General features: G+C 56.1%; 21 protein-coding genes. 3 read left to right on the forward strand and 18 right to left on the reverse strand.

Translation table 11 applies throughout. The features are described from left to right. The 14 genes from WCS52_17135 to WCS52_17200 form a co-directional block, all read right to left on the reverse strand. Positions 1-924, reverse strand: a 924-nt coding sequence (locus WCS52_17135) for a hypothetical protein (GenBank protein MEI6168908.1), incomplete at its 3' end; no start/stop codon positions are given. Positions 925-1,001: 77 nt separating this feature from the next. After that, a complete protein-coding gene (locus WCS52_17140; protein MEI6168909.1) occupies positions 1,002-2,480 on the reverse strand; it encodes an MFS transporter in 1,479 nt (492 codons plus the stop codon). 51 nt (positions 2,481-2,531) lie between these two features. Next, positions 2,532-4,940 carry a family 78 glycoside hydrolase catalytic domain gene (locus WCS52_17145; protein MEI6168910.1) on the reverse strand — a complete coding sequence of 803 codons (2,409 nt, stop codon included), beginning with the start codon at positions 4,938-4,940 and terminating at the stop codon, positions 2,532-2,534. A 22-nt stretch (positions 4,941-4,962) separates the two neighbouring features. Beyond that, a complete protein-coding gene (locus WCS52_17150) occupies positions 4,963-7,362 on the reverse strand; it encodes a hypothetical protein (GenBank protein MEI6168911.1) in 2,400 nt (799 codons plus the stop codon). A gap of 7 nt (positions 7,363-7,369) precedes the next feature. Then, positions 7,370-9,802 (reverse strand): alpha-L-rhamnosidase C-terminal domain-containing protein, encoded by a 2,433-nt coding sequence (locus tag WCS52_17155; protein MEI6168912.1) that lies wholly within the window; start codon positions 9,800-9,802, stop codon positions 7,370-7,372. Between the two features lie 97 nt (positions 9,803-9,899). After that, the gene (locus tag WCS52_17160; protein ID MEI6168913.1) at positions 9,900-12,491 is read right to left on the reverse strand and encodes a DUF4838 domain-containing protein; all 2,592 of its coding nucleotides are present in this window, start codon (positions 12,489-12,491) and stop codon (positions 9,900-9,902) included. Further along, positions 12,491-14,731, reverse strand: coding sequence for a DUF4838 domain-containing protein (locus WCS52_17165; protein ID MEI6168914.1), 2,241 nt, complete (start codon positions 14,729-14,731; stop codon positions 12,491-12,493). Before WCS52_17165 ends, WCS52_17160 begins: the two co-directional genes overlap by 1 nt. Positions 14,732-14,885: 154 nt before the next feature. Further along, positions 14,886-16,172, reverse strand: a complete 1,287-nt coding sequence (locus WCS52_17170; GenBank protein ID MEI6168915.1) for an L-rhamnose isomerase — start codon at positions 16,170-16,172, stop codon at positions 14,886-14,888. Beyond that, positions 16,145-17,767: a glycosyl hydrolase gene (locus WCS52_17175; protein ID MEI6168916.1), complete on the reverse strand. Its 1,623-nt coding sequence runs from the start codon at positions 17,765-17,767 to the stop codon at positions 16,145-16,147. Before WCS52_17175 ends, WCS52_17170 begins: the two co-directional genes overlap by 28 nt. 464 nt (positions 17,768-18,231) lie before the next feature. Continuing rightward, entirely contained in the window at positions 18,232-21,396 is a 3,165-nt protein-coding gene (locus WCS52_17180; GenBank protein ID MEI6168917.1) for a family 78 glycoside hydrolase catalytic domain, read from the reverse strand. A 14-nt stretch (positions 21,397-21,410) separates the two neighbouring features. Then, entirely contained in the window at positions 21,411-22,667 is a 1,257-nt protein-coding gene (locus WCS52_17185; protein MEI6168918.1) for a Gfo/Idh/MocA family oxidoreductase, read from the reverse strand. Positions 22,668-22,710: 43 nt separating this feature from the next. Further along, positions 22,711-24,987, reverse strand: coding sequence for a hypothetical protein (locus WCS52_17190; GenBank protein ID MEI6168919.1), 2,277 nt, complete (start codon positions 24,985-24,987; stop codon positions 22,711-22,713). Between the two features lie 58 nt (positions 24,988-25,045). Then, the gene (locus WCS52_17195; GenBank protein MEI6168920.1) at positions 25,046-28,660 is read right to left on the reverse strand and encodes a hypothetical protein; all 3,615 of its coding nucleotides are present in this window, start codon (positions 28,658-28,660) and stop codon (positions 25,046-25,048) included. Then, positions 28,657-29,733, reverse strand: coding sequence for a hypothetical protein (locus tag WCS52_17200; GenBank protein ID MEI6168921.1), 1,077 nt, complete (start codon positions 29,731-29,733; stop codon positions 28,657-28,659). The genes WCS52_17195 and WCS52_17200 overlap by 4 nt, the downstream gene beginning before the upstream one ends. A 287-nt stretch (positions 29,734-30,020) precedes the next feature. Here WCS52_17200 and WCS52_17205 point away from each other — a divergent pair, with 287 nt between their 5' ends. Then, positions 30,021-31,580, forward strand: coding sequence for an AAA family ATPase (locus tag WCS52_17205; GenBank protein MEI6168922.1), 1,560 nt, complete (start codon positions 30,021-30,023; stop codon positions 31,578-31,580). Between the two features lie 15 nt (positions 31,581-31,595). Here WCS52_17205 and WCS52_17210 read toward each other — a convergent pair whose 3' ends face one another. Together WCS52_17210 and WCS52_17215 are read right to left on the reverse strand one after the other, a co-directional pair. Then, positions 31,596-33,503: a hypothetical protein gene (locus WCS52_17210; protein ID MEI6168923.1), complete on the reverse strand. Its 1,908-nt coding sequence runs from the start codon at positions 33,501-33,503 to the stop codon at positions 31,596-31,598. A 22-nt stretch (positions 33,504-33,525) separates the two neighbouring features. Next, the gene (locus WCS52_17215; GenBank protein MEI6168924.1) at positions 33,526-36,693 is read right to left on the reverse strand and encodes a hypothetical protein; all 3,168 of its coding nucleotides are present in this window, start codon (positions 36,691-36,693) and stop codon (positions 33,526-33,528) included. A 289-nt stretch (positions 36,694-36,982) separates the two neighbouring features. On the opposite strand from WCS52_17215, the gene WCS52_17220 reads away from it, so the two are divergent. Together WCS52_17220 and WCS52_17225 are read left to right on the forward strand one after the other, a co-directional pair. After that, a complete protein-coding gene (locus WCS52_17220; GenBank protein MEI6168925.1) occupies positions 36,983-38,542 on the forward strand; it encodes an AAA family ATPase in 1,560 nt (519 codons plus the stop codon). Positions 38,543-38,544: 2 nt separating this feature from the next. Further along, complete coding sequence (locus tag WCS52_17225) at positions 38,545-39,627, forward strand: LacI family DNA-binding transcriptional regulator (GenBank protein MEI6168926.1); 1,083 nt, start codon at positions 38,545-38,547, stop codon at positions 39,625-39,627. 475 nt (positions 39,628-40,102) lie between these two features. Here the strand turns inward: WCS52_17225 and WCS52_17230 are convergent, their stop codons facing one another. Further along, positions 40,103-42,253: an alpha-L-rhamnosidase C-terminal domain-containing protein gene (locus WCS52_17230; protein MEI6168927.1), complete on the reverse strand. Its 2,151-nt coding sequence runs from the start codon at positions 42,251-42,253 to the stop codon at positions 40,103-40,105. 26 nt (positions 42,254-42,279) lie between these two features. After that, positions 42,280-45,402 carry a LamG-like jellyroll fold domain-containing protein gene (locus WCS52_17235; GenBank protein MEI6168928.1) on the reverse strand — a complete coding sequence of 1,041 codons (3,123 nt, stop codon included), beginning with the start codon at positions 45,400-45,402 and terminating at the stop codon, positions 42,280-42,282. Positions 45,403-46,973 lie beyond the last annotated feature (1,571 nt).

Genomic DNA, 46,973 nt, shown 5'->3' on the forward strand with positions numbered 1-46,973 from the left:
ATGGCAGCCTTCCAGGATTGAGCCCACATAGTGCGAATGCATCAAGTTTGCACCGGCGCTGTAACGGTTCTGGGGACAGGTATCGGTCTCCGCAAGAATGGTGACGTCCGAATCCAGGCCGGCAATCTGCGCCGCGCCGTCGTACATACGGTTGGCGAAGGTGCGCATTTCAGAACTCAGATAGCGGGCATTATTGATGCGGACAACGAGGGGATTCCCTTTTCCGGCAAGGCGCCGCGAAATGGGGCCGGCATGACGGATGTCGCGCTGACAGGCGCAGAAACTCCCGGGGATGGCGGGATCGGTTCCATCGATCGCCTCACGCATGATCCCGGCAACGCGCATCAGGGAATCAAGCAGGAGTTTGTCATATTCTTGCGCAGCTGCGGTATCAATGCGGAGCGTGTTCAGCAGCGTTTCGCGGGTGAAGGTCCGCCCCAACCGACGGCCGATTTCTGCCAGATGGAGCGGACAGTAGCAGCCGTCCCGTCCGTGCAGAAGCCGGAAGTCATCGTCGATCATGAAAAAGGCCGGCTTCAGCGCGGCGAGGTGCCGGAACGCGTCACGGATATAGTTCTGAAACAAGGGATCCAACGGGCACATCTGGTAGGCGAGGCTGCCGTCGGGTCGGATGATTTTCTCATAGGACGCGGGTTCGTCAGGAATCCAGCCGTGTCCGATGGTGGCCTGCGCCAGGATGCCGACCCGGGATTTGTCACCCTTGAAACCGTCGCGAAAGACTGTGAAACGATCGCCGAGAATCTTCGCCTTGTCCACGGGAGGATCGCCCTCGGGGACTAGGGTGAGCATGCAGGCAATATCAGTGCAGACACCAGTATTGAGAAGGATCTCCGCATCAGCGGCGAGTTCGACCTCGCGACCGGGAATAAGCGGCATCACATGGAAGGTTTTGAGTTTACGCATATTGGTCTTAAGCAAATCCTTACTGGGTTCAACATCTCATCTCCTGTGAATTTCACATTACCCTTCTCAGGTAATATTTATTTTTCCTGCTTTGCTCCAACGCACCCTACATCATGCTCAACATGCGGCGCTTTGTAATCATTAATCCCACCATGGTCCTTCCATCCCCGGTATACCCTCCACAAAAAGAAGTAACTGATTGATGCAAAGGTGGCGGACCAGATGTACATCCAACGATAGTATTCCTCGTCCCCGTGATAAAGCCGCTTCATGAGGTCAAGGGAGAGTCCCGCCACCACACTGCCGACAATTGTGACGATGGAACGTGCCATCGCATCCGCCGAGCCAAACTGGCCAAACTTATCCTTGGGGAACAGCAACCAATTCAAAGGCATGGCGGCCGCCCCTTGTAACTGGGCGATGGGAAATGCAATCAGCGTCAGAATGATGACACTCCTGAAATCATGAACAAAGAAAAAGGAAGCGATCGCCATGATAGGTCCAAAGAACCCGAGCCCGACCAACACCCGCACCGGATGAATCCGATCGCTCAACATCCCCATCGGCACCATGAGCAGTAAACCCGGAATCGCCATCCAGGTATTGAACTTACCCAACTGTTCCAATGAGATTCCCAAATGGAGATAGAACAATGTAGCCACGAAACCACAGGCGCCAGCCACCTGCGCCGCTGCCGACATGGCAAACATATTCAAATAGTAGGGATGGGTGAAACATTCCCGGAAATAGGTCTCAAAACTGGCCAGCAGCCCCGTCTTGTTCCCCACCAGGGGCGTAGGCGGGGGATATTTGCCTTCCTTCAAGCCGAAACACATCGACATGAACCCGACGAAATAGAGTACCGCCGCACCCAGGAAAATAACCCGCATGTGCGTCTGGGCATGGGGAAACACGAAATAATTGAAGGTCATTCCCGCCAACGTCCCCACCACCCGGAAGGCCGCCATGAATCGCGCCAGATAGGCCGCTGGCACCAAATCATTGAAGAGGTAGTAATAGACCGACGAGATGAACATGTTGAAAAACTGGAAAATGACGAGTAACAGCCCGATCACGCCGATGATGATGGTGTTCTTCCCAAAGCCCCCGTGTCCCGCCATCAGCCCATGCACCCAGGCGCCAATTTCAGGTGCAAAGGCAATGGCCACCAGCACGACGGTAATAAACGGCGTGGGCGCCAGCAGGAAAGGAATCCGCCGCCCCCAGGGCCCCCGGTGCCGGTCGCTCCGGAAACTGATGACCGGATTGACAAAGAAGTTCATGGTACTGGGTACCGTCACCAGGAAAATACCCATGACCATGTTGGGCGCGCCAAGGGCCTTGAGTTGCAGGGGGAGGATCGACGGCAGCACCGTTTCCATCAGGCACATGGTGAAATCGCCCCACAGGAGCCAGAAGAACACCACAAACAGCCCGAAGGTCGTGTAGCGCAGCGTGCCGCAGGTATAGACGCGCGACCCGGCGGGGGGGCAGCCCCGCCGGGTCACACGGTCTAAAATCCGGCTCATCATTACAGAGATTTTGAGCATAGCCATAATTTTAAAATACTTTCGCCAGCGCCAATGTTCTTATATCCCTACGGCATTTCACGTTACACTTCTCGCATTGCAACTAACCCTGATGGATTGATATTCAGGATAGGGAGAGACCTTTGGTTTGCACTCCACAGGGTGGTTTACCGACATCTCAATTCCTGTTCCCGTCCTGCACCATTCAGCAGAGATTTTACCATAGGGGGTCATCACTTCGCCTTTCGCCTGGAAAAACCGGTCGCAATAAGGCGTGATGGAAAAGGTTTTGAAACCAGGAGAAAGAGGGCGGATTCCCAGGATATACGCATGGTAGTAATAAACCGGCAATGCGCTCCAGCCGTGACACAAACTTCCGGCGCCGCCAAATGCAGCTTCGCCATCAATTGTTTCCCAGCAGGTAGATGCCCCGGCCAAGACCATCTTCCCCCAATGGTCATGAATGATCAACGCCACGCATTTCCTGGAGCCTTCATCTTGGTCCATCAAAGCCCTGACGAGGTAGAGCATTGAACTTAAGGTCATTTCCGGAAAGTCGGAGCTGGATATTTTTCGCAGCAGGACCTTCTCCCGCTCACCATCCAGGATATGCTCATTGAGCGTCAACGCCTGGATTAACTGGTGGAAACCGGCATGCTTGCCGTCGAAAATGTAAGTGGACAGGCAATGCTCTTGCTCATCCCAGAAAACTTGAGTTATGGCATGGCCCAGTTCAGCCCTCTTGCCCTCTATCTCTTCCGCCTCGGCAACATTTCCGGACAGCCTCAACATTTGGGCATAGGCTCCCAGCGCTTCGTGCAGAAACAAGTTCCAAGGCGCATCCAATCGCTCACCGGGATCACGATCATTATCAAGTCCCGGCGCCCATTCATAAAAATGCCACAGATCCGGTGATACAGGAGTCCTATACAACCCGGACCCTCCATCTTTTCTGGCCAAAACGACCTCCAGCATGAGCTTGATCTGTCCTGAGAATTTCTCAAAAAGCACGGGCGAGCCTGCATGCATCCAGTGCTCCGCCAAGGCAGATATCCACACAAGGCTGAACATCGGAATGGTGCAGGGGATTTTAGCCGGGGCACACAATTCCAACAATCCGTCAGCGCGGATTCCTCGCCCCAAAAGATCAAACGACGTCGCGGCAAAATCGTAATTGCCAAAACAATAATAGCCGTACAACGCCTGGTTTCGGCCATCGAAGGCGTAAAGGGACTGCTCTCGCCAAGGTGTGTCCTCATAGTGTTCGTGCATGCAACACTTCAACGTTCTCACGCTGATTTCATATATCTTTTCAGCCAGAGTGTCCGATGTCCGGAATTCGCAGGTGGAGATTTCCGGAAGGGCTAAGGGGATAAGCCCAAAATAACGAATTTTCAAGGGGGCATGAAAGTTTGAGACATGAACTTGGAGATAACGTCCGCCCAAACGTCTGAAAGGTAATGTATAGAGATTAATCCCCTCCCGACAAATGTAACGGTCGGCAAAATTGCGCGACCCCATACGAATTCTTATCCGGCCATCCACGACATGCTCGCCATGGCCTATATCAATGACCGTCCCTGCAGGCGCATCCAAGTCAAAATGAATTAGGCCCGTTTCTTCCCGGCCAAAGTCTAATATGAAATAGGCTCCTTCAAACCCATTGTCCGGGATGTTCACGAGTAGGCTGGAACTAGCGCCTCCATCACGATGGAATCCGAAGTTTGCCCACCAGGCATATCCCTTGGCGGCCATTTCCTTCGTAAACACCACATTTCCCCACATGGATACCAGGGCGTCATTTGCCATGGTCTCGGCAAAACTTTCGAATTCTCTTTTTCTTGTAAAATTTCCCTGGGAAAGAACTTTTGCATCAAGCGCCTTTCCCTGCGTCAGTACGGGAACCGGCCGGGGCAGGATTTCCCGCCAGTAGCCGGAAAGCGCTTCGCCCTGTACCGCCGCATCTGGCCAATCCGCATCGTTAAAATCCATGTCCGTCCAGGAACAATCCTTACGCGCATCAAAACAGGTGGTGAACCCCTGTTGCCCCGTGACCTTGGGCATATCCCCGGAAACAAAGGCCGGATGCTGGCGGCATTTCCAGGTCGCATCCGAAAGAATTCCCTTATCTCCGGCATTCAGCGCGACAATCAGCCCCGGCTGTCCGGCACGGTGCTCGGAAAAGTTTTCACCGCGGTGATACGCCAGGATGGCCATGCAGTTACGGCCCTCCTGTAGCTTTCCGCCTACCTCAAACCGGGTATATGTTTTTTCCTGCGGATAGTCGCTGAACTGGCCGCGTCCGATTTCCCGCCCGTTGACAAAAAGAACGAAATCGGAATCGACAGAGATCTCTAAAACCTGATTTTCATGCAGGTGGCGAAGATTGAACGTCTTCCGAAAAACAACATACTGGTGTTTGTTGCTCCCGGATTGCCCGGCCAGCCATATCCATGACGCGTTTAAGATTATAGATTCCGACTTCATCTTTGCCCTTTTCCTTTAAAGTTTATTTAGACGCTTTTTCCGAGGTAAAATCATTATCGCGGAGCAGAAACTTGACTTCACGGCATCCTGACTCAGTTCTAAACCGCTGAACACCCGGGTCACGACAGGCGCCTGCTGCGTCGATGACCTCGAAGTGTTCCGGAATTCGGACGCACGTCGGAAGTGCCCCGTCATCCTCTGCGCGAAACCACAGGCGGCAGTGGTCGCCCTCCATGTTGGCCTCAATGGAGAGCTGTCCCTTCGATGTATGCAGCTGCGTCAAGGCGGTCCGGCCATTCATTTGGAGCCACAGGAAGGGGATACCGGCAAGCAGGGTGACATCATCATCGGCATTTTCAAAGTAAAACGAGGAGAGCATCATCTCCAACACACGACCATTTCCGCTGCCATTGGGCTGAAACGGGGTAAAGGCGGGGTTGCTGATGGAAAATCGTTCCTGAACCTGAAACGTGTCCTGCGTCATACCATATTTCAAGTTCACCCGAGCTGCCAGAAACGCCTTTTTCCAGGCTCCACGCTTGAGGTAGATCTGTTGCCAGACCAAATCCAGGCAACCCATGTAGTAAATCTCGTGATTCATCTTCCCTGTAAAAGGCCCATCCATCAACTGCGCTTCAGCATAGGCGACATAACGGTCAAAAAGACTATTATGCAAATCAATCCCGCCCGTGAAGGCTAAATGGGCGATAGAACACACGACCTCAAAGACCTTGGCATACTTCTCTTCCGGATCGCCCGTCACGATCTTGCGATCGATAAACCCATCCGCCCGGGCCAAACTCTCCGCACAAGTCGTTATGTCCGCGCGATAGTGATCACGTTCCCGCTCGAATTCAAGATGCCGCGGGTGACCCAGGATTTTCAATAGCCGAACGGTCTTGTCCAATCCCCAGAAAGTGTAGGCGTCAGTGTAGGCGATGACATGCCCAACATCGCCATCGGTAGCGCGACCACATGGCATCAGCCCGTACATGGGCGACCGACTACCATCAGGTTTCACCTGGCGCGTGGCCCTCAGTTCTCCCACAATCCAGTCGGCGGCGCGCAGAATACGGGGCAAATAATCCCGAAGAAACGCTTCATCTTTGGACAAACTATAATAGTCGGCGGCCAGGGCCAATGCCGAGCCCGTGCTGTTGATCCAGCGCGGACCGGTCGTCCCCACGGCTCCTTCCAACGTGGTGAACCGGCCCTCTGGTGGAAACCCGCCATCCTGCATTGAGAAAATGAAATCCAGGCCGGCCCTGACCTCCTTGAAGCGTCCCAGCTTGAGCAGGGGCAACAGCATTAAGACCGCCTCTTGCACCCAGATGAGATGGCGCTCATGGCCTGCCCCGCCCTGAGTCGGTGCCAAGCCGGGAAAGTCGGGGAAAGGGACCATCAATTGTAGTGAGGAAATCTGCAATTCCTCAAAGATCCGATCCCAACAACCTGCAGGACAGATCATGCGGGTGGCGCTGACCGGAAACAGGGACTTGAAATGGGCGAGACTCCGGCTGCGATCTGTTTGTGAATCGGCTGATGCCAACATCTGAAGGTCACCCTCGTCAGACTGTTCGTAATTCGTCAGAAGCACGAATGAAAATGCGGCTTCCTCGCCGGAGGCCAAGTCCCGGTGAAAGCGCAGGCATTCCGTCAATTCCGTGAACCGATGCGCGGGCTCAACAAAATAGTCCATATTGAGCACGGCATAATCTTCGGCTGTGAAAGCAGCCTTTTGCTCCCAGTTGCAGGTGAAACTCCCGGGCAATACGCGCCCTACGGTTTTCCCATTACGCAGAATCCGCTCGTCGTTCAGTCCGCACTGTGTCGGGTGCCGGTATTTGGTGTTATCCCAAAAGAAGGGAATATAGTGATGCTCAAAAAGATCCTTTTCGGGCGCGAAACCAATTCGTGCTCGCACCGTTGCAGACCTCGGCCGGCTGCTCGTGTTGGTTACGCGGCAAGTGACCCACAGGCAATCGCGGTCTGGCCGGTCACCCGGAACGCAAAAGTATTCGAACCGGTAAAGCAAATCTGCAAAATACTCCACCGTAGCCACCGGATATTTCCCCTCCGCAAGAGACATACGACTCGAGCGGCCTTGCGGCACAAAGGGAGGATCAGCGGGGAGCATTTCAACAAGCATGACCTCCAATTGTCCGGCTTTGTCCTGGTGCCCGGTATCACTTACCGACAAACCCGGGATAATCCGGCGGCGGCAAACATTCAACGAACAGTCCACGTGAATGAAATCGGGCGAATGCACGGCCTGGATCGGCAGATGCACGGTCTGTGGCGGAGTCCATTTACAGATATCCTCAGACAAAATTTGCGCCCACGTTCTATGGTCAATCATATGATAGGTTAGATTATCTTGTTTCATCCATGATGAGTTTGAAATTTCTGTGTTCTGTTTCATTTGCCACTCACTCCGTCACCGCTGGGTTAAATTTCAGGGCATTTTTTCCGGGCGATAACTTCCGTTCCTCGCCCTTCCAGGCAAAAACTCCGTCCATTCCGGCTGGCAGGCATACTATGGCCTCCAGCGAATCGCCGCTCCCTCTTTCGAGCCTTACTTCGATTTCGCCTTGGGGATGAGGGAGCGTGCCGGCAACCCTTTGCAGGGGCCCGGGCATGGGCGCAATGCGGACGCGGCTGAAGCCCGGCGCATCGGGCCGGATTCCAAGGATAGTCGCATAGCAATGAAACAAGGGATGAGCGCCCCAGGCATGGCAGTCCGAGCGTGACGGTTCCGGCTCTTCAAAGGTTGTCTTGAAACCCTGTTCCGGCAATTGGTGCCAGAGCTTCAAACGCTCAAAGAATAATTTATCCTTGCCTAGCAAGCGGTAGGTCTCGAACAGATAATGCGTGAAGTATATGGTCGCTTTTGAAAGACCGCCTGACGAACAGAGCGAGATTCCTATCCTGCGTTGTTTGCTTTCATCGAGAAGCCCACCCAAAAGGGCCAGACACTGCGCATGTTCGCTGAAGAACTCGTGTTGGGCATCATCCGCGATCAGGCCTCGCGCTTCGTTCCAGAAGACCCGCATTACGGCATCGGTCACCCTCATCGCCGTGGCGCGGTCACGGTCGGCAAGTTGGTGCTCGCCAAAACTCGACTCCATTTCCGCTTTCCGGAGAAGCACGAGGGCGAAATGCAGATTCAATACGGAACTCGGAGCGAAATCGGCTTGGGGAGGAATGCCCGCCGGCCAAGCCAAGGGTTCCTTGACCCAGTCGGTGAAGTTCCAGCCGTTCGGTGCCGCCATGAGGCCGTCCGGTTGAAGCAGAGATCGGAACGCCTCGGTCACGGCCCGCACGCCCGGCATTCGCTCTTTGACAAACGCCTGATCGTCGCGCCACATCCAGTAGTCGTGAACCATGCATACCCACCAGAGGGAAAAAGGAGGGATGACCTGACAGACCCGCGATGGATAGCGGGACTGTGTAAAACCGGAGTTCCTGCGGGACCAGTCGAACAGCAGCAGGGCCTTGCGGGGTAGGCGCGCGTCGGGCGTCATGGCATAGGTTGTCAGAACTTCAAGCCGCGTGTCTCCAATGTACATGAGCTGCTCATAGTAAGGGCAATCCATGTAGGTTTCGTGGGAACACATCTGTATGGCGCGCTCGGCAATGGGCAGAAAACGTGAGAACTGCACGTCGGAGGCGTCGAAATGCCCCTCCATTTTCAGAGGGTATCCTGTGCAGCGGAGGCTTAATCGTTCCAGGGTGACCGGAAAATCACCCGTCGTAACCGTCAGCTCGAGATAGCGTCCCGCTTGCCACCAGAGCGTCGTGAACAGGCGTTGTTCTCCGCCATCGGGCAGAAATTCATCGCCGACTCCGCCCCGGAAGAACTTGCCTTCGATTTCATCGCGCTGCCCCTTACCTCCGCCATCGGCTTTTCGAAAGAGCCCCTCTGCCCACTGAAGGCGGATCTGAGTTCCTTTTCCGCCGGATACCAGCAATTCGGGATAGGCGCAATAATAGTTCTCGAGATCAATCAGCGCGGTCCTGCTGGTTTTGGCAGGGATGTGCACCGGGGCAAGCCCCGAGAGCCATTCGCTCCATCCCCGGGCCTCAGCCGCGAGATGCCGGTTCGCCGCGACGGGATAGGGGGCGATGCCTTCCGCAAGATGCCGCAAGACACCGGCCTTGGCAGGCTCATCCAGCATGGGCGGGAGTGCCGCAGGCATCAGCATCCAGTAAGGCGGGGTCTCATTTTTCCATGCGGCAGAAACCGCCATGGCGATTTTTTGCGCCTCCCTCCACTCGAATTCGCCACCGCCGCTTTCCCATTCCCATGGATAGGACGCGCCGTCGACCCGCACGTTCCAGCCGGTTCCCCACGTATCGCCGGGTGCTATAAATTCAAGGCCCGGCATCAAGGCCGCCTCCCATTTCGCATGCCCGGTCGACAACGGTTCGAGCCATACGCCCTCGGCGGCCAGCATGAAGCCGGGCCGCACGCTCATCTGAGCATAGGGTGCCTTCTCACCAAGCCACCACGTCTGAACCGCCAGCAGATGTTCGCCGGCAGGAACCTTTCCTTCATAGGTCTCGAAAAACCAATGTTGGATGTCACCCCGCTCAGGGCCCCTCCCAAAGTCTCGCCCGTCAAGGAAGATCCGATAGCGGTGGTCGGCACTCACATGAAGCCGCAGGGTGGCGGCCTCCTCCAGGTTAAATTTCAGGCGGAATACCGCCACAGAGGGCTCCGATAACGAACGCTCAGGATGATCCACCCACCAGGCCGGCCAGTTCCCCCATCTCGACCAGGCCCAACCCGGCTCAAATTTCGACCTCTCTATAAAAGGCTCGGCATTGATCATTGTCCTGCGCATAAGATGGTTCTTCATTTTAATCTTTCGTCTTTATTATCTTCGCCTCGAACTCAATCCGCTACATTTCCGTTCTCTGAACTTAACAGAACTTCGGATTGTCCTCCAAAGATTATCACTTCCGCCCTGCCTCCACCACTTCACGCGGCAGCAGCAGGTCGCGGGGGGACGGCGCGAAGTAAGGCGGCACGGTGAGAAGCAGGAAATGACCGCCCCTCAGGTCTTTCACTTTCCACAGGTGACCGTCCATTCCCTGAGGCACATCGATTTTCACGTAGCCGGCATTATCAAAGTTTTTCACAGCCTTCCCTTCAGGATTAAACAGCACCCCGCGTCCGGTGAAATGCGCACCAATGATGGATGTTCCCTTGGGTACATAAAAATACAGCGTGCTGGTCTCAGCTGCGCCCTGAGATTGACAAGGGATATCAGAGGATGAGGTGACGGTCCAAGATTTGCCTGGGTCAAGTTCGAGCTTTTGCCAACGCGCACCGCTTAGAACGATCCAATGAAGCCCCGCATGGGGTGACTTCACCACAAGATCACCCGTCTTCCCGAACTCGACATCCACTTCGGCGACAGACACCGGCACGTCCTCCGCCTCTTTTGCGGACCATAGTTCGACTTTAGGCCGGATCTTGCCCAGGGGTCTCCCTTTCGAATCCGTGCCGCAGGTCACCTTAACATGCCATTCGGAACCGGCCTTCTCCGCCCAGGTGTAGTAGAGGATGTTATGCACCGCCTGCCCACCAAGCCATCCCGGCGCGATCGTTTTTTCTCCTGTAAGGATGGGGGCGGCTGGCACGAGATCCTGACTGAAGCTTACGGGCTTGAAGTCCAGTTTTGGATTGTTTTTTACTCCATCGGCCTCGATCGCCAGAATTTCTTTCTTTTCGTAGGGGGCTCGTGGTTCCCATAAGGATAGTTCGGGACTGATGCGTTCTTCCGGCGGAGCCTGTATTTCCCAGAGCGGGACGCCGCGCCCGAAAGATTTCCTCTCCTCCTGGGTCCAGCCCAGGGAGCGATCCCTCCCGGATAGATCACGAATGATGCCATAGGCGTGGTTCGTCGAATGAAACCGGGCCCGATAGAGATGGGAGAACATTTCCTGCGCCGCCTGCTGCCTTGCTGGACCGGATGCATCGGCGTACTTTTTGTAAAGTTCCAGATAACGCACATAAAGGGTGAGATCATCAAGCCGGGCATCAATGGCCGCTCCGGGGGTTTTAAGGCGGGCGGCCTGGATCGATTCGTAAAGCCGACGGAAAAAGGCGGGCGCGAGAACAGGACTGTTCCCAGAAGACAGCGCCTCGTAATAGGGTCGGATCTCGTCTGCCACCGGCCCGAAGCAGTTTATGAGAAATTCCTCTTTAAGCCCGTCAACAAAACGGGTGTCATTGACGTTCCAAAGCATGCGTGCCACCGAGTAATACATAAACCCGTTGATGCCCCAGTTGTCCCCTGACTCCGCGCTGTAGAGACGCGCGCCCCAGTCATGGTAATCCTTAAAGCGTCCGACAGATTTATGGGACGGGAATCCACCGGCGCAACGGGCGGGAATATCGTAGTTGGCCGCCGGGTAAGAGAGATAATCCCGTATACCCAAGGTGGCACCCTGCTTTTTCCAGCCGTCCATCTGTTCTTTCAGGCTCAGGGAAGTCCCGCGGAATGAAGTGGCGACCAGAATGAAAACATTCTTATGTACTTTGATCGTGGGCGGCTCGGCATGCTGGTTGTAGGCATAAAGGCCGACGGCACGACCCGGGAAATCTTTCTCCATCACCGACGCTACGTCATTGGCCAGAGTGATCGCCTGGTCGGAAGGTGAACCGATGCTCTTCGCCTCCGCGCTCTCATCCCACCCGCCGCCGTCGCTGGGATCCATGGAAACGCTCATCTGCTCGGGGTGATTACGTAATTCCGCTAACTTGTAATCAACAACAAGCTGCCGCAGACCGGGATTGGCGACGTTAAACTTGGCTCCCTTGCGCTCGCCTCCCACCATGGCCAGATACTCGGGATGTTTGAGGAAGACGTCCTTGTTCTTCGCAATGATTCCGTCGTAGGTATGTCCGGCGTTGATGGTGAACCCGCTTTCCATCCTGTTTTTTTGACACCAGTCCTTATACAAGAGTCCGCGCTCAGGATAGGTCCCAAAGGTGAACCAGACTGATCGCATAATATAGCTCGGTTTCTGAACTTCGTCATATCTGGCGGTGAGCCGGGGAACCGAGGGGACAATTTCCCAGGTTGGACCGGGAAAATACTGGCGATACCCCTGTCGTCCCAGAAAATCCCACATGGCATTTTGCGCGCCGAGATCACTGGCCCCCACCAGGAGCAACCCTCGAGCATGCGTGAAGAGCAGATACTCCTCCGTGCGCTGTGGATCTGCCGGATTGGCATCGAACCGTTTCGGCAATGCAGGAAAGTCCTCCTGACGCCCGAGCACGATCCCCGCTGAGCCGTCCCCTTCTTCTATGGCGAAGCCCGCACCGGTCATCTTTCGCAGATAGGAGGACAGCACCACCGCATTGGTGCGGGTCAGCGCGGAGGCATTCTTCGCGATCACAATGGGAAATTCAGCCTTACCCTTTTTCGCCAAACAAAGCTTGCCGTGGTGATCGGACACGCTCGTACAGGATGATAGGCAGAAGCTGATGAAGAACAGCAAAACAGGTAATAGTTTTCTTACATAGCGATTCATTATAATGACTCCTTGCGGGACACGGTCCAGAGCATAGCAGGGCCGGTAATGCCGCCGGTTCCCAGCTCATTGACCTCCCGATTAGAAACTTTAATGACAATCACGTTTTCCTGTCCGAACCGGATCGCGCCGGTACAATCGAATTCCCAGGCTTTGCCGATGGGAGCGGCCCCCTTGGCCAAGCAATCCAGTTTTTCTCCATTGATCCAGGCGGTTGCCATATCGTCAATACCACCCAGCCAGAGGTGAATCGTCTCGCCCTTGAATTTTTTATCAACGTTAACGGCGGTACGGTACCAGGCCTCGCCCTTGTAATAGCGCAGTCCCTGGTTGCCCCAGGACTCGGAATATGTTTTCATTTTCAGCCAGTTCTTAGGCCCCATGGCTGGTTTGTAGAAGCCGAGGGCCTCGCCCCCATTTAGCGGATCCAGCATAAATAACCACTGATCCGGAAGCCTGGCCACAATCCTGTTACCCTTCTCAATCCCCTCATATGCCGAATCGATTGATCCGCCCCAGAAGCGTTTCAAGTATGCGACTGGGATGTGAGCGAATAGTGGTGGAGTCAGTTTATTGCCTTCGAGAATCATTGAGGAAACTTTCAGGTATTCCTCTTTGGATTTCTTGAAATCGCCATCGTTGAAAGCCGCCATCATCACAAGATTTGCCTTCCCGTACTCCTGCGACATCCGTACACGTTGAATTCTCTTCGCGAAATCGGATTCCGGACTGGTCAATTTCTCCGCCGCACTCAGTTGTTCATCCAGTTGGTTCAGGATATCGGTGGTAAGGATATGCGGGATGTCGAACACATTCCCCGTATGATAATCGGCATGACCATAGGTATCCTCCAGGATATCGAAGAACTTACTTATCGGCTGAGCCGCAGGCCCATATAATGCCTTGAAATAGTCATCCATGATGGCTTTGGCGTCCGCTTTCGCACTCCACATCAATTTGCTCGCCAGATAGAGCGACGGCCCATGAAAGCCCCAAATCGGCATGCATTCAACCCGGCAGCCCACAATCTTGTTATTGTAAAAAAACGGGAGTTCATCACTGATCTGCCGGATCATACTGAAAGGGAGCCCTTGGTCCGAAAGATTGAAATAATAGCCGCGATAGTATATTTCGCAGCCGAGTTCCTGCCAGCGGGCGATAATCTGCTTCATATACTGACGTTCAGGACAGATGGGATTTTCAATCGAATGAAACCGGCAGAGGTCAATAGGAGCAAATACTGGAAGGATGTGCTTGTCCGGCATTTCCTTAACGGGCGGACGCATCAATTGCCCATAGCAGTAAAAAGCAATACCGGCGTCAGGGAATTCCTTATGAACTTCCGCCAAGACAAGATTATAGAATCTAACGTAGCGATCCGTCGCCGATATTTTTCCGTGCAACGGATCCATTTCGCTGGCATCCCATGGGGAGGAGCCAAAACCCGCACCGTCATTAGGGGACATTGAAATATATTTTTCGCTGGGATTCTTGCGGAAGTATTTCAGTGCCGCCTCAATGGCCAGACGAAGAACTTCTGGATTGCTGACTTCAAGTTGGTGCGTCGGCTGCCCGTTTTCCTGGCAAAACATCTCTGGGTGGATTTTTGCATCAGCCTTGATCGGAAGCCCGTGTCCTCCCGCCCCAAATCCGCCCAAACGCATCCGCTTCGCCCACGTCCCGTCGCCGATGGCCTGGAGATGGCGGCCTTTGAACGAGGGAATCTGAATGGTTTGCTGGATTGGCAGTGCGATCGTTCTGGTAGACGGGATGATCGTCCCCAGATCGCCAGGCATATACCAACCGACGCCCAGTTGTTCCAGAAGCTCGTAGGCGGCGAACAAAGTCCCTTCCGGCGCCAATCCGGCTAGCCACACACCGTCTTTCTGCACCCTGAGCATGAATGCGGCAGGTTCACTGCCGGAGTCCCTACTGAGTTTTTCAGCCTCGGGACAAAGGCTCAGTCCGATTTTGACAGGGATGAGCCCGCCCACCATGTCGACATTTGTGACAATCCCAACTTTAACTCCGGATATTTTCTCAAAAAAATCAGATAATTCATCGGCGGCAAGCTTCTCATCAGGCTTCGGCGTAGCTGGCAGCACCAGGCACACTTTGGCTTGCCCTTTTTTCACCAACTCGAGGTTACCCGCTGAACAATTCAGAACTGTCAGTGATAAAATCATCCCTGACAAACCGCCAATGAATCCCTTGAACTTAGCGCTTTTATACACTTTCATAATTTCTGACTCCCTTATTCTTAACCGCATGTTTCCATTCCTGCACCATCATCAAAACCGTCACCATTCCGCCTAAAACTCGCAACATCACCACGCCACGCCCTCGAACCGCTGTTCCACATGTAACTGATCCTTCATCGATTATTCCTTATCGTCACTCCCTCTTCATGAGGACGCGAGATTCATATTTCCTGATATCATCCATAAAACAAAATCCAGGCGGAACGTTGCTTTTAAGACAATAGTATTCCCATACCGCTCCCAGCGGGAGCATCTTTGCCTCCTCCTGTAGGGCAAGACGTCCGGTAAAATCCCGCTTATTTTCAAGATCGCACAGTATTTTATGTGGCTCCAAGAGCGCGTTCAGTAGCGCCTTCCGCATATTCCGCACGCCAATCACCCAGGCCGCAACACGGTTTATGCTGGCATCAAAATAGTCCAGGCAGAAATTAATGCGTTTCAGGTAATCATACCGGACGGATTCCTGCGTGATGGAAATGAGCTCGTCGTTCAGCACCGGAACATGGTCACTGTCCCAGCGCACGCCCCGACTGATATGGAGCAGAATTTCATCAAGGTGACACATTACGGCCGACAGCTTGTCCGCAATGGATTCGGTAGGATGAAAATGCCCGGTATCCAGGCATAGAAGTTTTTTCTTTTTTACCGTATATCCCAAACAGAAATCATGGGAACCTACAGTATAGGATTCAACTCCAATCCCGAAAAGCTTGGATTCAATGGAATCACGCAGATATTTATGCGGCAGCGTATCGGCGAAGATTTCATCGAGGGAATCCTGCAATCTCAACCGCGGGCTCTGTCTGTCAGCCGGCGTATCTTTGAAACCGTCAGGAACCCAGATATTGCAGATTGACGGAGCACCCAGCTTCTTACCCATCTTCGCGGCGATCCGCCGGATACTTTTCCCGTGATTGATCCAAAACTGCCTGATCGCCCGATCAGGATGACTCAAGGACATCCCATTGTCCAAATTCTTATGGGAATAAAAGGCGGGGGCGATATCCATTTTTAAATTATGATGTTCCGCCCAGTCCATCCATTTCGAAAAATGCTCGATACCGTAGCCATCACGATCAACCCCGTTGAACATTCTGTCAACCTGATGGGCCTGAAGACAGACCCTGTGCCGCCCGGGAATCAATTTCAACGCCACCTCCAGATCGGCCCGCAGTTCATCGGCGGTTCGAGCTCTTCCCGGATAATTACCCGTTACCTGACAGCCCCCAGTCAGCGAATGCTCATTCCTTTCAAACCCGACTACATCATCTCCCTGCCAGGCATGTATGGCGATTGATATCGAATCAAGCCTGAGAAGAGCAGAGGAAACATCAACTCCGTATTCTGCATATTTGTCACAAGCGCGCTGATAAGCCTTCTCGGTTTCTTTCATCATCTGCCCCTTTTGTTGATTCGGCATACAGAGTCATTCCCTGATCGGTTAATCGTTAAGATTTTCTGACTGGATAGCTCATAAGTTTCAGTATCGATCAATGCTTCGACGGGGCCTTCTCCGAGATAACAGAGCAAGTAAAATTCATGTCCGTTTTTAATCCAGCCGGTAATGCGGATATCTGTCGAACCTGCGGATTGTATATCCTGCAGCCTCGGCAGCTCATTTTTGATCATGGTTTCGGTTAACTCGTTAAATGGAGCCCTTCCAAATTCCTCAATACCATCTGGCGTCTCCAGAAACCGCGGTCGCGTCCCAAATTGATAAATCTTTAACTTTAACTCAGTGTAGTGTGCCAGCAAATCCCAAGTGGCTTTGCTCCATATGGACGAACCCGGAACTATGATATGGGAATAAGTCGCATTGCCAATGGTTAGCTTGCCATTTATCATCGTGGCGCTCTGGAAGTCCGCTTCATCCAGTAACTGGATTCCGACATGCGCTTCCAGGCATGCCAGGACGAGCGCCGTCAACTCCCCCCGCAACCCGCCCGGCTCGAACTGCCAGAATTTTCCGAGAAGATGGAAGGACTTGATCGGCCATAAAATCGCCACAGGGGCGATTTGAGAGGCACCAAGAAGCAGTTCCTGAACGGACGTTAAATCTTTTGACAATTGCAGCAACCCGTCCCTGAATTTTGACGCAGGACCGAAATCAGGCGGGCATTCAAACTCGCGCTCTCCCCTGAGCGAGTGAAAAATCCCGTGCACCACGGGCGTCGTCATCCCCATCACCGTCTGCCAGTTTAAAATCTTTCGAACGGTTTCGTCGGTGCAGTCCTTTCCCGAACAAGCCAGGGATTCACTCATCACTCCGGTCATCTGATGCTGCTGCGCCGAAGATACTGCCGAGAGAATCCCCAGATTGATCAGGGGATGTTGCTTATCCCCGACTGCCGGGATAATGAGGTCGAGGCCGGCAAGAGACAGATATTTCTGCAAGGGCATTAAATTCGAAAGAGTGCCAGCTTGTTGCACGGGATCATCTTCCGGACTCATGTGGCCGACCAGTTTTAAATGATGGCGCCGACACCAGGTGGACACGGGCTTGAGCCACGCCTGTTCAAAACGTTTTCCGCACCATTCCCGGTAATTCACTTTGGAGCGAATGCTCTCAAGGGTTTCACTTTCCGAAAACAGATCAATAAGTCTGGGTCGCAAATCATAGCCATAGTCGTGCTGAAAACTTTCAAGCAACCCGGGCGTCCAAGGGGTATCGCCACAATATTTAGCTTCATCAGTAAATATCGCCGTGATCTCCTTTCCAAACATATCTCCCACGCATTGGAGGTATTTTTCATGAGTGTACTCAATGAATTTTTCAGTAGCCCGGGGATTAAGCGGATCGACATAAAAATTCCATTTCGGGTTAGGCACCGGTTCAACGGTGAACGCAACCAGGCAGTGTTGCTCAGGAATACGCCCTATTTTAACCGCATATTCCGGCGTATAGGCCATGGCCCTGTCCGACGTGTAGAGCGGTGTCGCCGGATAATACCATTTGCTGTCCCAGCTTTTCAGCATCGTCCATTGTCGTCGGACCATACCCACCTGCCGGGTCATCTCGGTAACCAACGCCGCATCGCCCTCTGAGAGTAAGGCGCAGAAGAGCAAGGTCCCCGTTGCAGGAAAACACCACAGACCATCCTGCGTAATGTCCCCTGGTTTCGCCTGATGCATGACGATTCTTTTGGCAATGAATTCCGGATGATCCAGAATGATCCGCCCACCGGCGTTGCCACTAGGGAACGGATCTTCATCGTACAGCCAGATGCCGATCCCCTTCGCGGCTAGCTTCAAAGCCGTCCTGCGGACAAAGTCAAACCAGTCGCTGCTTCCGTAGGGCAGCAACAGACCATCCCGGGGATGCAGACACACTGTCGAGATCTGCGCCTTGCTGAACGCCTCGATCTGACAGTCTATCGCGGAATCGTCACAGCGGTCGTTCAACAACCAGAAATAGGTTAAACCCAAGGGTGGAAATTTGCTCAGCTCGGGCATTGCATCAACCTTCTTTTCCTGATTATTCATTTTGTTGGATTCACCAACAACTCGCCGGTGCGGAACTGATACGAACCCGCATTCGCATCAAAAACAGTACAATTTTCCTGTGTACGGATATTGGTTATACCGTTCACATTTTTTAAAACCTGTCCACTTTCCGTGACCGATGTTTCTGAAGCGCATGGAAGAAAGACGGTGGCGCTGGTATTGGCTGGAATCCTGACCGAAAACGTGAACTCAGTCTTTTGCACATGCCATTCCGTTTCGATGGGCCCGTAGGGTGATTCATAACTTGCCTTTACATGCGTAAGCTCTCCCACTGGCGTAGGACGCAGGATCATGTGTTTGAAGCCGGGACGCTCCGAATCGGGACGGATGCCCGCCAGATATTCATAAAACCAGATGTAAAGATCACCAATGAGCATGACATGGTTTCCGGAATTCATCCCGGGATCAGCCGTATTGCCATTCCATAATTCCCAGATCGTCGTGGCCCCGTTGGCAATCATATAACCCCAGCTCGGGTAAGTTTTTTGCGTGGCGATGGCGTAGGCTAGATCGGGGCGACCATGATCGGACAATACCCGCATCAGATACTGGCCACCGACTAAACCAGTCCCGATGTGACCTTTCGTATCATGAACGATCTTATCGACCAGATTGGTGAATACGGCTGCCTTGTACTTGTCCGGAACCAGACCAAACGCTAGGGATAAAACACTAGAAGTCTGTGTTCCATTATCGTAAACACCGGTTTTTAAATTCAGAAAGCGACCGTTAAAGGCGGTTTTTACCTTTTCGGCCAACCGGTCAAAGCACTCGGCGTCAGCCACTTTGCCCAATAGTCGCGCGGACTTGGACATCAGGCGCAGGTCATGATAGAAGTAAGCCGTGCTGATCAAGGCTCCGTCCGTGTTTCGATGCGGATCGCTGGAGTGGATGAGCGTCAGGGATTCCGGCGGCACACACCAATCCCCATAGGTGTTTTTGTGTATGAGGCCGTCCTCAAGGAAACCAACCATGTAATCTGTCCACTTCTTCATGCTGTCATAATGCTTTTGAAGAATGCGACTGTCGCCATATTGGTTATAGAGCATATGAGGGATGATGATGTAGGAACTGGGCCAAGTTACGCCGTCCGTGTAGACCACCCAGTACGAAGGCACCACATCTGGAATGCTGCCGCTTGGACGCTGGGTATCACGAATATCCGTCAGCCACTTGGCATAGAATGCAGCGAGATCAAACAGGTAACATTCGCCTTTGGATTCCTCTGAGCGATCCCCTAACCATCCCAGGCGCTCGTCCCGCTGCGGGCAATCCGTTGGAATGGAACGATAATTACCCCGTACGCCCCAATAAATGTTGTGCTGGATTTGGTTGAGCAACGGATGGGAACAGGTAAACGCTCCCGCCAACGCCAGCGCGTCATGGATCACCCGGCCTTCAAGATTCTCGACCGTTGCTTGCCCCGGAAAGCCCGTGATCTCGACATAACGGAAGCCATGATAGGTAAAGCGCGGCTCATAGATTTCCTCGCCTTCCCCCTTCAGGGTGTAGACATCCATCGCTTTGGCACTGCGAATGTTGTCGAGGAACAATTCACCGTCAGGCTTCAGGGTTTCAGCGTGACGCAAAACGACGCGTGTCCCGCGCGGTCCGCGAACCTTCAACCGGCACCACCCCACCATGTTCTGACCCATATCAAAGATGAACAGGCCAGGACGTGGCTGGCTCACCGCCGCCGGGCGAAGTGTATCCATCACCCGCATCGGCTCCATCATCTGGGCCGCCAGTGTGCCTCGCGGGGCTTTCACCTTCACCGCTGAATGCCAGCCCGATTCATCGAAACCGGAACGAGTCCAGCCGGCCATATCCAGGCGTGCATCATAGTCCTCGCCGTCATACTCGCTGTTGGCGCGAATAGGACCGGACGTCGTCAGCTTCCAAGATTCATCGCTGACGATCCGGCAGGCACTGCCGTCAGCATAATCCACTTCGATTTGCAGCAGCAATTTGGGGTAATCAGAAGGGCGCGACTGGAGAGGTTGAGTCAGACGGGGTTCAAAATAACGCCCATTCCCCAAAATCACTCCGGCGGCGTTGACTCCGCAGCGTAGCTGATCGGTGACATCCAGTGACACATAGAACACCCGTTTATCGTATTCCGTCAGGGCCGGAGACAACACATGATCACCGACTTTGCGGCCATTGAGGTACAGTTCAAAAAGGCCGAGACCGCTGATATAGGCCGTGGCCCGGGCGACCTGTTTCTCCACCGAAAACTCCCGGCGCAGCATCCGAGCCGGAAGGCATCTGGCCTTCTCGCCAATTTCCTCCCAGGGTTTTACCTCCAGTTCCGTCACGATCCGTATGGATGACCAGGCGGAGTCGTCAAACGACAGAAGTTCCCAGCCCTCGATCTCCTTGCATTCCGAGCGCCACTGCTGATCGGTAACGACACGCATCGGATCGCCCTGCTCGAACTCAAACCGGAACCCCGCCATAAGGCCTTCCGGACGTGATCGAACATTCTCCACTTTAATGGCAATGACATTCCTGCCGGCTTGAACCAAATGGGTGATATCCTCCAACTGCTTGTGCCCAATTTCTTTCCCATTGATGAATATCGGAAAACCTCCGGTCGCCACGACTTGGCTGAGGGCCTTGGTCACCCGCTGATCCCGCGGCAGTTCGAATGTACGGCGAAACCAGCAGCAGTCGGATGTGACCTGATCGCCTCCATACCAAATCCATTGTTCCCAGAGTGGTGCGGAAAACCGTTTTTCGTCAGGCCCGATCCAGCTTGCCTGCCAATCTTCTATCCGGAGCAATCCCATCGTCCACAATGCAGGTTGGCTCCAGCCTGAGACGGTGCCATCCTGGTCCCATACCCGCAATTTCCAATGGCAGGCCATCCGTGATTCCAACGGCCTACCCTCATATCCGACGTGGACGGACTGATCTGTTTCAACCCGGCCACTGTCCCACAAATCACCTTGATCACGGGCCAGAAGATCAGCCGTTGAGGCCACTAGAATCTGAAACGCCGTCTGTCGCGCACCGCGACGGTCATCGTTAACCCACCACGAAAGACGGGGTTTTAACTCGTCAATCCCCTGGGGATTGCTCCGGTTCTCACACCGCAAATGGTGCGGGGTGCCAGGCGTTGATTGTTTAAACATCATTGAACCGCTGGTTTTCAAAGGGACACGACCGTGCCCGTTTTCCGCGCCTTTTCCGCTGCAAACACAATCATATGGCTTTCGAGGGAGACCTCAGGTCCCGTGCAGATGACGCTTGAATCGCCTTTGGCGACGGCCGCCAGAAACTGCTTCATCAGGCCAAAATCACCGCCGCCATGGCCACTGAGAATGGTGTTGTCACCATTCGTGATCGCATGCCGGGTCTCCCGTCCAGCTGGCCCAAACAGGAAGTCATTATGGATAATCTCTTCGCCCGTGAATCGCAACGAACCCTTGTCGCCCATTATGAAATAGTCGCGCCCGCCAACCGCAAAGGCCGTAGTAATAAAACCAACGGTGGCCCCATTCTCAAACTCGAGATTAACCACCTGATGATCGCAGACATCGTTGTCACAGGCATAGACGCATCTTCCGTATGGGCCTTCTTTCAACGCTTTGCCCACGCCGGACGGGGTGGTGTCTGCGGTTAATATGTTGACTGGCCAACTATCAAGCCTGTCCAAAGCGTCACGCAGGTATATTTTAACCGCCGAATAAGGACATTGGGACTCTATGTGAGTGGGACATTCCACACATCGGTCTGCCGCTCCAGCCGGCTGGTTCTCGCGCTTAAAATGGCTTAGTCTGCCGAAAGACGAGACCTTCGCACAACGGGACGGAACCAGAACATTTAACAGATCAATGTCATGGCAGCATTTGGCCAGCAGAAACGGGGAAGAGACCTTTTCGTTACGGAAATTTCCGCGCACGAAGGAATGGGCGAAATGCCAGGAGCCAACCAATTCCGTGGCAGCAATATGCTGAACTTTACCAATCAGGCCGCTGTCCACCATGGATTTCAATTTAGCGAACCAATTCGTATAACGCAGCACATGGCAGACGGCCAGAATCACTTTATTCTTCGTGGCGGCCGCGTAGATATCCTGACACTCCTGTTCTGTCGGCGCCATCGGTTTTTCCAGAAGCAGATGGTATTTCATTCCCGCAAGCGCCACCGCGATATCCCGGTGCAGGTTTTCGACCGTGCATACCAGGGCGGCATCGGCGAGCTTCGGCTGAGTCAGAAGCTCCTTCCAGTCATGGAAACATTTCTCTTTCGTCAGGCCGTGCTCTTTCGCAAAGCGTTCCCGCCACTCCTGACGCGGCTCACAAACCGCCACCACTTCCGCCTCCCCGGGGAATGCTTTCGCATACTGAGCGTAACCGGATCCTCTGCTTCCTGCCCCAACCACCACAATCGACACTTTATTCATTGTTTATTTTCCTGTTTAAAATCTGATATCTGTCCGTTTTGGATCAATACGTGACGCCAACATTGACTTTTCCACCGGTCACAGGCAAAGGCTTGTTTTGATCATGAGCCTTGCCATCGACGGTGACGGACACTTTTGCGCCTTTAGTATATTGCACAACATATTCCGTGCCCCGGAAAGAACGCCGATAGCTTTTGAGTTTAATCTCTGCTGGAATCATTTCCGGCCTGACGTGCAAACCGTCAAATTCCGGTGTCATGCCGGTATAGCCGTTATGGATCAGTCGCAATACCCACGCCGCTGTTCCTGTGTACCAGCCAAAATAGGAGGTGCCGGCACGATGCTGCGCCTCTTCCCCGAAGATGCAGTTTGTCAGAACAAAGGGTTCGGCGCCGCTGACGTCGCTGGGATTGGCGTGGTTGTCGGGCAGCATCATTTCCAGATATTTCCAGGATTCTTCTTTCATGCCAGCTTTTGCCAGCGCGTGCAGGAAGAAAGCGGCCGCATGGTTATACATGGCCCCGTTTTCGTAGACGCCGGGCAATTCAGCGCTGACTCGCCCCATATACGGGTCAAAGGCCGGATAGCAGGGAGTAAACAGTCTGAGACCTTTTGCCGTACCCAACCGGTTAATCGTCAATTCCAACAGTTTCCTCCGTCGTTCAACGGGAACGGCATCGGCCAGGACGGCCCAGGCCTGTGGATTCATATAGATCTGGCCATATTCGTTCTTCGGAGAGCCGTAGGGTTGCCCGTCATCACGATACCCTCGGATATAGTATTCGCCTGTCCACGCTTGTGATTCCAGAGCTGCCTGCAACTCGGCAATCCGGGCATCGGAATCATAGGGAAGCGTCTTTGAAGCGAAGGCCGCCATGTTTACAAGTTCCCGCATCGCGGCGATCAGGCTGAAGGTCACCATCGTGCTGTCGCCTTTGCCACGGCGTCCGACACCGTCCAAGCCATCGTTCCAATCGGCAAAGCGCATCCGGCACAGTCCATGTTCGCCCCGATCCCCGAACAGATGTTCCGCAGCCCGGGTTAGATGCAGCCAGACCGGCTCCCGGTCCTTTGTTTCCAGATAAGGCAACGGCTTATCAAGGAAAGCGAGATCTCCGGTTTCCCGCAAATAGTCGGCCACAGAGAGGATCAACCAATAAGGGCCGTCACTATAAGCCTCCGCATCAATGAACGGCTTCCAGGCACGAATGCCAGAGCCGTCCGGTTTCTGGACGGAAAGCACCTCCTCGATCCCTTCTTTCGCCCGCTCCAAATCATAGGCCAACATCCCGGAGGAGTCCTGCAGCACATCACGGAATCCCTTGCGATGGAGAACCCCCAGTCGGTTCTGCCGCTTCGCCCAGGTATTCGCCAATGAATCCAGACCGGGAATGCCGGAGCGTATTTCTGAATTATTCCGTTCCGTCTCACGTTTATCCAGCACCTTCTGTTCCTCTCCGGCAAAGGCCTGCCCATTGAGATACTTCCGGCACAACTTCGCGATATCGGCTGAACCGTTGGTCGGCCCCGTCAGGTAACGCAGCGTTCGCGTCTCACCGGGAGCTAAAGTCAAATGATGATGCATGGCCAGACAGGTTTTCCCGAAGTAACCATCCGTGTTCGAGCACTGCCCGTTTTTCAGCGCCGTGGCAGCGTTCAAATGCCCTGATATCCCCAGAAATCGCGTCCGGTCCGTGTCCATGGACTCATAGGGCGTCTCCGAAGCGAGAAAGACATTATATTTGTCATGCGGCAGTTCAGGAATGCCGTTCTTGACCCAGATCGCGTTGGATTCGGGAACTTTGAAACCCTGGATGAACATGGTCGTGGCAGAATAAAAACGATACTTCTGGATGGAAAAACCCATCAGATTCACTGGCAGGTAAAAGAACAGATCACGGGTGATGGGAGACGAGGAGGTATTGCTGATGGTTGCGGCCCAAAATTCCAGTGAGGCCGTCAAAGGGACAAAGGCTTTCAAGTCAACCTTACAGGAAGCGCTCTCACCGGAAACCCGCCAAAAGGCCGGATGATATTCACATTGGTAGTTCTCCGGCACCGTTCCAAACGGAACCACGAGTGGAGACCAGGCTGAGCCGTCTTCGTTCCGGATAATGAACGAACGTACGTCTCCCTCATTCAGTTCGACATCCCGGCCTTGTTCATCCCAATACCGGGACAGCCCCTGCCCAAATTGATTGATCTGAAACAACATCGTCTCGTTGAATAAATAATTCTGCCAGCAGCGCGGGGTCATTGGATCCGTCAATATGAAACTGTCGAACTTGTCATCCTTTGTGAATTTCCCGTGTTTTGTCATAATGAACGCTTTCTCTTTCCTTTTAATAATTGAACTCAATCAACAACTCGCTCAGGGTTTACCTTAACGAGTAAATGGTGCCGCGAATCGGGTTATTATACCAGATGATGACCGCTGTGCCGTTGCTGCCGGCCCCGCCACCATCCGTGCCGGCTTGTCCGCCCGCCACGGAGTTGGAGCCCAAGTACGAGTTCAGGCCACTGAAGTTCGTGTACGTCAGTGTCGGCGCAACCGCGCCCGCGACAATATTACTCCACACTGACCCAGGCATGGGATCGCCATACCAGATGGCGATCCGGCCGCCGCCGCCCCCGCCGCCGCGTGTTCCGCCATCCCCGCCTTTGGCGGAGAGATTGCCATTGGTTCCGCCCGTCAGGGAGTTACAGCGAATCCAGATGCCGCCGCCGGAGCCGGCACCGTAATATCCTTGCGACGTCCCCGCCGCCGATTTGCCGTTGACGCTGATCGTGCCGTCAATTTGCGCCTTTCCGGTGAGTTCCATTCGCACCGCTCCGCCGCCGTAGGTGCCACACAAGGCGCCGATCCCGCCGCCGCTGCCCGGCGCGATCGGCGCATTGGTCGACCCGTAAACATCGCCGCCGGTGCTTCCGCCGACTCCGCCCTGTCCACCGTACCCGGCGCCGGAGGAACCGTTGCCAGACCCTATTCCTTTCCCCGGCCCCATTCCCGCCGCAAAGCCGGCGCCATCGCCGTTGATGATGCCGCCGCGGGCGATCGTCAAATTCCGGCCCCGGAAAAGCGCCGACCCGCCATTCGTATAGTGCGAAATTGGATAGATTACCGCATTGGTGGATAGCAGCATGTCGTTGGTGACGCTGACGAGGCAGCCGTAATCCGGGGTCGCCCCGTTGGTTGGTCCGCCATACACATAAAAGGTGCCGCCGTTGGTCACGATCAGGTTGCCGCCAACACTCAGCGTCATACCGGTTGAGACCGGATCACCGAACCCGAAGCGGCTCGCGGTCTGCACTTTGAAATCGTTGCTGACGCACAGGTTGAATCCGTTACCGGCAAACACGAGTTTGCACCCATCGGCCGTGAGACTGTTCACGGTCCACGCCGGCACGCCGAGATAAAGGCGGGTATCGATGAACTGGGTGCGGCTTAATGTTTCCGTGAGCAGGGCGGTATCCGGCAGGTAGAGCGTGCCCGGCTGCCCGGCGTAGCCCCGCCCGCCCTTGGCCCCTTCCGTCACGCCGAACCGGACGCCGGGATTGACGGATGGGCTCTGCGCATAGACCACGGCAATGCGCCCGCCCCCGCCCCCGCCGGCAGTGTCAGTTCCCGCGCCGCCATACGCGCGCAGCAAACCGTTCGTGCTGCCGGCGAATTGTCCGCAGACGATGGCAATCGAGCCGCCCGAGCCGCCGCCATCGCCGTTTCCAAGCCCGTTGCCCCCGTTCGCCGTGATCGTGCCGAAGCACGTGGCCGTTCCAGAGGCCTCGATACGCACGGTGCCGCCGCCGTCCCCGCCAGCGGTCGTGGCTCGCGCCCCGCCGCTCCCCGGTTCCGCAGGCGCCGAGGCCGAACCGTAAGCCGGACCGATTCCCGTCGCATTGAATGACATCTGGTCGCCGCCCCGGCCGCCATAGCCGCCGCCGCAGGAACCCGAGCCGGCGCCCGCCCCCTGGGCCGCCAGGAGATTCGTTCCCCCGCAGTAACCTCTGTAATCCGCGTTGATCGTGCCGTTGGAAGCCAGCGTGAAATTGGTGCAGACGATCCAAACGCGGTTGGACATGGCTCCGTTCGTGAAGGCCGGCGGAAGCGTCAGCACCCCGCCAGACTGAACCGTCACGTCCGAGGCGTTCAGCGCCGCGGTCCAGTTGGTGAAGAGTAGCGTCGCGTTGGTGATCAGGAAACTACTCAGGAAATCCGTCGCATCGCTCAGGACAACCGTATTGGTCACCGTCACGTCATCGCCTTGCATCGGTGGCCGTCCCAGGCTCCAGATGGCGCCATCGTTCCAGTCGCCCGCATTGGTTGTGGCAATCGCGCCCGGCGTGAACACGTAGTCCGCGATCGTCACTTGATTGCTCGCAGGCGAGCCGATCCCATACTCGCCGGGGAGCAGCGTCAGCCAGACCGTTCCGGCTCCATACCCCCACAAGGGCGTGATCGTGATGTCCGTGCTCGCCACCCCCGCCGAGAGCGTCAAACTCGTCCCTGCGGGCGAAAGGGTGTAGTCCACGTTCTGGACCGCTGTCCCGCCCCACGCATAGTACACCGTCAATGCCTCGTTCGTCGCCAAAGGAGGCCGTTGGATCCTCAACGTTCCCGGGTCGGAAGGAGGCCCGGGTGGAGTTCTCGTCGCCGCGGCGTCCGGAGTCGTCACGGTCAGGTTCCCCGCAAGGAAGTGCTCAGTGTTCGACGCCCAGGCCGCTCCATAAATGTTTGTCGCCCCATAGCGGTAATAGTAGATCGTGTCTGGCGTCAGGCTCGCCACATACGCGGGGTAAGTCCCGTTGGTCCAAGCGCTTTCCGCCCAGGTGTTCGTAGCCTTCCAGAGCCCCGAGGTCGGGGCGCCACCATCCGTGTCGCCCCAGTAGACCGACACCGTGGCGGGCGCGGAACCGGTGTCCACCAGATACGCGTTCAGGGTCGCGTTGTTTGTTGTGACGGACGTGGCCTCGCGGTTTTCGATCACGGGTGTCTTGGTATTCGAATCATACCGGATGACAACGGCGGTGCCGTTGCTGCCGGCCCCACCACCAGCCGAGCCAGTTTGACCGCCCGCCACGGAATTGGAGCCCAAGTACAGGGGTAGGCCGCTGAAGTTCGTGTAGGTCAGTGTGGACGCAACCGCGCCCGCGACAATATTACTCCACACTGACGCCGGCACGGGATCGCCATACCAGATGGCGATCCGGCCGCCGCCGCCCCCGCCGCCGCGTGTTCCGCCATCCCCGCCTTTGGCGGAGAGATTGCCATGGGTTCCGCCCGTCAGGGAGGCGCAACGAATCCAGATGCCGCCGCCGGAGCCGCCGCCGAAATAGCCCAGCGACGTCCCCGCCGCCGAATTGCCGTTGACGCTGATCGTGCCGTCGATTTGCGCCTTCCCGGTGAGTTCCATTCGCACCGCTCCGCCGCCGTAGGTGCCAAATCCGTTGCCGATCCCGCCGCCGCTGCCCGGCGCGATCGGCGCATTGGTCGACCCGTAAACGCCGCCGCCGACGATTTGGCCGAGGTTGCCGCCGACTCCGCCTTTTCCACCGTACCCGGCGCCTGAGGACCCGTTGCCAGCCCCTATTCCTTTCCCCGGTCCCATTCCAGCCGCCCAGCCAGCGCCGTCGCCGTTGATGATGCCGCCTCTGGCGATCGTCAAATTCCGGCCCCGGAAAAGCGCAGACCCGCCATTCGTATAGTGCGAAATTGGATAGATTACCGCATTGGTGGATAGCAGCATGTCGTTGGTGACGCTGACGAGGCAGCCGTAATCCGGAGACGCCCCGTTGGTTGGTCCGCTATACACATAGAAAGTGCCGCCGTTGGTCACGATCAGGCTGCCGCCAACGCTCAGCGTCATGCCGGTTGACACCGGATCGCCGAACCCAAAGCGGCTCGCAGTCTGAACCTTGAAATCGTTGCTGACGCACAGGGTGAACCCGTTACCGGCGAACACCAGCTTGCACCCATTGGCCGTGAGACTGTTCACCGTCCACACCGGCACGCCAAGATAAAGACGGGTGTCGATGAACTGGGGCTGCTTAACGTTTCCGTGAGCAGGGCGGTGTCCGGCAGGTAGAGTGTGCCCGGCTGCCCGGCGTAGCCCCGCCCACCCTTGGCCCCTTCCGTCACGCCGAACCGGACGCCGGGATTGACGGCTGGGCTCTGCGCATAGACCACGGCAATGCGCCCGCCCCCGCCCCCGCCGGCAGTGTCAGTTCCCGCGCCGCCATACGCGCGCAGCAAACCGTTCGTGCTGCCGGCGAATTGTCCGCAGACGATGGCAATCGAGCCGCCCGAGCCGCCGCCATCGCCGTTTCCAAGCCCGTTGCCCCCGTTCGCCGTGATCGTGCCGAAGCACGTGGCCGTTCCAGAGGCCTCGATACGCACGGCGCCGCCGCCGGCCCCTCCAGCGGTCGTGGCTCGCGCCCCGCCGCTCCCCGGTTCCGCGGGCACCGAGGCCGAACCGTAAGCCGGACCGATACCCGTCGCATTGAACCCCATCGGCTCGCCGCCCCGGCCGCCATAGCCGCCGCCGCAGGAACCCGATCCGGCACCCGCCCCCTGGGCCGCCAGGAGATTAGTCCAGCCGGGGCCGGTGATGTTTGTTCCCCCGCAGTAGCCTCTGTAATCCGCGTTGATCGTGCCGTTGGAAGCCAGAGTGAAATTGGTGCAGACAATCCAGACTCGGTTGGACATGGCTCCGTTCGTGAACGCCGGGGGCAGCGTCAGCACCCCGCCGGACTGAACCGTCACGTTCGAGGCGTTCAGCGCCGAGGTCCAGTTGCTGAAGACCAGCGTCGCGTTAGTGATCTGGAAACTTCTCAGGAAGTCCGTCGCATTGCTCAGGGCAACCGGATTGGTGACCGTGACGTCATCGCCTTGCATCGGCGGCCGCCCCAAGCTCCAGATCGAACCGTCGTTCCAGTCGCCCGCATTGGTCGTGACAATAACCCCGGCGCTCAACTCCAAGGTCATCAAGCCCAAAAGTAAAATAAAACCTGCTGCCTGTCGATGCGGCAGTCTGCGACCCGCCACTAGCTCCGTCTTCTTCTTAATCATAAAGCCTCTACTTTTTGATCAGCCTACGGCACAAACCTGTTTTGCTTACCTTTCTTAATGAAAGCATTCATACAGAGGAATGTCAACTTTTATTTCCTTAATTCTGGCGCTTCCGGCTTTATGGAGGGATTTTCTACTGGCTAACTTAAACAAGACTCCGGTAGGCCAATAATGAGGCCATAAATCTGCACCCTCGCCCCTTGAGGGAGAGGGCTGGGGTGAGGGGATAATGGCCGGGGACCTCATTACAAATTGCATATAGTTCCCTGTTTCGCTACTGTTCCCCCATGGTTCAACCTTTACCCAGACTTCCCCTTGGGATCAGTGATTTCGCGGTGCTCCGCGAAGAGGGCATGGATTATCTCTACGTGGATAAGACCTTGCGCCTGCTTAACCTGCTCAACGCCAGCAAATATCTTTTCCTCGCCCGCCCGCGCCGGTTCGGCAAGTCCCTCCTCTGCTCCACTATCAAATACCTTTACGAAGGCCGCCGCGAACTCTACCAGGGCCTCGACATCGAACCCCTCTGGAACTGGAGCAAAACCAATCCAGTCGTACATCTCAGCCTGACGGAAGTCAGTTCAACATCCCCGGAAAAACTCGACAGCAGTCTCCGTAAAATGCTCAATGACTACGCCATCCGCCACGCCATTTTGATCGATCAGGACGATACCCCCCGGGCATTCAGCATGCTGCTGCGAGGCCTCCATGAAATGACCGGCCGCCGCGTCGTGGTGATCGTGGATGAATACGAGAAGCCGGTACATGACCACATCAGCGATCCACCCATGGCCAAAAAAATGCGCGATGTGCTGTCCTCCTTCTACGGCTCACTCAAGGGATGCGATGCCGAGCTTGAAAAACTCTTCATCACCGGCATCGGACGAATGGTCCGCACCAGTATCTTCTCTGAACTGAACCAGATGTTGGATGTGACGCTCGCCTCTGAGGCAGCGGAACTCTGCGGGTACACCGAGGAGGAGTTACACCATGACTTCGCCTCCTTCATCTCCCGCCTGGCGCAAGCCAATACCATGACGGAGGCTCAGGCCTGGAACACCCTGCGAAGCCGCTACAATGGCTACTGGTGGGGCAAGGGCGAAAAGGTCTATAATCCCTGGGCCATTCTCAACTGTCTCCGCAGCGGCGAATTTGGCAGCTACTGGTGGGCCAGCGGCACGCCGGGCATGCTGGTCGCACTGGCCGCCACCCTCCAACGCCCGGATGGTGATTTGGAGGGAGTCAAAGCCACGGATTTGTCATTGCTCTTCGATATCACCCAGCCTGCGGCAGAGCCTCTGCTCTGGCAATCCGGTTATCTCACCGTCAAGGCCGTCAGCGGTCAGGTCTATACCCTGGGCTTCCCCAACGCCGAGGTGCGCGAGGCCTGGTTTTCAATGATGTTGGGACACTTCTGCGGCGCAAACCGATCCGTCGGGCAGACTTCCGCCTCCTTGATGCTGGACGCGCTCCGTACCGGGAACCGCCCGCAATTCGAGCAAGCGCTAATCTCCCTTTTTGCCACCATCCCTTACGACATTCAACTCAACCGCGAAGCCTACTATCACTCGGTCTTTTTTGCCGCTCTCCAGGCAGCAGGTGGAGAAATCATCGCCGAGCCCCATACCGACAAGGGCCGCGCAGACGCCGTGATCAAGACCCCCAACGCCATCTATGTGATCGAGTTCAAACTCGGTCCCGTTGCCGACGCCCTGGCCCAGATCAAGTCGCGTCGTTATTACGAACCCTACCTCGCCGATCCGCGTCCCATTATCCTGCTCGGCGCAGGTGGTTTCGAAGACAAAACTATTCAATGCCTTTGGGAAGACTTTGCTAAATCCGGTTGACTACGAATCAGAAGGTCACCGGATTTTGAAGATGGATCCCTGTCGGAGGATGTCATCGGTCGTGAGGATTTCCTGGGCATCGGGGGTGTCGTTCCCGTTCACATCATTGGTCAGTGATGAAGGATAATTGGTCCCCACATATACATTGTCCAGACAGACCGCGTTGGTCTCCTTGTTGATCAGCGAAAACGTCGAATTCGAACTCAGCGTCGGGTTGATGAAGGGAAATTCCTGCCGCACCAGGGCACCATCGAGGAAAACCCCGCAGGTCCCTTTGCTGTAATCACACAGTACACTCACCCGGAGCCACTGCCCCGTCTGCCGCGGCAGGTCGTGTTGCCACACGTCCTTCCGGCATTCCTCCCAGGTCGCCTTGGACCGGTCATAGAGGCTCAGGTAACCGTTCGTGCTCATTACGGCCATGAATGCCGCAGTCGAACGCACCGCCGTCGTGAAATCGTTCGCATCATAGGTCGGGATGACGCGAAGGTCCGTCCACACCTGCCCCGCGGCCGCATTGACCCGGTTGGAAAGGGTCTCATAGAATCCAACCGTCACCCCGTTGCTGGCGCTGACGTACGTTCCCTGCTCCACCGCCACACTGCTGTCCGACGCGCCCCATCCGCGGAAACCCAGGACATTCATCGGCGTACCCGCCGGATAGGCATCGAAGTTGTCACTATACGGCAACAGGGCCGACGCCCCTTGATTACCCCAGTTCTGATCCAGCGTGAATGAGCCGCTCAGGGTCATCCCATTGGCCGTCACGGCGCTGTTGACCAGGACCAGTCTGGCCCCGGCACTGATCGAAAGATTGCTCACGGACACCGTCGCATTGGTGATCGCCATCGTAACCGAACTCCCCAGCGTCAGGTTGGTGGCCGTCACGCCATAGCCCGAGCCCAGTACCAGTCCGCCGTTGATCGTGACATCATGCCCGGCCACCTGTCCGTTCACCACCAGTACACTTCCATTGGAAACGCTCAAATCCCCCGCCGTGATCCCCACGGCGCTGGTGATGGCCAACCCCGGACCAATGGCCAGCGTACCGTTGATGATGAAGGCGCCACCGGTGATACCTGCCAAAGCATTGGTGATGGTCACGTTTCCGCTGTATGTCCCGTTCGTCACATGGATCGTATACCTGGGTAATGCCGCCGCCACCGCCGATTGGATCGTCGTGTAAGGCTGGCTCGGACCAACATAGTTCGTTAAGGCTAGATAGCCATAGGCGATAATTTCCGCCGCATCGGGAATCCCTGCGGGGGGAACACGGGTCATCGCGAAGTTGTCGAAATAGGAACTTGCCGTATCGCCGCTCTGGGCCTGGAAATGAGAACAGGCAGTCACATTGCTCACAAACGGCAGAAGCTCCTTGATCAGGATTCCATCCAGAAAAATGGCACACTGATAGGCGGCATAGTTCTGGAACAGGGTGACACGCCCCCACTGCCCGTTTGTGTATGCCGTGATAGGCGCCCCGCGCACGGTGTTGCTCAGGGTCAGCCACCCGTTTTGCCGGTCATAGACCTGGATATAACCGGTTTGGTCCAGATACAGTTTCAACACGGTATTGCTCGATACCGTAGCATCGTTCGTGTAATTGCGAGGCTCCATCTGAACGTAAAGATCCGTCCAGACGTTCGTCATGGCTCCAGCCACCCAATTTGTCAGCGCGGTATTATGCGGCAGGATCACCGACGAGGTGTCGGCACACACCACATTCGTCTGCACCTGAACCGAGGAATCCGAGGCATCCCACCCCGCATTGGTCAGGGATTGCAACGTGGTTCCCGCGGCATAGTCGAAGTTATTGCTGAAGGGAATCGTCTGCGCCACGGGTAGGGCCAAAGCCACCATCCCTGCTCCCAGCCAGACCACCGCCCCGATCCACCGGCTCATGTTATTTTGTGACAAGTTCATAATTCCCCCGTTGTCACGTTGCTCACTCAATGATCAGGCACATACCCTGTGTCAGCAGATTGCAGGTCACCGTTGCCCCGCTGGTGCTGGTGTGGACCCGCAGGAGGTAATTCGTGCCGTTCAAGGTCTGCACCTGCGAAGCGGCCGAGAACGAGTGTGTCGTGGAGCCCGGACTGGTGCTGATGATGTTGAACGATGAGCCCGGCACGGGCGCCGTCCCGAGGTTGATGTTCAGGGTGCACCCGCCGAGATCAACAGCGCCTTGCGCCACCAAGGCGCCGTACCCACTGGTCTTGCTCAAATCGACCGAGAGGGTAGCGGTGGGGTCAAAGGTCAGGGTCCCGCTGACGGTACTCACGCCATTGGACACCAACAGCGTCCCGTTGGCCCCGATGGTCACGTTGCCGCCGCGGTAGAGCGACCCGTTCAGCAACTCCAGCCGCGTGTAGTTGGTCGCCCCCAAGCCCGTGGCGAATGTGTAGGTCTGGTCAGGCGTCGTGGCATTGGTCGCGGCGTCTAAGCGAAAGGCATTTGTCCCTGTGAACGACATCCTGGTCAGTGATGTGCCGCTCCAGTTGGTCTTCACATCCACACCGATCACGTTGCGGAACGATATCGTACCGCTATTGATGGCCACCGCACTGCTGCCGCCGGCCGCCGAAATCGCGGGTGTGTTCGTGGTAAACTGGAAGATTCCGCCGGAGTTGCTGATGACGTTGCCGACCGTGCTGCCTAAAGTCAAACTGTTGGCTTCCAAGACGCCAGCGTCGACCAGGACGGTGTTATTGCCGTTTCCGGCGGCATTACCGAAGCCCATAGCGATGCTGGTGCAATACACCATGCCGCCGTTGGTGATCGTCAGGTAATTGCCGTAATTCTGCCCGGATATCAGGCCAGCGCCAATCGTTATGGCTCCAAGATTCGTGGCTACAGAACCGCTGCCGGCAACAACCATTCCGTTGCTACAGCCAAAGCCAAAGCTGGACGGGCCGGTGCTAATTGTCACGTTACTGCCCGTACCAAACAACTTGCTCCCACCGGCAATTGTCAGCACGTTGTTGTACGCTATGCCGTGGGAGGAACCGCCAAGACCGATGTTAATGACGCCCACGTTCTTCAGCACGCTGCCAGTATCAACCCGTAGCGAATTGGTGTTTGCCGGGTTTGGGTTAGCAGGAGAATAACCAACATCAAGAATGTTCAAACCAAGATCCCACTCCGAGGCTCCGACGACAAGGGCTTGGTTTCTCGAGCAACCATATCCGACTATCGCAACGCCGCTGTTAAAAACCTTACCGGCGTTGGTGATCGTCAGGTAACTGCTGCTGCCTGCGCCATTGCCAATCGTAATCGCCCCGATATTCGTAACGACGGCTCCCCCGGTTCCGCCACCGCCATTCACCAGCAGGTAACTGCCAACGCTCGCGGAGCTACCGATCGCGAGGGTGCTGCCCCCAAAATTCCACAACGAAGGTGCCGCCGGGACGCCAAAGACAGCGGCATAGTCGCCACCGGAATGACCCAAGATGCTCACGGGTCCGCCGCTGTAGAGACTGGCGCCATTGGTGATCGTTAGATAATTGCTGTCATCGCGAAGGACGATATTGGCGGTGCCATTACCGCCAAGCGTGATTGCCCCGATATTCGTAACGACAGAACCGCCACCAGCGATCACCATCCCGTTACCGGTAGCCGACGCATTAGCGCCGCCGCCGCCAATGGCCAAATTTGTGCCCGTGCCAAACAACTGACTCCCACCGGCAATCGTCAGCAAGTTGTTGAGCGTGCCGCCGTTGCCAGTTCCAGTGCCGCTAATGCCTACCGTAATAACACCCACGTTCGTGAGCACGCTGCCCGTATCAACCCAGAGTGAATTCGTATAAGCCGGACTTGCGTTCGCCGACGAATGACCCACTTCAAGCATGTTCGAACCAAGATTCCACGTCGAGGCGCCAACGAGAAAGCCCTGGTTCATAGGGCAACCATTTCCGACTATCGCAACGCCGCTGCTAAAAACCTTGCCGGCGTTGGTGATCGTCAGGTAACTGCTGCTGCCTACGCCATTACCAATCGAAATCGCCCCGATATTCGTGACGACGGCGCCCCCGGTTCCGCCACCGCCATTCACCAGCAGGTAACTGCCGACGCTCCCGGAGCTACCGATCGCGAGGGCGCTGCCCCCAAAATCCCACAATGAAGGCGCCGCCGGAACGCCAAAAACAGAGGCATAGTCGCCTCCGGTCCGGCCCAAGATTCCCACGAGGCCGCCGCTGTAAAGACTGGCGCCATTGGTGATCGTTAGATAATTACCATGATCGACGCCCGAGGGGGCGCCATTACCGCCAAGCGTGATCGCCCCGATATTCGTAACGATGGAACCGCTGCCAACGATCACCATTCCGTTGCTGATGGCCGCCGCATAAGTACCGCCGCCGCCAATAGCCAAATTTGTACCTGTGCCAAACAACTGACTCCCACCGGCAATCGTCAGCAAGTTACTGCGCGTGCTACCGTTGCTACTTCCAGTGCCGCTAATGCCTATTTTAATGACACCCACGTTCGTGAGCACGCTGCCCGAATCAACCCAGAGTGAATTCATGGAGGACGGACTTCCGTTCCCCGACGAATAACCCATTTCAAGCACGTTCGAAGCAAAATTCCACAGCCCGCCTGTGCCGGCAATCAGGGCGCGGATATTGTTGGCGGCTTGGGCGATGGAAAAGGTGTTGGTTGTAAACAGGTTGCCGCCGCTGTTGAGATAGACCACGCCGTTGGTGCCGGTCCAGGCGAGGCTGTTGACGTTGGTCAGAACGCCGTTATTATCAATCTGCAGACGACCGCCGTTGCCCAAGTTGACGGTGGACGCAGTCAGCGTCGCGTTGGTCAGGACTAACCACGCCTGCCCCGCTGCGTTGGCATTGTTGACCGACAGCACACTCAGGGATTGACCAAGCGTGGCGTTGAGAATACAGGTGTAGGTGGCGGCCGTGCTCGTGTTGAGATTGGCGGTTTCGCCCACACCGCTACCGGGGTAGCTCGCGGCATTCCAATTGGCAGAGCTGGTCCAAAAGCCGCTGGCATTGTTAGCGGTGTTGGTCCATGTGGCGGTAGCTCCTTGGGTCGATGAGAACCCCAAAAATCCAACCAGCGTCACCAGCAAGAAAGTTAACTTCGTCTTCTTCTTAATCATAAAGCCTCCCCTTATTGATCAGCCTGCAGCACACATCCACTTTGCTTACTTTTCTTTATGAAAGCATTCATGTGAAGAAATGTCAACTTTATTATTTCCTGAATTCTGGTGCTTCCGGCTTTATGGAGGGATTTTCTACTGGCTAACTTAAACAAGACTCCGGCAGGCCAATAATGGGCCACTAAATCTGCACCCTCGCCCCTTGAGGGAGAGGGCTGGGGTGAGGGGATAATGGCCGGGGACCTCATTACAAATTGCATATAGTTCCCTGTTTCGCTACTGTTCCCCCATGGTTCAACCTTTACCCAGACTTCCCCTTGGGATCAGTGATTTCGCGGTGCTCCGCGAAGAGGGCATGGATTATCTCTACGTGGATAAGACCTTGCGCCTGCTTAACCTGCTCAACGCCAGCAAATATCTTTTCCTCGCCCGCCCGCGCCGGTTCGGCAAGTCCCTCCTCTGCTCCACTATCAAATACCTTTACGAAGGCCGCCGCGAACTCTACCAGGGCCTCGACATCGAACCCCTCTGGAACTGGAGCAAAACCAATCCAGTCGTACATCTCAGCCTGACGGAAGTCAGTTCAACATCCCCGGAAAAACTCGACAGCAGTCTCCGTAAAATGCTCAATGACTACGCCATCCGCCACGCCATTTTGATCGATCAGGACGATACCCCCCGGGCATTCAGTATGCTGCTGCGAGGCCTCCATGAAATGACCGGCCGCCGCGTCGTGGTGATTGTGGACGAATACGAGAAACCGGTGCATGACCACATCACCGATCTTCCCATGGCGAAAAAAATGCGCGATGTGCTGTCCTCCTTTTACGGCTCACTCAAAGGGTGCGATGCGCAACTCGAAAAACTCTTCATCACCGGCATCGGTCGCATGGTGCGTACCAGCATCTTCTCCGAACTGAACCAGATGAAGGATGTGACCCTTCTCCCGACAGCGGCGGAAATCTGCGGTTATACCGAGTCGGAATTGCACCGCGACTTTGCCCCCTTCATCTCTCGTCTGGCACAGGCCAACGCCATGACGCAGGAACAGGCCTGGCTCACCTTGCGAAACCGCTACAACGGCTACTGGTGGGGGGAGGGCGAAAAGGTCTACAATCCCTGGGCGATCCTCAACTGCGTTGACATCTGCAAATTCAACAATTTCTGGTGGGCCAGCGGCACGCCGGGCATGCTGGTCGCACTGGCCGCCACCCTCCAACGCCCGGATGGTGATTTGGAGGGAATCAAAGCCACGGATTTGTCATTGCTCTTCGATATCACCCAGCCCAAACCCGAGCCCCTGCTCTGGCAATCCGGTTATTTGACTGTTAAAGACTTCAGTGAAGGAGTTTTTACCTTGGGCTTCCCTAATGCCGAGGTCAAGGAAGCGTGGTTCAGCATGATGCTCGGGCACTTCTGCGGACCCAACGGACCCGACGGCTCCACGGCTGCCGCCGTAATGCTGGCGGCGCTCCGCACCGGAAACCGCCCGCAATTCGAGCAAGCGCTAATCTCCCTTTTTGCCACCATCCCTTACGACATTCAACTCAACCGCGAAGCCTACTATCACTCGGTCTTTTTTACCGCTCTCCAGGCAGCAGGTGGAGAAATCATCGCCGAATCGCACTCCGATAAAGGCCGCGCCGACGCCGTGATCAAGACCCCCAACGCCATCTACGTCATCGAGTTCAAACTCGGTCCCGTTGCCGACGCCCTGGCCCAGATCAAAACGCGTCGTTATTACGAACCCTACCTCGCCGATCCGCGCCCCATCATCCTGCTCGGCGCAGGTGGTTTCGAAGACAAAACCATTCAATGCCTCTGGGAAGACTTTGCTAAATCCGGCTGAAAATGAAATCTTCCGAGAATTCCAAAAAGAATATTGCATCCAGCGCACCGCTCCGTCAGTACGTTCGCCCCTCCATGCGCATGGTCGCTGAAAAAGCCGGAGTGGCCATGGCCACCGTATCAGGCATCCTCAGCAATCGTTCTGACTGCTACGCATCCGAAGAAACCCGGCAGCGCGTCAAAGCCATGTGCCTCGAACTTGGTTATCGTCCATCCATCATGGCGCGCGCCCTGCATGGCAAACCGACGGCTACCGTGGGGCTCTTAGTACCCTACATTCACTCCGCCGAGATTGTCGCTCGCGAGATGGCCAGTTTTGAGAGGGGTGCCAACGCCCAAGGCTCCATGGTAATACTGACCTCCTCGCAAAACGATCCGGCCCAGGAAGATCGCATGCTCATCGAACTGGTGGATCGTTATGTGGATGGCATCGCCATCTACCCGACGGAACAGGGATCCCATCAAGAACTTCGGCGCCTGGTCATGCGCGGCTTCCCCATTGTGACCTTCGATGCCGCCGAGCGCTTGCCCTTCAAAACCGACGATGTGAGCGCCTGCCAGTTTGAGGGTGGGTGCATGCAGGCTCGACACCTTCTGGATATTGGACGGCGCAGGGCCTGCGTCATAACCAGCTCCGGGAATATCTACGTGAACACGCGAAAGCTCGCCGGACTGGAGCAGACGCTCGCCAAGGCCGGCTGTCCACCTGTCAAACGAATGGAAATCCCCATTGTGGACGATCGCGGGGGTTACCGCAACGAGACGCCGGATACCCTGCGCCACCTTCTTGGCGAGTGCGATGCGCTGGTCGCACCCGGCGACCTGCTGGCGCTGACAGCCCTGCACATGGCGCTTAACCTGGGGATACGGGTCCCCGCCGATCTTGCGATCATCGGGTACAATGACATGTCCTTTGTCAATCTCACGAATCCACCGCTGACCACCATTCACGATCCCGCTGAAGAAATGGGAAGCCAGGCCTTCGAGCTTCTCCAACAACGCATCAATGGAACCGCCGGCAACAAACCGCGCAGGATCGAAATCATGCCGACGCTTCACATCCGCGGTTCCACTGTAGCAGTCTGAAAACGGGAAGGAGCCAGGGTCACATCGGAAGGAGCCAGGTCACATCGTAACATTTTACATCCTAACCATTTTGATCACTTTCCCTGACAGTCGAGCCAAAGTCTTGTCGCGCTTGCAGGCAGCCCCCCGTAGCCATTCAGCACGTCGATGCGGCTATCCAAATCCTGGTCAATGAAAGCGCCTTGAAAGTGGCTGGGTTCGACTCCCTGAACCTGGGAAATCAAATATGGCGAGAAATATTTATAACGCAAGTTGCTTGCGTGTAGTGACTTAAGACAAGTCCAGCCGGCTGGACTGGCGGATCGGATTCAGCCGCAAGCGATTCAGGGACCTGTTTGCGATCCCTGGCCCATCCCCGTCATCGCCCATTGGAAGCCCCGCCCGCACGTAGGCGCGGGCCTTTTGCGGCATATCAGTCGGTCTCTGCCGTCGAGACTTTTTAAGCAAGAGGTTACGATGTGACCCCGGCACCCTGTTAACGTGTACTGAAGCCGGTCGTAAATTCAAGTTCGGCGGGGCCCGGGTGTCGTTGATCCGTCTTCCCGTCCCCCAGTACAAGAAGCGTTCCCTGCGGGAATGTGACGGAAAGTCGTTGTCCTGCGATCTGAACCCGGATCGGACCCTGAGGCGTCGGGACTTCGGCACAGGCCCATTCAAGTCCGGATACAGCCGGCTTCAGGGTAAATTCCGCCCAGCCGCACTTGAGCGGACGCAAGCCGAACAACTCCGCCGAGAGGAGCGGCAACGGACCGCTGCTCCAGGCGTGACACAGGCTCTTGGCAAAAGGCCGGCCGTAAAAGGCATAGCGCTCCGGCTCAGGGATTGCCACCTCATGAGCCTCCCAGAACGTGGACGCCCCCGCGTCCAGCATGCTGCCCCAATAATCGCGGATCATCGCCAGCATGGCCTCATGCTCCCCACATGCCGCTAACGCACGCGCCTCAAAAAACATCATGTAGGGGGTACCGACCGGAGCCACCGCCTTGTTCAACAAAACATTGCGAAGAACATCCGGCCGCTGTTCAAGGGTACACACACCCGAAAGAACGGCCAGCGCGTTGCATTGACGTCCAAAATGCACGTCCGTTTTCTCCGGTTCGACATTATCCAGAAAGAGCTTCCGGCCGGAATCCCAGAAGAACGCGCGACAGGTAGTCCTGAGCTCATCCGCCTGCCGGGCAAACTCACTGGCCGCCGTTTCATGGCCGACTGCACGGTGCAGATCCGCAGCGGCGTCCAGGGCCATCACATGCAGGAAATTGAGGAACGAGCAAACCCCTCCGGTATGCACATCCGCCCAGTCCACGTAAATCCAGCTAAACCGGTCCGAAGGCAACAGGCACCGGTTATCCGTCTTTTTCCTGATCGCCGCCATCAGTTTGCCGCAATAGGGCAGCAGGCTCTGCAGGAAGGCGCTATCACCACAATGCAGGGCATGGTCACGGGCCGCCATGATCCAGAAAAGACTGTAGGTGATCGTGCCGTTGATATCGGCCTCTTCCGGATCTTCCCCCATTAGTGCGGAGAGCGAATATTCGGAGATGGGCGTCTCGAAAAAGGATTGATAGTTACCCAGATTACAGACAAACAGATCCCCCACCCAGGGTAACCGGTCGCGCTTCAAGCCATCCACGAAAACCAACTGCATGCAGGCGCGTAGCGTATAGGCCGCATGCATCCAGATGGACGTCAGGCGTTGATCTGAGCAGGCGAAAGCGCCTTGATAGCGTGTGGGATAAACGGAGGCCAAGGCCTGGGCTGACGTGATCTGGACGCCGGGAGTATGGCCCAATCGCAGATACCGGAATGCCAGTTTCGTTTCGCTCCTGAATTCGCCTTCGCCCGCAACCGGCAACACTGGCACGACCTGCTCCCGGACGTCATCGCACGGATTCAAGGCCTCGACCTTACTCTCCCCGACATAGACCGCTATGGGCCCCTCGCCTTGGGCGCTCACGGCAACCCGGGCGAGTAATTGGAGGCCGGCATCATAGAGTCCGTCTTCATCCACATCCAACACCACAGGCAGTTCAGGCAGTGTTTCCTGATGAGGAAAGCGGCGGTCACCCTCAAACGGAAAACACCGCGGAGCGTGCCACTTCAAATCATCCACGCTGACCTTCCAATCCTGATCAGATTGAAGAGACGGCGCCGCAAGCAGGAACGTGGGCGGGCCCCCATTGGCGACCACACGGATTTGGATAGTGTTCTCGCCCGGCACCAGATACGGCGCCAGGTCCAGCGTGAATTTCTGCGGTTCCCCGGAGGTGTTCGTCAGCAACACAACCCGGGAATCGGTCTTCAGATAGAGACTGCCATTGAAATACAGGGTACAGGGAACCGAGGCCGGCACGGATGCCAACGTGAATCTCCGGCGGGCATAGAGGGTGGGTTGGACCGTTCGATACCGTCCCGGATGATAAATATTTACACAGGTTGTAAAGGCCTCACGCCGCGTACGGTCCAACAGCCACGCCTCAAGATTCCCCGGCGTATAGAGCCAGAGCGGTCCCCCGCTCTTCTCAGACCAAAGACTCAGCCCCGTTTTGTCCGGACGACACTCCTTGACTGAATAGGCCGGATCTATCACACAGGGTTCAGATAACACAAACGGATCTATTTTCATATCATCGCCCTTCGTGTGAAAAACCATTATCGCGCCCCCGGCCCCATGAGGATCGCGCCAGCAGCACCTTTGCCGGTACGGGGAGTGCCGCAAAAATCCTGAAATTGCGGACCCGCAAACTGCCAAGCATAAAGCTCGCCAATGGTCGTCCGCGCATCCGCCAGGGTTCCGCGTGCCATGCGCAGAAAGTCCAGCGTCACCGCGAGGTGACGGCCCGATGGTGTTCCGCCCACATGGAGGTCGGCGCTATTGGCCAATGACCCCTGCAACGCGGAACCGGCGGCGGCGGCGTCCTCTTTCCCGTCCACATAGGCCTTGAGCATCCCTGTCGCATGATCGGCCTCCACTATCAGGTGATGCCACTGACCATCGTTCAGGCGGGTGCGGGTGACGAGGTTGCGGGCATCAGAGTTGTAGCGCAGCGTGAGATCGGCCTTGCCCTGTTCATTGATGACAAGCGAATACCCTGATCCGGCCAGTTTCTCAACGAGCACGCCGTGGGCTTCGGGCCCGGTGCGGAAGTACGCCTCAATCAGGAAACTCGAGTCAGCAATCTGGGGATCGAAATCCATCGACGGATCTACGCGGTCCACCTTCACCGGGGCATTCTTGAGTGTCAGGTATTGATCCCGTCCGTTGAGATGCAACGCACCCCGGGTCCAGTCTTCCAAGGGGCCATCGACATAATCCTCTTTCCCGACGTTCTTCCCGATAAGCGGGAAGGTCGGCGCCTTGTAATAGGCGTCCCGGTGACCGAACTGGGAGGTCATAAACCAATGCTCGTCAACGACCAGCGCAGGATCTTTTTCGTTACAGGTGAAGTTCCATTCGCCCACCATGGCATACAGTCCCCACGGCACGAAAACCCGTACGCCGCGGCCGGCCACGGCCGAATTGCCGACCGGACGGAAGTCGAGTTTCGCCGGGTCGCGCAGCAGCGGCGTGTCGGCAAGGATGCCGGCCGTGGAACTCATCGCCCCGTTGGTCGCCAAGGCTCTGGAGAACGCGGTGACATCCGCATAGTCACCGCCCTGGGATTCAAATACCGCGACTTTCCCTGTGATGTCGAACAGCACGTTGTTGGCATACGCCATCGTGGAATAGTCGAACGCCTCCACCTTCTGGCCGGCATCGCGGGTATTGGGATCCACCCCTTCTTTGTCACTGTGCCGGAACACCATTTGCGAAATGTTTTCGAATACATTGGCCAGGTATTTATTACGCCCGGCCTGGGGGGCCTGGCGCCGCGACCCTTGCTGGAACCGGAACGCCGTGTTATGGAAGAAGGTGTTCTGGTAAGAGATGATCTCCTGGAATGCCGATGTGTTTGCCGTGGCTTTAGGGTCGCCGGCCAGGGCGTTGTTCTTGCCCCAGGCAATATTGTTGAAATGGTAGTTCTTGAACGCCCCATCCAGATAGTAGGCATGCCCGAAGGTGCGCCCGCCCCAGTTCATCATCCCAACGGGGTTCCGCGAGACGTTGTCAAACACGTAGAAGGGACCGCCCTGCCAGGTTTCAATACCGCCCCAGTCATTCGCCATCATTAATGAATCGACGACCTTGTTATGATGGATCAGAATGCGTGACAGGGGAACCTCATATCCGGCCTCACTCGCTTTGCCCCCAAAAATAAAAAGCCCCGACCCGCCGCAACGCTCCACCACATTGCCCGCAATCTCGGCAACTTCGGGATATTCCACCGCGAGCGCCATCTGGCCATTTGGACGAAGGGGTCGAAAGCCGATGTCCTCAAGATGGTTGCGCAAGATGCTCAGGTTACCGAGCGAACCCGGCTTGCTCTTTTGCCCCCACCCCGTGCCATCGGCCACCTCAAGTCCCCCGTGATCGGTATGGGCGATGGCATTATCAAGAATGGTGACGTTATCGATCCGGTCCTTTGCCCCGCGGACCTTGATGCGGATCCCCTTGGCCATATACTCAAACGTGCAGTTCCGGATGACGATATCCGACCCGGACCCAACCATCCGGAAACCCGCCGTATCCACATCGCCCGCGAAGGGTCGTGCGCCGAGATCCCAGAGAAGATTGCCGAACCGGAAGGCCAACCCGCTGATCGTGATATGACTCATCTCGGTGCCGTCAATGAGGGTGCGATGCCGGGCCGCTTCGATGGTCACCGTCCGGGGATCCGCATCCCCCGGTAGACGGACATAGAGCCGCCCCCCAGTGCCTTGTTTATCGAACCAGAATTCGCCAGGCTGGTCCAGATAGTGAGGCTTGTCCTCAAGCCAGTAACGATGACCGGTTTTGAGACCGTCGCCGGAATCGCCAAGCCAGGGGCCCTGGAAGGCAATCGCCTTCTTCACGGGGTCGAACGCCTCGACGCGGGTTGCATAGGGAGCCCCCATGACAATTCCCCATTCACTCCAGACGGTGGCGCCCTCGTAATGCGAAGCGTCAGCGGTCAAATTCTTCGTATCCGCCCCGAGGTTGGCTTTGGTCTTACCGATGGTGACACGGTACTTGTTGCCCGGCCGCCACCAGTCCGGATTCTCCCAGCGCCAGCAGTCCTTGAGGATATTGTCCTGGCTGGCGCCATCCCAGTTGGGCGTGCGGGCCAGTTTCAGCCGGGTAACGCTCCCCGTCGGGTCCACCATGCACACGAGGCGCGGCGCGAACGGCAGGTCAGCAACCCAGACCTTGTCGCGCTCGGGCATGTTCTCGTGCCCTCCCTGCCGCCACCCCGTCACAGCCTCGGAACCGTAGAGTGCCGCCTCGCCCCCACCCCACTGCGGGTCACTGGTCAGGCGAACCGGAGTTCCGGGCGTGCCGGCCGTTCCCGGCGGAACACTGAGCGCCCCACGGTAGATCGTCCCGCGTTTGAAAACATAGGTATCGACACCGGCCGCAGCTTTGGCCTGCGCGGCGGCATTCTGGTCCCAGGGATGATGCTTCCAGGCCTGGTCCTTGGTCGTCCCGGCACGAGTGTCGTCGCCCGCCTCAAAGTCGACATAGCGCACGGAAGCGCCCTGCTCGAAGACAAAGGGCCGGGGCGCCCATTCCAGATCCCCCGTCGGCTTGACCGTGGCGTGCGGCTCCTGCCAGGAGTAAGGGTTCGCGGCAAAAGTTGTCAAGACCAACCCTGAGAAGATAGCAGACGTTACGAACGGGGAACGATACGACCACATATAAACCTCCATTTAGTAAAGGGCTATACTACGCACTCATGAAGGCCTCAGCAATGAATAGTCCTACTGAAGCCGTTAACCGGGCGCAGGACAAATTTCTGATAAAGCCTGAAAATACCTTGTTTTCACGCAAACCTATATATTCAGACGCATATACCTACAGCAAGAAAATGCAAAGAGATTTTCACACCCGCTGCGCTCAAGTCGCGAAGCACGCCAAGAATGCTTCACCACTAATGGGGAAATGAAGAAATCTTAATCCGGACAAAGAACTCCAAAATGTTGCGGCATTATTAATTCGGGGTGCTCGGTCTATTGGGTTACACGGGAACGCGGTGTGGTCTTCCCCGAATTAACAATCCCGCAACGGTTGTTCGGGGGACATTAAAGAATCATAGAGGGATCAAGCCCTTAAGCTTCCGCATTTCCCCTGATGTCCGGGGAAAACCCGTTTGGCGATTTTTCGTGGCTGGCTATTTAAAGGGGACCCTCCCGTGCCCAAAGCGCGCCAAGCCAGACATGACAAATCGCCAAACATTTTCGGGGTGCTTGGATTTCTTCATTTCCCCATTAGTGGTGAATCCCTTCTCTGCCCTTTAAGTTGCTCTGCTTAGGTTGACGCGTATGCGGGAGCGAAACAAACGCCACATTTCCCTCCCCCCTTTGCGATCTTCGCGACTTGAGCGCAGCGGGTGTTCAAATGTTTTTGATTTGGAAGAAATTTGTCATGCGCCCCCATTAACCGGAGAATGCCTACCGTTGAGTGATCACGGTACGGGACTGGTATTCAGTAAGACCGATCATGAAGTCCTGATAAAGTGGCTGGTCATCGGTGCCGCGAATATCCAAATCCTGGTCAATGAAAGCGCCTTGAAAGTGGCCTGGCTCGACTCCCTGAACCTGGAAAATCAAATATGGCGAGAAAAAATTATATCGTAAGTTGCTTGCATGTAGTGACTTAAGACAAGTCCAGCTGGCTGGACTGGCGGACCGGATTCAGCCGCAAGCGATTCAGGGACCTGTTTGCGATACCTTGCCCATCCCCGTCATCGCCCATTGGAAGCCCCGCCCGCACGTAGGCGCGGGCCTTTTGCAGCCTTTTGCGGCATATCAGTCGGTCTCTGTCGTCGCAGCGCGGTCATGCTATCATCTAATCTCGGGAATCCCCTGAAAGCCCACGTGTACGTGTGCACGGGCTTTTTATCGTCGCCCCCAGCAACCAAGACAACGGTTGTATTGATGTTGCAACATAGGACTTCGTCGCGTAGGACAATAGATTCTGCTGAAAAAGCCTATATTGAATCAACGTTCAGTCCACAGATTTTTTATAGAACGCTCCCGTTTTGCCTTGGCAAGGTGGCGTTCGCCGTCCCTGGCGAACGATTTGCACCTATTAGGGAACTTTACAGGCCCTCAGCCGCCGAGGACGTCGGCTGCCACCTGTGCTTCGCGCTCGTCCCCCTTTTGACCTGGTAAGGTGGCGTTCGCCGTCCCTGGCGAACGATTTGCACTTATCAGGGAACTTTACAGGCCCTCAGCCGCCGAGGACGTCGGCTGCCACCTGTGCTTCG

It is taken from the genome of bacterium (assembly GCA_037128595.1).
In the GTDB taxonomy this organism is placed as follows: domain Bacteria; phylum Verrucomicrobiota; class Kiritimatiellia; order CAIKKV01; family CAITUY01; genus JAABPW01.

Bases quoted from the DNA above. Each gene is read 5' to 3' on its own strand.
- WCS52_17140 (MEI6168909.1), bottom strand. From the start codon at position 2,480: ATGGCTATGCTCAAAATCTCTGTAATGATGAGCCGGATTTTAGACCGT.
- WCS52_17145 (MEI6168910.1), bottom strand. From the start codon at position 4,940: ATGAAGTCGGAATCTATAATCTTAAACGCGTCATGGATATGGCTGGCC.
- WCS52_17150 (MEI6168911.1), bottom strand. From the start codon at position 7,362: ATGAAACAGAACACAGAAATTTCAAACTCATCATGGATGAAACAAGAT.
- WCS52_17155 (MEI6168912.1), bottom strand. From the start codon at position 9,802: ATGAAGAACCATCTTATGCGCAGGACAATGATCAATGCCGAGCCTTTT.
- WCS52_17160 (MEI6168913.1), bottom strand. From the start codon at position 12,491: ATGAATCGCTATGTAAGAAAACTATTACCTGTTTTGCTGTTCTTCATC.
- WCS52_17165 (MEI6168914.1), bottom strand. From the start codon at position 14,731: ATGAAAGTGTATAAAAGCGCTAAGTTCAAGGGATTCATTGGCGGTTTG.
- WCS52_17170 (MEI6168915.1), bottom strand. From the start codon at position 16,172: ATGCCGAATCAACAAAAGGGGCAGATGATGAAAGAAACCGAGAAGGCT.
- WCS52_17175 (MEI6168916.1), bottom strand. From the start codon at position 17,767: ATGACCCGGCAGGTGGGTATGGTCCGACGACAATGGACGATGCTGAAA.
- WCS52_17180 (MEI6168917.1), bottom strand. From the start codon at position 21,396: ATGATGTTTAAACAATCAACGCCTGGCACCCCGCACCATTTGCGGTGT.
- WCS52_17185 (MEI6168918.1), bottom strand. From the start codon at position 22,667: ATGAATAAAGTGTCGATTGTGGTGGTTGGGGCAGGAAGCAGAGGATCC.
- WCS52_17190 (MEI6168919.1), bottom strand. From the start codon at position 24,987: ATGACAAAACACGGGAAATTCACAAAGGATGACAAGTTCGACAGTTTC.
- WCS52_17200 (MEI6168921.1), bottom strand. From the start codon at position 29,733: ATGATTAAGAAGAAGACGGAGCTAGTGGCGGGTCGCAGACTGCCGCAT.
- WCS52_17205 (MEI6168922.1), top strand. From the start codon at position 30,021: ATGGTTCAACCTTTACCCAGACTTCCCCTTGGGATCAGTGATTTCGCG.
- WCS52_17210 (MEI6168923.1), bottom strand. From the start codon at position 33,503: ATGAACTTGTCACAAAATAACATGAGCCGGTGGATCGGGGCGGTGGTC.
- WCS52_17215 (MEI6168924.1), bottom strand. From the start codon at position 36,693: ATGATTAAGAAGAAGACGAAGTTAACTTTCTTGCTGGTGACGCTGGTT.
- WCS52_17220 (MEI6168925.1), top strand. From the start codon at position 36,983: ATGGTTCAACCTTTACCCAGACTTCCCCTTGGGATCAGTGATTTCGCG.
- WCS52_17225 (MEI6168926.1), top strand. From the start codon at position 38,545: ATGAAATCTTCCGAGAATTCCAAAAAGAATATTGCATCCAGCGCACCG.
- WCS52_17230 (MEI6168927.1), bottom strand. From the start codon at position 42,253: ATGAAAATAGATCCGTTTGTGTTATCTGAACCCTGTGTGATAGATCCG.
- WCS52_17235 (MEI6168928.1), bottom strand. From the start codon at position 45,402: ATGTGGTCGTATCGTTCCCCGTTCGTAACGTCTGCTATCTTCTCAGGG.